Origin of the sequence: Paraburkholderia sp. SECH4, from assembly GCF_030511745.1 — a bacterium.
Classification (GTDB): domain Bacteria; phylum Pseudomonadota; class Gammaproteobacteria; order Burkholderiales; family Burkholderiaceae; genus Paraburkholderia; species Paraburkholderia madseniana.
The window spans coordinates 56,109-113,779 of sequence record NZ_JALOCP010000004.1 but is presented as its reverse complement, the minus strand read 5'-3'; the positions used below and the strand labels follow the sequence as shown (position 1 = coordinate 113,779).

Here is a 57,671-nt window from a genome sequence, read left to right as displayed (position 1 = left end):
GAACCGGCGCGCAGCAGCAGCGCGAGGTCGGCGGCGCCTTGCGGCGTGGCCTGGCCGGTGATCTGGAAGCGGTCGCCCAGTTCCGACTGGATGGTCGCCACCGTCAGCACTTCGCCCTTGCCCTTTTCGAACAGCACCATGGCCATCGGCTTGCCGATGTTGTCGCGCGAGACGCTGCGCACCGCGCGGCCACCGGCCGAGTCGAGGCGAATGTTCACCGACGGACGCTGATGTTCGTCGAAGCCTGCCGACGCGTCGATGATGCGGTCACCCGTGAAGATGATCTGCTTGCGCAGCAGCACCGGCGTCTGGTTGCCTTGGGTGAACAGTTCGTCGCCCGGCGGCACCGGATCGGACGGATTCGGATGCGTGTTGACCGGGTCGGCGAGGCGCGCTTCGAGCGTTGCCGTGCGGCCGATGATGTCCTTTGCCTTCGCCGTGTCCTGCACACCCGGCAGTTCGACGACGATACGGTCGGAGCCTTGTTGCTGGATCACCGGCTCGGCCACGCCGAGTTCGTTCACGCGGTTATGCAGCGTGGTGATGTTCTGCTTGAGCGCGGCGTCCTGCACGGCTTTCTGCACCGCCGGCGTGAACGTGCCGACCAGTTGCACACCGCCGTCCGGGTTCGCTTGCGAGGCCCACTGGAGTTCGCCGATGCCGCGGCCCAGTTGCTTGGATGCCGCATCCGCCGTGGCCTGGTCGGCGAAATTGATCACCACCGTCTGGTTGACGCGGTTCACGCCGCCGTCGCGGATGTTGTTGTCACGCAGCATGGTGCGTGCATCCGAGGCGTCGGAGTCGAGCTTCTTGTTGAGCGCGCCAGCCATGTCGACCTGCAGCAGGAAGTGCACGCCACCGCGCAAGTCCAGACCGAGGTACATCGGCAGCGCATGCAGGGCGGTCAGCCAGCGCGGCGACGCGCTTTGCAGGTTCAGCGCAACGATGAATTGCGGGTCGGTCGGGTCGCTGTTCAGCGACTTCTGCAGCAGGTCCTTCACGCGCAATTGCGTGTCGGTATCGAGGAGCCGCACGCGGATGTTCGCGTTGGTCGACGAGTTGTCGAACGTGACTTCGTCAGGCTTGATCTGATTGGCGGCAAGCGCCGTTTCGACTGCCGACAGCGTGGTCGAGTCGAGCTTGACCGTTGCCTTGCCGCTCGACACCTGCACCGCCGGCGCTTCGCCGAACAGATTGGGCAGCGTGTAGACGAGGCCGATGACCAGAGCCACCAGCATCACGGCGTATTTCCAGAGGGGGTAGCGATTCATGAGTGGTCCAACGGGAAGGTTGGCTTGGAAGCGATGCGTCCGGCGATGAGCGCGGGCAGTTCAGCGTTGTGCTGCGACAACTGCCGGCGAGGCCGCGCCGGACGCGAGAGAGCAGGCCTTACAGCGACTTGATCGTGCCCTTCGGGAGAATCGTCGTAACCGACGCCTTTTGCACGGTGATTTCCGTGCCTTCCGAGATTTCGACGCCGACGTAAGCTTCACCCACCTTGGTCACCTTGCCGACGATGCCGCCATTCGTCACCACTTCATCGCCCTTGGCCATGGCGGCGAGCATGTTGCGATGTTCCTTCTGGCGCTTCATTTGCGGGCGAATCATGATGAAGTACAGCACGCCGAACATCAGGATCAGCGGCAGGAAGCTCATCAGGTTCGATTCAATGCCACCTGCTGCTGTGCCTTGGGCGAAGGCATTGGAAATGAACGACACGTTGGTCTCTCCGTTATAAGTCAAAACGATCGAAAAAATCAGCCGGTTATTCTACCACTGGCCTGATAGGGGTCGGCGCGGCGAATCGGCTTTCCGATCAACCGTTTAAAGCCTTTTTACCGTGCGCGAAAGTTAATTGTAAGGTTTTCCGCGAGACACCAGCGGATTCCTCCGGCAAATTCGTCAGCTGATTCCCAAATGCCGGCTAATCGATGCCGCGCGCGCGGTCCTCGTGGAAGCGCTTGCGGAAAGGCTCGAACAGTTTTGCGTCGATCGCGTCGCGCATTTCCTGCATCAACTCGAGGTAGTAGTGCAGGTTGTGAATCGTGTTCAACTGCGCACCGAGGATTTCCCCTACACGATGCAGATGATGCAGGTAGCCGCGGGTGAAATTTCGGCAGGTGTAGCAGCCGCACTGCTCGTCGAGCGGGCGCAGCGAGTTCTTGTGCGCGGCGTTGCGGATCTTGATGTCGCCAAACCGGGTGAAGAGCCAGCCGTTGCGCGCGTTGCGGGTCGGCATCACGCAGTCGAACATGTCGACGCCGGCGGCCACGCCCGCCACCAGATCTTCCGGCGTGCCCACGCCCATCAGGTAGTGCGGCTTGTCGGCGGGCAGCTTCGGGCCGATATGGTTCAGCACGCGCATCATGTCTTCTTTCGGCTCGCCGACCGACAGGCCGCCGATTGCGAGACCGTGGAAATCCATCTCCGCGAGCCCCGCCAGCGACTCGTCGCGCAGGTCTTCGAACATGCCGCCCTGGACGATGCCGAACAACGCGTTCGGATTGCCGAGGCGGTTGAATTCGTCGATCGAGCGTTTGGCCCAGCGCATCGACATGCGCATCGAATCGGCGGCTTCCTGATGCGAAGTTGGCACGTTGTTGGTCGCGTAGGGCGTGCATTCGTCGAACTGCATGACGATGTCCGAGTTCAGCACCTTCTGGATCTGCATCGATACTTCCGGCGACAGGAAGAGCTTGTCGCCGTTGATGGGTGATGCGAACGTGACGCCATCTTCGGTGATTTTGCGCAGATCGCCGAGCGAAAACACCTGAAAACCACCCGAGTCCGTCAGGATCGGCTTCTTCCAGCCCATGAAGCCGTGCAGGCCGCCGTGCGCCTCGATCGTCTCCAGGCCCGGGCGCAGCCACAGGTGGAAGGTATTGCCGAGGATGATCTGCGCGTGCATTTCTTCGAGCTCACGCGGCTGGACCGCCTTCACCGTGCCGTAGGTGCCGACCGGCATGAAGATCGGCGTTTCGACCACGCCGTGATTGAGCGTGACGCGGCCGCGGCGTGCCTGGCCGTCGGTGCCGAGCAGTTCGAATTTGAGGCCGTTGTCAGGGCGCTCGCCGTGGCTCGCGCAGGTAGTGCAGGTACCGCTTGTATCGTGGGTATGACCGTCGGTCATGGGGGACTCCTGTGCTACCGGAGAACAGTCCGGCGCAAATGATGAACGCCGCCGGGCAGGCCACGGCGGCTGGGTAAAGAAAACTTGAGATGCGGCGCCGATCTGCCGCTGCACGTGGGTGCAGGAGAGGTCAGCAACACCTGCCGCTACATCAACGTAGCAAGGAGCGGCAGACTACCGCGCGCGCTGCCGGCGCGCAACGCTATCGCACGGGATATCGCCGTGCGACACGAAACGGTTCAAGCGTCGCGGCGCGTGAGCAGCATCGCGTCGCCATAGCTAAAGAAGCGGTAACGCTGTTCGATCGCGTGGCGGTAAGCCTCGCGAATCGTTTCGACGCCCGCGAACGCCGACACCAGCATCAGCAGCGTCGACTTCGGCAAATGGAAGTTGGTCACCAGCCTGTCGACCACGCGGAATTTATAGCCCGGCGTGATGAAGATGTCGGTTTCCGTGCTGGCCGCGCCGAGCGGGCGTCCGGCGGCTTCAGCATCGCGCGCGGCGGCTTCGAGCGCACGCATCGACGTCGTGCCCACGGCGATCACGCGGTTGCCGCGCGCACGCGTCGCCGCGATCTTGTCGGCGAGCGATTGCGGCAAGTGATACCACTCGCTGTGCATCTTGTGCTCGGCGAGGTTTTCGACCCGCACCGGCTGGAAAGTACCGGCGCCGACATGCAGCGTCAGCGTCGCGAGCTCTACACCACGAGCGTCGAGCCGCGCGAGCAGCGCGTCGTCGAAATGCAGGCCGGCGGTGGGTGCGGCCACCGCGCCCGGGTTTTGCGCGAACACCGTCTGGTAGCGGGTTTCGTCGGTCGCGTCGGGGTCGTGCTCGATGTATGGCGGCAGCGGCAGGCGGCCGAATTGCTCGATCAGCGTCAGACAGTCGTCTGGGAAGTGCAGCGTGTAGAACGGCTCGACGCGTTCGCCGACCGTCACATCGAACGCATCGGCCAGACGGATCGTGGTGCCTGGCTGCGGGCTCTTGCTCGCGCGGATCTGCGCGAGCGCGGTGCGCTCGCCGGTCAGACGCTCTATCAGCACTTCGATCTTGCCGCCACTGGCCTTCTGGCCGAGGAAGCGCGCCTTCAGGACTTTGGTATCGTTGAAGACCAGCAGATCGCCGCGCGCGATGCACTCGGGTAATTCAGCAAAGCGGCGGTCGATCAGGCGCGCGGCGTCGGTTGCGTCGGCCGTGTTGGCCACTTCGAGCAGACGGCTGGCGCTGCGCTCGGGCAGCGCGACTTGCGCGATCAGCTCGGGCGGCAGATCGAAATCGAAATCGGAAAGCGTAAACATGCGGACGACTGGAAGCGAATTGGGACTGAATTGAGCCGAAGCCGGAGCCGGGCGGCTATGATTGCGGGACGCCGGAGCGGCCCGCGAGCCCGCGCGCTGCTTGGCGGCGACACCTTTGACAGCCGATATTGTACTTGCGAAGCAACCCATGCCTTTGTCCGAACGCCGATTGCCCTCCGCTACCGATGAAGTGAGCGCCGAGCCGAAGCGCCGCGTCTCGCGGGGCAAAGCAGCGGCGGCCGACCTGAACGACCTCGGCGCGGGTGTCGCGCCGGAGGGCGACAAGGCCGCGCGTGAAGGTGAAATGGTTGACCCATTCGGTGACAAGCCTGCCGGCAAATCCGCGGGCAAAGCCGCGAGGGAGCCTGCTGCGGAAGCCGGCGCCAAGCCCGCGGCCAAACCCGTCGACAAGCTCGCCAAACTAGGTCTCACGCGCGACATCGATCTGGTACTGCATCTGCCGATGCGCTACGAAGACGAGACCTCGCTGACGCCGATCGGGCATCTGTTGCCGGGTGGCATCTCGCAGACCGAAGGCGTGGTGTTCGACAACGAGATCGCCTATCGCCCGCGTCGCCAGCTGCTGGTGAAACTGCGTGACGACGCCGGCGACGAACTCGTCCTTCGCTTTCTGAATTTCTACGGCTCGCAGGTCAGGCAGATGGCGATCGGCGCGCGGCTGCGCGTGCGCGGCGACGTACGCGGCGGTTTCTTCGGCATGGAGATGGTGCATCCGGCGGTGCGCGTGGTCGACGAAGACACGCCGCTGCCGCAGGCGCTGACGCCGGTCTATCCGAGCACTGCGGGCGTGACGCAGGCGTATCTGCGCAAATCGATCGACAACGCGTTGTCGCGCACCTCGTTGCCGGAGTTGCTGCCCGAGCCGATCGCGCAGGCTTATTTGCAGCCGCTCGGCGTGCCGGCGCTGATGGAGGCGGTGCGCACGCTGCATCACCCGGGCGTGCAGGCTGATGAAACCGCGCTGATGGATGGCACGCATCCGGCGTGGGTGCGGATCAAGTTCGAAGAATTGCTGGCGCAGCAGATGTCGTTGAAGCGCGCCCATGACGAGCGCCGCACCCGTGCGGCGCCGGCTATGCCGCGCCGCAAGCTGGGCGACGAAGCGGCGCTGGTGGCGCGTTTGCTGAAGGCGCTGCCGTTTTCGCTGACGGCGGCGCAGGAGCGCGTGGGCGGCGAGATCGCGCTCGACCTGACGCAGCCTCATCCGATGCAGCGCTTGCTGCAGGGCGACGTGGGCAGCGGCAAGACGATCGTGGCCGCGCTGGCAGCGGCGCAAGCGATTGACGCCGGCTACCAGGCCGCGCTGATGGCACCGACCGAAATCCTCGCCGAACAGCACGCGCGCAAATTGCGCGGCTGGCTGGAGCCGCTCGGAGTGAGCGTCGCGTGGCTCGCCGGCAGTCTGAAAACCAAGGAAAAGCGCGCCGCGATCGAAGCAGCGGCGCTTGGTACGGCCCAACTCGTGATCGGCACGCACGCGATCATCCAGGACGCGGTCGAGTTCGCGCGGCTGGGGTTGGTGATTGTCGACGAACAGCATCGCTTCGGCGTGGCGCAGCGTCTTGCCTTGCGCGCCAAGGCGCAGAACGCCGCCGACGGGGCGCGCGATTTCCAGCCGCATCAATTGATGATGTCGGCGACGCCGATTCCGCGCACGCTGGCGATGACCTATTACGCCGACCTCGACGTCTCGACCATCGACGAATTGCCGCCTGGGCGCACGCCGATTCTGACCAAGCTCGTTTCCGACGCGCGGCGCGAAGAGGTGATCGGCCGCGTGCGCGAGGCTGCATTGACGGGGCGTCAGGTGTACTGGGTGTGTCCGCTGATCGAGGAAAGCGAAACCCTGCAGTTGCAGACCGCGGTGGAGACTTACGAGACGCTGGTGGCCGCGTTGCCCGAATTGAACGTCGGGCTGGTGCACGGACGTCTCGCGCCGGCGGAGAAGGCCGCGGTGATGGATGCGTTCACGCGCAACGAAGTGCAGCTACTGGTGGCGACGACGGTGATCGAAGTGGGTGTCGATGTGCCGAATGCCTCGCTGATGGTGATCGAGCACGCCGAGCGCTTCGGTCTCGCGCAGTTGCATCAGTTGCGCGGGCGGGTGGGGCGCGGGAGTGCGGCTTCGGTCTGCGTGCTGCTCTATACCGGTCCGCTATCGATGACGGCGCGGGCGCGCTTGCAGACCATGCGGGAGACGACTGACGGCTTCGAAATCGCCCGGCGCGACCTCGAGATTCGCGGTCCGGGAGAGTTTCTTGGCGCCCGGCAGTCGGGCGCGGCCATGTTGAGGTTTGCCGATCTCCAGAATGACCAGTGGCTCATCGAGCCGGCCAGAGAGGCCGCCGCGGCTTTGCTCGCGAGGTATCCGGAGGTGGTGCTGCAGCATCTGGCCCGCTGGCTCGGAGCGCGGGAGCAGTATCTGAAGGCTTGAGGACGGGTTCTTGACGGCGGAGACGTCCGTCAGCCAGGCAGGCAAAGGACCAAAAAGTTGGCGAACCGACCCTATAGGTGTATAACTAGAACCTATCGAACTCATCGCACTGATTGGTCCCCCAATGACGCTCACCGAATTGAAATACATCGTCGCGGTTGCCCGCGAACGGCACTTCGGCCGGGCCGCCGAAGCGTGTTTCGTTAGCCAGCCGACCCTGTCGGTGGCAATCAAGAAGCTCGAAGACGAGCTTAACGTGCAGATCTTCGAGCGCGGCACCAGCGAAGTCAGTGTCACGCCGATCGGCGAACAGATTGTCACGCAAGCGCAGCGCGTCCTCGAACAGACGCTCGCCATCAAAGAGATCGCGAAACAGGGCAAAGACCCGCTGGTCGGGCCGCTGCGCCTCGGCGTCATCTATACGATCGGGCCGTATCTGTTGCCTACGCTCGTCAAACAGATGATCAAGCGTGTTCCGCAGATGCCGCTGATGCTGCAGGAAAATTACACGGTCAAGCTGATCGAGCTGCTCAAGCAGGGTGAAATCGACGTCGCCATCATGGCGCTGCCGTTCCCGGAAACGGGTCTCATGCAACGTCCGCTCTATGACGAGCCGTTTGTCGTCGCACTGCCGTCAGGTCATGCGTGGGAAAACCGCGCGAAGATCGACGCCGAGGATCTGAAGCAGGAAACCATGTTGCTGCTCGGTAGCGGCCACTGCTTCCGCGACCATGTGCTGGGCGTTTGCCCGGAACTGATGCGCTTCTCGCAGAACGCGGACGGCATCCAGAAGACCTTCGAAGGTTCGTCGCTGGAAACCATCCGTCATATGGTGGCGAGCGGCGTCGGCATTACCGTGCTGCCGCGCATGTCGGTGCAGGAGGTCAAGCCGCACGCCGGCGGTATCGACGCCGGTCTGCTCAGCTACGTCGCCTTCGACGAGCCGGTGCCGGATCGCCGTGTGGTGCTTGCCTGGCGCAAGAGCTTCACGCGGACGCCCGCGATCGACGCCATCTGCGACGCCATCAACGCCTGCGATCTGACGGGCGTCAAAAAGCTCGATCTGCCTGTCGCCGTCAACTGAGTGGCGACGCCTGCGCCCAAGCCGGCCCGCCGCGCACCCTGTGCGGCCGGCCCGGCGGCACTTAAGGCGCCGATAGTTGCACTCCCTATCGAATAGATATAATTAATCAAACACGTTAATTCGATAGCATTGTTATAGTTTCCTCCATGGATCGCCCGATCCCATCAGACCCGGAGGAAATCATGACGCAGCCGAACTCGCAGCAAGTCCCAACCGTCGCCGTTCAACCCGTCCGCATGACCACTGGCAGCACCGGCACCTTCGCGGCGTCGGTGCGCGGCATGGGCACGGTTGCATTGTCCTTGCTGGTCGATCGGGCCCTGTCCGCATAAGCCGTAGGCATCAGCGCGCCGCACCTCTCCCCGCATTCCGTTTCCGATCAAAGCCACTCAGGAGTCCCGCATGTCCGAACGTAAGCTCACCAATGCAGCTGGCGCACCCGTCGCCGACAACCAGAACTCGATGACCGCCGGCGCGCGCGGTCCGGTCGTCCTGCAAGACGTCTGGCTGCTCGAAAAACTCGCCCACTTCGACCGCGAAGTGATTCCGGAACGCCGCGTTCACGCCAAAGGTTCGGGCGCATTCGGCACGCTGAAGGTCACGCACGACATCTCGCGTTTCACGAAGGCGAAAGTGTTCGCCGAGGTCGGCAAGGACACGCCGCTCTTCATGCGCTTTTCGACGGTGGCCGGCGAACGCGGCGCCGCCGACGCGGAACGCGACGTGCGCGGTTTCTCGATCAAGTTCTACACGGAAGAAGGCAATTGGGACGTGGTCGGCAACAACACGCCGGTGTTCTTCATCCGCGATCCGCTCAAGTTCCCGGACTTCATCCACACGCAAAAGCGCGACCCGTACACCAACATGCGCAGCAATATCGCGGCATGGGATTTCTGGTCGCGTCATCCGGAGTCGTTGCATCAGGTCACCATCCTGATGAGCGATCGCGGCATTCCGCAGAACTTCCGCCAGATGCACGGCTTCGGCTCGCATACGTACTCGTTCATCAACGCTAACAACGAGCGTTTCTGGGTGAAGTTCCACTTCAAGTCGATGCAAGGCATTGAGAATTTTACCGATGCCGAAGCGGCACAAGTGGTCGCACAGAACCGTGAAAGCGCGCAACAGGATCTGCTCACGAGCATTGAAGCAGGCAACTTCCCGAAATGGCGTTTTGCCATTCAGGTGATGCCGGAAGCGGAAGCCGCGAAGTACCGCTTCAATCCGTTCGACATCACGAAGGTGTGGTCGCAGAAGGATTACCCGTTGATCGACGTCGGCACAATCGAGTTGAATCGCAACGCGGCGAACTATTTCGCGGATGTGGAGCAGGCAGCGTTCACGCCCGCCAACGTGGTGCCGGGTATCAGCTTCTCGCCGGACCGTCTGTTGCAAGGCCGTTTGTTCTCGTATGGCGACACGCAGCGCTATCGCCTTGGTATCAATCACCATCAGATTCCGGTGAATGCCCCGCGTTGCCCGGTCCACCATTCGTTCCATCGCGACGGCGGGATGCGCACGGACGGCAACCTCGGCGGCAACGTGAACTACGAGCCGAATCGCTTCGGCGACTTCGCGCAGGACAGCAACGCGGCGGAGCCACCGCTCGCAGCGGGTACGGTCGATCGTTATGACCATCGCGAGGACGAGGACTACTACACGCAGCCGGGCATGTTGTTTGCGCTCTTCGATGCGGCACAGCGCCAGCGTCTGTTCGGCAACATCGCACGCCATATCAACGGTGTGCCGCAGGAGATCGTCGCGCGTCAGATCGAGCATTTCCGTCGCGCCGATCCTGCCTATGCGCAAGGCGTGATCGCCGCGATGGCCGAACTCGCCGAAGGCGGCAAGAAGTAAACAGTTGAAGTGAGTTGATGCAGCAGGGCGGGGCGCATCGGCGCCCCGCCGGTATTGATACGAATCGAGGGAGCACGATCATGATCCAGATGATGATGTCCACCATTGGCGGCTCGCCGGCCGCTCGCGGCAAGCAACGGCAGTACGCGTCGATGCTGCGCAAGGCAGTGGGGTTCGCGATCGTCTCGAGCGGACTCGTGGTGATCGTTGCGCAAGCCGTGCAACATGCATTGGGTGCGTGATTGAACGCGAGGCCGCGGGTGCGGCAAGCGACCACGCGTCACACGAACGCAGCGGCTTTCTAAGCTAAACTGGCGGGCGTTCGACGTGCCGGGTTTGCTATCCGCACGCCGTCACTCTACCGACCGGTTCGTATCACTCTTCAAAGGAGTCGTCATGGCCAAGAAAGAAGCTGTACAGCACGTCAATATCGGGATCAGCGACAAGGATCGAAAGAAGATTGCAGAAGGTCTGTCGCGCTTGCTCGCCGACACCTACACGCTCTACCTGAAGACCCACAACTTTCACTGGAACGTGACGGGTCCGATGTTCAACACGCTGCATCTGATGTTCGAAACGCAGTACAACGAGTTGTCGCTCGCGGTCGATTCGATCGCTGAACGTATTCGCGCGTTGGGCGTGCATGCGCCGGGCAGCTACAAGGAATTCGCGAAGCTGTCGTCGATTCCGGAAGCTGACGGCGTGCCGGCGGCGGAAGACATGATCCGCCAGTTGGTGGAGGGCCAGGAAGCCGTGGTGCGTACCGCGCGCGCGATTTTCCCGTCGACGGAAGCCGCCAACGACGAGCCGACCGCCGACCTGCTGACACAACGCATGCAAACGCACGAAAAGACCGCGTGGATGCTGCGCTCGATGCTGGCTTAAATGCTTGCTTTAGCGTTCCAGGCGTTGTGTCTGGGATCTCCGCGTGGCGCTTGAGCCGTTGCGTGGCAAAACAAACAGAGCCTCCCTTTGCGGGAGGTTTTGTTTTTTGCGGCGCCGGATCCGGATCCAACTGTAGCTCAAGGCCCGGCTGCGGTTGCAGCCCCGGTTCTGGGCTCCCAGAAGGCGAGCTTCGCCCGCCCGAAGGCTGCCTTCCGTCCGCATCCCGTAAAATAGCGGCACCGTCTGCACTTCACCGAATCCGCCCATGTTCGCCCGACTTCCCCTGTATCTGCGCCTCGTGCGCATGGACAAGCCGATCGGCAGCCTGCTGCTGCTGTGGCCGACGCTCAATGCGCTGTGGATTGCCTCCGACGGCCATCCTTCATGGCCGCTGCTGGCGATTTTCACGGTGGGTACAGTGCTAATGCGCTCGGCGGGCTGCGCGATCAACGACTACGCGGATCGCGACTTCGATCGCTACGTGAAGCGCACGGAAAACCGGCCGATTACATCGGGCAAGATCAAGGCATGGGAAGCGGTGGCGCTGGCGGCTGGCTTGTCGCTGCTGGCCTTTCTGCTGATTCTGCCGCTGAACACGTTGACGAAGGAGTTGTCGGTGGCGGCGCTGTTCGTCGCCGGTTCGTATCCGTTCACGAAGCGCTTCTTTGCGATTCCGCAGGCTTATCTGGGCATCGCGTTCGGTTTCGGCATTCCGATGGCGTTCGCCGCAATTCAGGATCACGTGCCGATGCTCGCCTGGGTCATGCTGTTGGCCAACGTGTTCTGGTCGGTTGCGTACGACACTGAATACGCGATGGTCGATCGCGACGATGACATCAAGATCGGCATCCGCACGTCGGCGCTGACCTTCGGCCGCTTCGACGTGGCGGCGATCATGCTGTGCTATGCGGTGACGCTGGGGATTTACGTCGGCATCGGCGTGATGCTTGGCTTCGGCGTGTTGTATTGGTTGGGATGGGCGGCGGCGGTGGGCTGCGCGATCTATCACTACACGCTGATCCGCAATCGCGAGCGCATGGCGTGCTTCGCGGCGTTCCGTCATAACAACTGGCTGGGCGGCGCGTTGTTTGTCGGTATCGCAGCGCACTACGCGGCGGCTTCGTTTTAATTCTTCTGCGGTTCTGTTGCGCCGCCGCTGCGATTCGACGGCGCTTCTCTTGCGTTGCTGTTATGCCGCGGCTGGTCTCGTACTGAGTTTTTGTTTGCGCCGCGGACGCAGCCTCGGATTAATTCGAGGCGCAGCGTCCTTTGGCGTACTTTCTACTTTCCTGCCGTGCTGGCAATTGCCAGTTGATCGCCCTTACAGCTTGCCGAACTCGTCGCCCATTTCCTTGGCGCGCGCATCGGCGGCAAGCGCGCCGCGTACGATCGCATCCTTGATCCCGCTCGCATCGAATGAGGCCAGCGCGGCTGCCGTGGTGCCGCCCTTCGACGTCACACGTTCGCGCAATAGGCTCGGCGGCTCGTCCGAGTTCGCGGCCAATTGCGCCGCGCCGGTGAAGGTCGCGACCGCCAGCGCGCGGCCTTGCGCTTCATCCATACCGAGCTGGCGCGCGGCTTCCTGCAGCGCCTCGATGAAATAAAACACGTAAGCAGGGCCGCTGCCCGAGATCGCGGTGACAGCGTCGATTTTCGCTTCGTCGTCGAACCAGACGGTTTCGCCGACTGCGCCCAGCACCTGCGACGCGAGCGCGCGGCCGGTTTCGTCGACGCTGCCGGTCGCGACGAGGCCTGTTACGCCCATGCCGATCAGCGCCGGCGTATTCGGCATCACGCGCACGATGCGCGCGTGGCCGTTCAGCCAGCGCGACATGTCATCCATGCGAATGCCCGCGACGATGCTGATTGCCAGTTGCGACGCCTTCAGATGCGGCGCCAGTGCCTCGGCGACACTCTTCAGGATCTGCGGCTTCACCGCCAGCACGACGGCGTCGTAAGACGCGAGCGCGGCGTCCGCGGCGGCGCCGGTCTTGATGCCGAATTGCTGCTCATTGCGTTTGCGCGCGTCTTCGTTGGGATCGATTGCGTACAGGTCAGTGGGCGCGACGCCGCGCTTGATGAGACCGCCGATCAGCGCGGAGGCCATATTGCCACCGCCGATAAAAGCAATTTTCATGATGTTCCGAAAGAAGTGCGGAGAGGTGTCGAGAAGGGAAGGTCTGAAACGGTCAGTGAGAGTAATCGCGCGCACCGAAGATCGCGGTGCCGACGCGCACGATCGTCGCGCCTTCCATCACGGCGGCTTCGAGGTCGCTCGACATGCCCATCGAGAGCGTATCGAGTTCGAGGCCGTCGTTACGCAGACACTCGAACAGTTCACGCAGTTGCCGATGCGGCACGCGCTGTTCTTCGATGCCGCCGGCCGGCTCCGGAATCGCCATCAGGCCGCGCAGATTCAGCTTCGGCAGCGCGGCGATTGCCTGCGCGACCTCGACGGCCTCGGGAATGCTCGCACCGCTTTTCGACGCTTCGCCGCTAATGTTGACCTGCAGGCAGACGTTCAACGGCGGCAGGTTGTCCGGGCGCTGCTCCGACAGCCGCTGTGCGATCTTCAGGCGGTCGACCGAATGCACCCAGTCGAAATTTTCTGCAACCGGGCGCGTCTTGTTCGATTGCAACGGTCCGATGAAATGCCATTCGAGCGCGGCTCGCAGATCGGCCAGCGCTTCGATCTTGGTGATGGATTCCTGCACGTAGTTCTCACCGAACGCGCGTTGGCCGGCCGCGTAGGCGGCACGCACGTCTTCGGCCGGAAACGTCTTTGAGACCGCGAGCAGGGTGATCGAACGCGGGTCGCGCCCGGCCACCTGCGCGGCGAGGGCGATGCGCTGCTGCACCGCTTCGAGGTTGTGAATCAGATCGGGCATGGAACGGAACCGGAAGTCTGGCGAAAGGCGATGATCGAATTATACGGACGCCGCCACATCGTGCCGCTTTATGCCGCCACAGGACAGACGAAAGCGCTTGCGGTGATGTACCGCAAGCCACGTGCCGTGCTTCTCGTCAAAATCGATCGCCTCAGGCGGACAGCATGTGCTCCACGAGTTCGATCCAATGCGCAACCGGCGTGGACGTGCCGCTTTGCAGATGCGCAATGCAGCCGACATTGGCCGACACGATCACCTGCGGCTCCTGCGCCTGCAACCGCTCGAGCTTCTGGTCGCGCAGCGCGTACGAGAGCTTGGGCTGGGTCAGCGAATAAGTCCCGGCCGAGCCGCAGCAGAGATGATTGTCGGCGGGCAGGCGCACTTCCACGCCGAGCGCCGTCAGCAGATGTTCGACCTTGCCGCGTATCTGCTGACCATGCTGCAATGTGCACGGCGGATGGAACGCCACCGTATGGATCGCGCGGCGGCGCGTCACGGCGACGAGCGCTTCTTCGAACTCCGGCAGGATTTCCGCGACGTCGCGCGTCAGTTCGGTCACGCGGCGCGCCTTCTCCGCATACGCGGGATCGTTGCGCAGCAGATGCGCGTATTCCTTGACCGTCGCGCCGCAGCCGGACGCGTTCATCACGATTGCTTCCACACCTTGCTCGATATACGGCCACCACGCGTCGATGTTGGCGCGCAAGTCGTCGAGCGCTTCGTCGTTGTAGCCCAGGTGCAGACGGATCGCACCGCAGCAGCCTGCTTCGGGCGCGATCAGCGTTTCCACGCCGAGCGCATCGAGCACCCGCGCCGTCGCGACGTTGACGTTCGGCATCATCGACGGTTGCACGCAGCCCGCGAGCATCAGCATCTTGCGCGGATGTTTCGCGGTCGGCCACTCGAGCGGACGCTGGCGCGCGGGCACCTTATCGCGCAGTTTCTTTGGCAGGAGCGGACGGATATGCTGACCGATTCGCATGGCCGGCGTGAACAGCGCGCTGTTTGGCACGAAGCTCGCGAGCAGCCGGCGCACCATCCGCTGACCGAACGGGCGGGTGACCTTTTCCTCGGTGATCTTGCGGCCGATCTCGACCAGCCTGCCGTATTGCACGCCGGAGGGGCAGGTCGTCTCGCAGTTGCGGCAAGTGAGGCAGCGGTCCAGGTGAATCTGGGTGCTGCGCGTGACCGCTGCGCCTTCCACCATCTGCTTGATCAGATAGATGCGGCCGCGTGGGCCGTCAAGTTCGTCGCCGAGTATCTGATAGGTCGGGCAGGTCGCGGTGCAGAAGCCGCAGTGCACGCAATTACGCAGGATGGCGTCGGCTTCGTCGCCATCGGGCGTGTTGCGAATGAAGTCCGCGAGGTTGGTTTGCATCGCGTCGCTCAGAAGTCGGGGTAGAGGCGGCCGCGATTGAAGATGCGGGCCGGGTCGAAGGCGGTTTTCAGGCCGCGATGGATTTTCATCAGCGGCGCGGGCAGCGGTGTGAATACGCCGGCGCTGCGGTCGTAGCCATAGCCGGTACGAAAGATGGTGGCGTGGCCGCCGGCCTGTTTGGCGCTGATACGCACGGTTTGCGCGTCGGTGTCGGTGATCCACCAGCGCTGGCCACCGCCCCATTCCATCAGTTGCGCACCGGGTAATTGCATCGGCTCGGTGATCGACGGCAGCGCGAGGCGCCAAAGCGCTGCCTTCGGCGGGATGGCCGCAAAGAACGAGTCAGTCTGTTCGCGCAGGCCGGCCCAGAAGCGCTCCGCTTCGACGGCATCGACAACTTCGCCGCCGAGCGCCGTGCGCGCGGATTTGACCGCGGCTTCCGCACCGGCCATCCGCACGGCCAGCGTGCCATGACGCCATGCGCTCGCCGTGATCGGCAGCGGGCGGCCGCCCCATTCGTTGAGCTTGCGGACCGCGTCGGTGCCGTTCATGTCGAATTTGAGCGTGGTTTCGGCCTGCGGCAGCGGCAGTACCTTGACCGACAGTTCGAGGATCAGCCCAAGGGTGCCCAGCGAACCCGCCATCAAACGGGAGACGTCGTATCCGGCCACATTCTTTACCACCTGGCCGCCAAAATGCAGCGTCTGGCCCTGGCCGTTCATGATGACGGCGCCCAGCACGAAGTCGCGCGCCGCGCCGGCCGACGGGCGGCGCGGACCGGCGATGCCCGCCGCGATGCAGCCGCCGAAGGTTGCCTGCGGCCCGAAGTGGGGCGGCTCGAAGGCGAGCATCTGATGGTGTTCGGCGAGGGCGGCCTCGATCTCCAGCAGGGGCGTGCCCGCGCGCGCCGTGATGACCAGTTCGGCCGGGTCGTAGGCGATGATGCCGCGATAAGCGCGCGTGTCGAGGATGTCACCTTCCAGCGTCTGACCGTACCAGTCTTTGGTGCCGCCGCCACGGATGCGCAGTGTGCGCCCTTCGGCGCTGGCTGAACGCACGCGTTCAGACCAAACGGCGACGATGTCGTCCTCTTCCATGGTGTCCTGCTTCGTTGTGTTTCGATTGATTGTACCGGGCGGCGGCGCGCTGGCAACCCGGAGCGGACCCGCATCGGGTAATCAGGGTGGGAGCGGGGAAGCGCTAGGGGCTTGGGACTTGTGGATGCGTCGGCGGGGAGCGCGCGTGCAGGGTAACGGGGTGGTTGTGCGTGGAAGTCCCGCTATGTGGACAGGCGGGGCAGAGCCGGGCGGCGGCCGCGCCATGTGACGCTGCGGGCCCGCCTTGGGCCGGCAGCGTCATCAGCCGTCTTAAAACCGCGGCAGGTCCGGGTGCGGCAGCAAGCCGCCGCGCACGTGCATCTTGCCGTACTCGGCGCAACGCGCGCGGGTGGGAATGCCCTTGTCGGGATTGAGCAAGCCCGGTGCGTCGAAGGCGCGTTTGACCGCGTGGAATGCATCGCGCTCTTCGGGCGAAAACTGCACGCACATCGAATTGATTTTCTCGATGCCCACGCCGTGCTCGCCGGTCACCGTTCCGCCCAGTTCGACGCAGGTTTCGAGAATGTCACAACCGAAGGCTTCGGCCCGGTGCCACTCGTCCATATCGTTGCCGTTGAACAGGATCAGCGGATGCATGTTGCCGTCGCCGGCATGGAATACATTGATGCAGCGCAGACCGTATTTCTTCTCCATGACTTCGATTCGCGCCAGCAGCGGTCCGATACTGCGGCGCGGCACGGTGCCGTCCATGCAGTAGTAGTCAGGCGAAATGCGGCCGGCTGCGGGAAACGCGTTCTTGCGCCCGGACCAGAAGCGCAGCCGTTCGTTCTCCGAGCGCGAAATCTGGATGCGGGTTGCACCCTGTTCGCGCAGCACCGCGGTCATGCGCACGATTTCGTCGGCGACCTCTTCAGCCGTGCCGTCGGATTCGCACAGCAGGATCGCCGCCGCGTCGAGGTCGTAGCCCGCGTTGACGAATTCTTCGACCGCGCGCGTAGCCGGTTTGTCCATCATCTCCAAACCGGCCGGAATGATGCCTGCTGCAATGATGCCGGCGACCGCGTTGCCGCCTTTCACGACGTCGTCGAAACTGGCCATGATGACCTGCGCAGTTTGCGGCTTCGGGATCAGCTTGACGGTGACTTCGGTGACGATCGCGAACATGCCTTCACTGCCGATCAGCACCGCGAGCAGATCGAGCCCGGGCGCGTCAGGCCCGAGCGAGCCGAATTCGACGATGTCGCCTTCCATCGTCACGGCGCGAACACGCAGCACGTTGTGCACGGTGAGGCCGTACTTGAGGCAGTGCACGCCGCCCGAATTCTCGGAGACGTTGCCGCCGATCGTGCAGGCGATCTGCGACGACGGATCGGGCGCGTAGTAAAGGCCGTAGGGCGCGGCGGCTTCGGAAATCGACAGATTGCGCACCCCCGGTTGCACGGTCGCGGTCCGGGCATAGGAGTCGACTTCGACGATCTTGCGGAAGCGCGCAAGCGACACCACCACGCCGTGACGAATCGGCATCGCCCCGCCGGACAAACCGGTGCCCGCGCCGCGCGGCACGATCGGCACGTCGAGCCGGTGACAGATCTGCACGATGCGCTGGACCTGCGATTCCGTCTCGGGCAATGCGACCGCGAGCGGCAGACGCCTGTACGCGGCGAGGCCGTCGCACTCGTAGGCGACGGTGTCTTCTTCGCGATACAGCAGACAGTGGTTCGGCAGCACGGCCATCAACGCCTGCACGACTTCGCGCTGGCGCTGGGCGAGAACTTCGGCCGTCAGTTCGACGGGTGCGTTCATATGACTTGTCTCCTGGTGTCTTTCACGCTACGTGCCCGGTCAAGCCTGGTTGTGCGGCAGTAGGCGTTGCCGCTGCCGCACCTTTGAGCGTTGACGATCTCTCAAGCCGCCCAGGAAAAGATCTTGCCCGGGTTCATCAGATTCCGCGGATCGAGCGCGTGTTTGATGGAGCGCATCGTGTCGACGGCGACTTCACCGTGTTCTTCGAGCAGGAAGTTCATCTTGTGCAGACCGACACCGTGCTCGCCCGTGCAGGTGCCGTCCATGCGTAGCGCGCGTTGCACGATGAGATGGTTTAGGCGCTCGGCCTCGACGAGTTCTTCCGGCTTGTTCGGATCGATCAGGATCGCGACGTGGAAGTTGCCGTCGCCGACATGGCCGACGATCGGGCAGGGCAGCGGCGACGCCTTCAGATCCTGCTCAGTTTCCACCACGCATTCCGCGAGGCGCGAGATCGGCACGCAGACATCGGTCGTGACGGCGCGGCAGCCGGGTTTCAGCTGCAGCATTGCGAAATAGGCGTTGTGGCGCGCGTTCCACAGGCGGCTGCGGTCTTCCGGGCGGGTTGCCCATTCGAAGCCTTCGCCGGCATTCTGTGCGGCGAGCTCCTGCACCAGTTCGGCTTGCTCTTTCACACCGGCTTCGGTGCCGTGGAATTCGAAGAAGAGCGTGGGCGCTTCACGCAACGTCAGGTTCGAATGGCGATTGATCGAGCGGATCGCAAGCGAGTCGACGAACTCGACGCGCGCAATCGGCACCCCCATCTGAATCGTTTCGATGACCGCGCGCACCGCATCGCCCATCGACGGGAACGTGCAGACCGCAGCCGAGACCGCCTCCGGTTGCGGATACAGCCGAACGGTGATTTCGGTAATCACGCCGAGCGTGCCTTCCGAGCCGACGAACAGGCGCGTGAGGTCGTAACCCGCCGACGATTTGCGCGCGCGTGTGCCGGTTTTGATCACGCGGCCGTCGGCGAGAACCACCGTCAGCCCGAGTACGTTTTCGCGCATCGTGCCGTAGCGCACGGCGTTGGTTCCCGAGGCGCGCGTGGCCGACATACCGCCGATGCTCGCGTCAGCACCCGGGTCGATCGGGAAAAACAGGCCGGTGTCGCGGAGTGCTTCGTTCAACTGCTTGCGCGAAATACCGGGTTCGACAGTGACGGTCAGGTCTTCGGCGTTGATCGACAACACCCGGTTCATTTCCGACAGGTCGATCGACACGCCGCCTTGAACCGCCAGCAGATGCCCTTCGAGCGACGAACCGTTGCCGTAAGGGATGATCGGGACGTTGTACTGGCCGCACAGCCTGACGATGGTTTGCACGTCTTCCGTATTGCGCGCGAATACGACGGCGTCGGGCAGTTGGGGATCGAACGGCGATTCGTCGCGGCCATGGTGGGTACGCACGGCTTCCGCAGTGGACACGCGTTCGCCGAAAACGGCTTTGAGGGCAGTCAGCAACTCGGCGGGAAACGGCCGGCGTAGCGGGGCCGGCGGCACGGGATGATTCACGCATGTCTCCTGATATTGGGGCGGAGCTGTTCTACAGCTTGTGCTTCATTTTACGCCGATCACCCGCGGGCCGGCGTTGCGGACGGCTGCCGCTCCTATAATGGCGGCGACCTCACGATGCGCGCAATATGGATAACCCGGTGGCCAACCTGGTGGCTTGCTTACCGGATTCACCGGATGGATTCACCGGCGCCGCGAAGACGCATCGTTACTGAATGAATGCATGGGAGACATCATGGGCAACCGCTTGAGCAAGATCGCCACCCGTACGGGCGACGACGGCAGCACCGGTCTCGGCGACGGCCGGCGCGTGCGCAAAGATAGCGCGCGCATTGCGGCAATCGGCGACGTCGATGAACTCAATTCGAATCTCGGCGTGTTGCTGTGCGAAACGCTGCCCGACAAGGTGCGGGCGGCGTTGGTCGCGATACAGCACGACCTGTTCGATCTTGGCGGTGAGCTCTGCATTCCCGGCCACACGATGATTACCGACAGGCATCTCGGCCAACTCGACGACTGGCTGGCCGACTACAACGCGACCCTGCCGCCATTGAAGGAATTCATTCTGCCCGGCGGTTCGCGTGCGGCCGCACTTGCGCACGTGTGCCGCACGGTGTGCCGGCGCGCCGAACGGTCGATCGTCGCTCTCGGCGAAAGCGAGGCGGTCAATGAGGCGCCGCGCCAGTATGTGAATCGGCTGTCCGACCTGCTGTTCGTGCTCGCACGCGTGCTCAATCGCGTGGACGGTGGCAGCGACGTGTTGTGGCAGCACGATCGTAGCGCCGACTAACACGGCGCTTCAGTCCCTTTAAGCACCTGTGACAATCTGTCCGGGGCAAAACTTCTCCTTAAAGATGTATTGTAAATGCATCTTTAAGGAGAAGTCGTTATGACCGCACTCACCGCCGACCAGATCGCCCGCGTCAAAGCCACCGTTCCCGTGCTTGCCGTGCACGGCACGACCATCACCAAACGCTTCTACAAGCGCATGTTCGCGCACCATCCCGAGTTGAAGAACGTGTTCAACCAGACCCACCAGAAGAGCGGCAATCAGCCGGAGACGCTGGCGAAGGCGGTATATGCATATGCCGCCAATATCGATAACCTCGGCGCGCTGGGTCCCACCGTCTCGCGCATCGCGCATAAGCACGTGAGTCTGAATATCCGGCCGGAACAGTATCCGATCGTGGGGCGCCATCTGTTAGGCGCAATCGTTGATGTGCTCGGCGACGCAGTCGATCAGGAGACGCTCGGCGCATGGGAAGTCGCTTATGGGCAGCTCGCGGATATTTTCATCGGCACAGAGGCCAAGCTTTACAAAGGTGCGGCGTGGAGCGGCTTCCGGCCGTTCAAGGTTGCGTGCAAGGAGGTGGAGAGCGATGAAATCACGTCGTTCTATCTTTCGCCCGCCGATGGCTCACCGGCCTGCGGCTTCGAGCCTGGCCAATATCTGAGCGTGAAGCGTTTCGTGGATGAACTCGGCGTCGATCAGCCGCGGCAGTACAGTTTGTCGGATGCGCCGAACGGCAAGTGGCTGCGTATCTCGGTGAAGCGCGAAGCCGGCCGCGAAGATACGGCGCCCGGCCATGTATCGAACCTCCTGCACGACGGCGTGGAAGTGGGCGCGGTGGTGCATGTCAGCGCACCATCGGGCGACTTCACGCTGGACCGCAAGACGACGACACCCGTGGTACTGATGAGTGGCGGCGTGGGCGTGACCCCGATGACTTCGATGCTGTCCACGTTGCTTGCCGACCAGAGTGAGCGCAGCGTGACCTTTGTGCATGCCTGCCGCAATGGTCGCGTGCACGCGTTCCGGCAGTGGCTTAACGATACGGTCGCAGCGCATCCCAACGTCACGCGTGCGGTGTTCTACGAAGCCATTGAAGCGTGCGATCGCGCTGGTATCGACTACGACTTCGAGGGCCGCCTCGACCTCACGAAAATCGCCGACAAGGTGATCGTTCCCGATGCGGATTACTACATCTGCGGGCCGGTGCCGTTCATGCGCGCGCAATGCGAGGCGTTGGCTTCGCTCGGCGTGGATTCGGCGCGGATTCACACCGAAGTGTTCGGTTCAGGCGTGGTGGAGTGAAACAAGGGCGCACGGCAAGCGAAGTGCGAAAGCACGCGAGGGCGCGCCGTGCACCTTACCCAACAGCCAGTGTGACCGGCTTGCCGATCCGGCTCATCATTTCGACGAGGGTATCGATGGTGAACTTGGTGGTCTTCTTGTTGAAAGCCCGGCTGCATGAGCCGGGTTTTCGTTGAGTCAACTACAGCGATCGCGCAGAGGCGCGCAGAGACTTTTTAGTTGCCGCTGCCGCGCGCCACACGCCGTTGCTTGACTGCTTCGGCGAGACCTTCCAGCACGGCGACGCTTTCGTCCCAACCGATGCACGCATCGGTGATGCTCTGGCCGTAGGTCAGCGCGCAGCCTTCCTGCAGATCCTGGCGGCCCGCGATCAGATGCGATTCCACCATCACGCCGATAATCCGTTCGTCGCCCGAAGCAATCTGGCGGCCGATGTCCGCGCACACCGGAATCTGGTTCTCGTGCTTCTTCGAGCTGTTCGCATGGCTCGCATCGATCATCAGACGCGCCGCGAGGCCTGCCTTGCCGATATCGGCGCATGCCGCATTGACGCTGTCCGCGTCGTAGTTCGGTGTCTTGCCGCCGCGCAGGATGATGTGGCAGTCCTCATTGCCGGCGGTCGAGACGATCGCCGAGTGGCCGCCCTTGGTGACCGACAGGAAATGGTGCGGCTGCGACGCGGCCTTGATCGCGTCGACGGCGATCTTGACGTTGCCGTCAGTGCCGTTCTTGAAGCCGACCGGGCACGACAGGCCCGAAGCCAGTTCGCGGTGCACTTGCGATTCGGTCGTGCGCGCGCCGATTGCGCCCCACGAGATCAGATCGGCGATGTACTGCGGGCTGATCATGTCGAGGTATTCGGTGCCGGCCGGCAGGCCGAGTTCGTTGATGCGCAGCAGCAATTCGCGCGCGGTGCGCAGGCCGTCGTTGATCTTGAAGCTGTTGTCCATGTGCGGGTCGTTGATGAGACCCTTCCAGCCCACCGTCGTACGCGGTTTTTCGAAGTACACCCGCATCACGATTTCGAGTTCGCCGGCGAAGCGCTTGCGCTGTTCGACGAGACGCCCGGCGTATTCCATTGCCGCCTTCGTATCGTGAATCGAGCACGGTCCGATGATGACGATCAGACGGTCTTCCATGCCGTGCAGGATGCGATGCATCGCGTTACGCGAGTTGTAGATCACGTCGGACACCGTTTCGTCGCAGGCGAATTCGCGGATCAGGTGAGCGGGCGGCGTGAGTTCTTTCAATTCGCGGATGCGGACATCGTCGGTGTTGTGCGGGGGCATGTTTATTCTCCTGAATCGGTCGTAGCGTGTTCGCGCGGGCAATGAAGGCTGCGATCAGACGGCAATCAGGCAGCGATGCCACGGCGAACAACAATCAAAAAGATTTCAACGGCAAAAAGTTTCAAAGGCGTGAGGCGAAAAAAAACCGCCAGGCTAGCTGGCGGTTTTCGTGAATTCTGGGTGTCTTGCGTGCACTAACACCCCTCTCGATCCGCCAGCGGTCTGAGATGCCAAAAAAAGTAAAAGTAAAACTTGGCGGACATGGCGAAATTGCGTCGCTGGTCAAAAAGGGTGAGTGACTTTATAACCCGTGCAGGCTCGGCTGACAAGCTGCAGGGTGCAAAAATGCGGTAAATCCGCATACTTCGCGCATTGTATGCACGAAGTATGCGTCTACATCAAAATCAGGCTGTACCGCCGACCGTCATCTTGTCGATACGTAGCGTCGGCTGACCGACGCCCACCGGCACGCTCTGGCCTTCCTTGCCGCACACGCCGACGCCCGAATCGAGCTTCATGTCGTTGCCGATCATGCTGACGAATTTGAGCGATTCCGGCCCGCTGCCGATCAGCGTCGCGCCCTTGACCGGGTAGGTGACCTTGCCGTTTTCGATCATGTAGGCCTCGGAGGCCGAGAACACGAACTTGCCGTTCGTGATGTCGACCTGGCCGCCGCCGAAGTTCACCGCATACAAACCGTTCTTCACGGACGCGATGATTTCCTGCGGGTCTTTGTCGCCGTTGAGCATGTACGTGTTGGTCATGCGCGGCATCGGCAGCGCGGCATACGATTCGCGGCGCGCATTGCCGGTGACCGGCATCTTCATCAGCCGGGCGTTCAACGTGTCCTGGATGTAACCCTTCAGGATGCCGTCTTCGATCAGCGTCGTGCACTGGGTCGGATTGCCTTCGTCGTCGATGTTCAGCGAGCCGCGGCGGTTCGGCAGTGTGCCGTCGTCGACCACAGTCACGCCCTTGGCCGCAACCTGCTCGCCGATCCGACCCGCGAACGCCGAGGACCCCTTGCGGTTGAAGTCGCCTTCGAGGCCGTGGCCGATCGCTTCGTGCAGCAGCACGCCGGGCCAGCCCGGTCCGAGCACGACAGTCATCGCGCCGGCCGGAGCCGGGCGGGCGTCGAGGTTCACGAGCGCCGCATGCACGGCGTCGTCGACATAACCCGACAGCACTTCGTCCGTGAAATAGCCGTAGTCGAAGCGGCCACCGCCGCCGCCGCTGCCGATTTCGCGGCGGCCGTTCTGCTCGGCGATCACCGTGACCGACACGCGCACGAGCGGACGGATATCGGCCGCAAAGCCGCCGTCGCTGCGCGCGACCAGCACCACGTCGTATTCACCGGCGAGGCCTGCCATCACTTGCTGGATGCGCGGATCGCGGCCGCGCGCCATCTGTTCGATGCGCTCGAGCAGTTTGACCTTGGCGGTCGCGTCGAGCGAATGCAGCGGATCGGACGGCAGGTACAGATCGCGCCCGGCAATGCCGGTCAGCGACGAGGCCACCTTGATCTTCTGCTTGCCGCCGCCCGCCTTGGCAATCGAACGGGTGGCGAGCGCCGCCTGACGGATTGCCTCGGGCGACAGGTCGTCCGAATACGCGAAGGCCGTGCGATCGCCCGCCACGGCGCGCACGCCGACACCCTGGTCGATGCTGAAGCTGCCCGACTTCACGATGCCTTCTTCGAGACTCCACGCTTCGCTGCGCGTGTACTGGAAGTACAGGTCGGCGTAATCGATTTTGTGCGTGAAGATTTCGGCGAGCGTGCGGGTGAGCAGGGATTCGTCGAGACCGTAGGGCGTCAGGAGGATGTCCTTGGCGGTGGCGAGATTACGGATACCGGGTTCGATGATGTTCATGCGAAGTATGTTCTGCTCGATACGAAGGATTCGGTTAGCGCTTGCATCACTATATGAGTGACGGGCGCCGCACTTTCAATGTCAGGTAATACGTCAGCAGCTCAGCACGCGGTGACGCCAGGCGGGCAGGCTCTGCCGCACTTCGTCGATGCGCGCACGCTCGAGGTTGCCGGTCACCACGCCGGCGCCTTCGTCGCGCACCGCGACGACTTCGCCCCACGGGTCGATCAGCATGCTGTGGCCCCATGTCCGGCGGCCGTTTTCATGTTTGCCGCCTTGCGCGGCAGCCAGCACGTAACACTGGTTTTCGACCGCCCGGGCGCGCAGCAGCATCTCCCAGTGCGCGCGACCGGTGGTGTAAGTGAACGCCGACGGCACCACGATAAGCGCGCAGTCGCCCATGCGCCGGTACAGCTCCGGAAAGCGCAAATCGTAGCAGACCGACAGGCCGATCCGCCCGAACGGCGCCTCGAAGGTGCGGACTTCGCCGCCGGGGCAGATGGTGCGCGCCTCGTCGAACGATTCTTCGCCCTTTTCAAAGTTGAACAGGTGGATCTTGTCGTAGCGCGCGGCCTCGTTGCCTTGCGGGTCGAACACCAGCGTAGTGTTCAGCACGCGCGCCGGTTCCTGCGACATCAACGGCAAGGTGCCGCCGATCACCCATACCTTATGGCGGCGCGCGGCGTCCGCGAGAAAGCGCTGGATCGGGCCGTCCTGGTAGGGCTCGCGCACGGCGAGCTTGTCCGTGTCCTTGAAGCCCATGAAGCAGAAGTACTCGGGCAGCAGGACAAGTTGCGCGCCGTCGGCGGCGGCTTCAGCGATCAGGCGCTCCGCTTCGGCCAGATTGCGTTCGCGATCCGGCGCGCTCACCATTTGCAGCGCGGCCACGCGGAACACGCTTTCGAAAGATCCGCTGGACGCCGCGCTGGGCGCGGCAGTGGACGAAGCGGTGGACGAGGATGAAGAGACGTGTGTTTCGCTCATGAGCGTTTCGGAAAACTCCCGGCAAGGCGGCGGCGCGAACCGTTGGCGCCGCATACGTCGTTCAAGGCTGGCTGAGGACTGCGGCGCGGCACGGCGCTCTTCCGATCAGACCAAGGATCGGATCGGGCTCAGTGCGCTTCCACGGTCGAAGCCGGAGCGTCCATCTTACCGCGATCGCTCTTCACCCGCTCGATGTGCGGTTTCGACCACGGACCGGTGATCGCGTACTCGCGTGCAAACGCGGTGGAGACCGATTTGCTGAACGCCAGATCGGCCACCAGCGCACCCAGCCCGAGCAGCGGATTGATCACGGTCGCGGCGATCACGGCGGCGCCGGCGCTGACGGTCGGCACGATCTGCACGTGCAGATCCTGGGTTTCCTGCGCCAGATCCACCGAGCCCTTCATCTCGGCGCGCGCCGGCGCCGTCACCATCTCGAAGTTCTCGGTGCGGCCAATGCCATTGTGGATTTCGCCCGTGCCGGTGACGTGCTCGAACGGCAGCCCTTCGCCGATCACGTCGCGGAAATTGAGCGTGGCGAAGCGCGCGAGGCTTTGCAGGCTGAGCACGCCCAGCAGTTTCGCGACGCCCGGATCGACCTTGAGAATCTGCCCATGGCGCAGATCGACGGCCAGATTGCCGTTGAGCGTCGGGTAGTCGATGGTAGTCGGGCCGCCGCGCCACACCACCTTGCCCGAGAGGGAGCCGCTGCCGGCCTTGAGCGTGCGCGGCTGGCCGAAGCGCTCCAGCAGCGCGCCGGCGTCCTTGATGTCGAGTTTGAAATCGAACACCGTACGGCGCGGCGTCGCTTCGTCCGCGGTGTTGCCGAGGCCCGTCGACGTGCGCCAGTTCGCGGTCGCGGTCAGCGTGGCGGCGGGGTTGGTGATGTCCAGCTTGTCGAGTTGCCAGACCGGCACACCGTCTTCTTCGAAGTTGTGCGCGTCCACTTCGAGCCGGCCTATGTCGCGATCGCGCACGATCAACTCATTGACCACCAGATCGATCGACGGCATGTTCTGCGCCGGCGCCGAAATGGCCTGGCCGAGCAGGTCTTTATCCGTGGCGGAGGGGATCACCACACGGGCAAAGCGCGCCTGCAGCGTGCCCGGCGATTCCTTATTGGCGCCCGGCAGCCAGGACACGTGGCCCGACACCTGGTTCGACGCGATGTTGGCCTGCCATTTGCCGTCCGCATGCGAAGCGCCGACGATCACGCTGTCCCAGTGCCGCTTGAGCAGTGTCAGCGTGCCGACGTGTACCGCGAAGCGGCTCGGCAGGAATTGCGCGAGGGTCGGATTCGGCGTGGCTGGCGCGGCAGCGGGCGCGTCCTTGTTGCGCATCTGCGTGACGAGCGCGCGCCAGGCATCGGCATCGAATGCTTCGACGTCGACTGCGGCGATCACGCCCTCGGACGGCAGGTCGGCGGGCTTGTTGACGCCGATCGCACCGCTCACGACCGTCGGCGGCGTTTTCGGCTGGTAACGCAGCAGGTAGGTGGCGGCGATCGGGCCGAAGGTGAGGTCGGCCCGTTCCAGACCGGCTTCGCTTGCGCTGGTAAAGGGGTTGACCGCGAAGTGCAGCGGCATTGGCGTGCCGACGGGTTTGTTGAACGGCGCGGGGAAGTCGAGCGCGAGGCCGGTCAGATCGGAGTTCGCCGTGACTTCCGGCAACCGCCCCTTGGCGCCGCGCACGTTGAGCGCGTAGGGCGCGCTGCCGCTCATGCGCGTCAACACCTGTGCGGCCGGACCGTGCAGATTCAGGCCGCGCGCCGCGTCGACGGCGATATGGCCGCCAAGGTCGAGTGCATACGTGCCGTCCTGCTTCAGGCCGCCATTCGCGTGCACGTCGCCGCCGAGGAACTGGCCCGAGAGCCGGTCGACCTGCGCCGTATGTTCGGTAAAGCGCACCTTGCCGTTCAGTTGCGACAACGGCGGCACGTTATCGACCGTCAAACGGTTGTTCTGGAAGCCCACTGCGCCTTCCACGGCGATATGCGGCTTCGGCGTGCGCGGCACGGTCAGCTTGAGCGCCAGCGCGGCGGGCCCTTCGGCGCGCACTTTCTCGGTCGCATGTTTGGACATGATGCCAAGCGAGCTTTCGTTGACGTAGTCGAGCATGTCGGCAAGCGGCCCAAGGCCGTTGCCATCGATGACGAGGTTCGACGCCTTGGTGCCGAGATCGTCGATCCTGCCGTTCACCTTGTTTAAAGCCACCCGCTTGTAATGGGCGCGGTCGATATCGAAGCGCAGCACGTTCTCTTTGAGTTCGAACACGCCGTCGATGCCATCCAGCGGCGGCCACACGTTCGGCGTGCCGTTCTTCATCTTGCGCGGCGGGTACGGCGAAGGGTCGAACTTGCCACCCTTGAACGGCGCGACGATATGGAAGACCCCGGCCTCCGGCGCGCGCGAGTAGGGGAATTTGGTCAGATCGCCGTGGATTTCGATCGTTGCGCCGCGCGAGACGCCGGCTTGCAGCCCATGGCCCAGGTAGATGCGCAGCTTTTCGCTGATGCTGGTCGGCAAATAGCGGACGATGCGCGTGACCTGCGCGCGCTGAAAATCGGCCTTCAGGTCGAGCGAGCCGCGCCCATGGCCCGGGTTGCTGTAATCGACGGTGGCGGTGGCGTTGGCGTCCGCGTTGGAGATGCCGAAGTCGGCCAGCTTGACGGTGAAGGCGGGGTGATTTTCGCCCGGCGCCTTCGGCGTGATGGTCCAGTCTGCCTGGCCATGCAGGCGGTCGAGTGTCAGGCGCGGGTCGTCGAACACGCCCGGCAGCGTAATCGCGACGTTGGAGGTGTTGAGCGTCGCCGTGCCGTGCTTTTCGTCGGCGTCGACGCTGCCCCACAGGTTTTCAATACCTGGAATGCCCGCGCGCGGGTGATTCAGCGGGGTGAGCCCCGGCGGCGGTTCCTGCGCGGCGACGCTGATGCCCTGCAGGTCGCCCTTGAAACGATAACGCTCGATCGGCTCGGCGCCGCTTGGCCGGTGGTCGCTGCCCGCTTCGCCCGATTCCGGTTTGCCGCGTTCGACTTCGATCACATAGTTCGACACCATGCCGCGGGGATTGAAGCGCACCAGGTTGTTCAGCAGGGGGCGCGGCAACGGCAGCGCGCGGCTGAATTCGGCGAGGATGCCCAGGTCGACGCGATCACCGCTGACGCTGACGAGTTGCCCATGCTGCAGCGTGGCGGTCCGGTAGCGGCCGTGCAGCGTGGTTAGCGCGAGGGTGCGGGTGAGCGGCGTGCCGTCGTCGAGCGGCGGTTGGCCGAGCTCGGCGCGCAAGTGGTTCAGTTGCAGCGTGTAATCGCCCTGGTCGACGTCGAGACCCCACGAGAAATTGGCGATCGGCACCACCAGCTTGGGCTGGGTCGGGCGGACCCGCATCGAGACGTCCGTGCCGGCCAACTGCCCGCTCGCCGACTTCATGCGGCCATCGGCGAAGTCAGCCCAGATCGCATTGTCGATGCGGCCGGCGAACATCTCGATCGGGAAGTTGATGTAGCGGGCGAGGGTCGGCAGATCGACCGGACCGGTCGACATATAGACCTGGCCGACCCAGTTGACCGGCTTGCCGATCGCGGAGAGGCGGGCGTGTTTGAAATGCGTACGGAAGTCGATCGGCCCGTGCAGGACATGGCCGTCGGCGGGCGCTTGCAACGCGAGGCGGTGATCGTAGCCGTCGTTGAGAATCGCGATCCGGATGTCGCGCAGGGCAAGCTCCGGCGCGTCATGCTGGGCATCGCGCCAGCGCAGCACGCCGCCGCGCACCACGATTGCCTGCTGGCGCAACAGCCACGTGGACAGGGTGTCGTTGCCGCTGTGCCGGGTGGGCACTGGCACGCCCGCCACCGAGATCACGCCGTCGCTGCTGCGCGACACCAGCACGTCCGGTTGATCGACGATCAGGCTAGAAAGCGCGGGATGGAACTGCCAGAGCGACTTCCACGAGAGCGCGGCGGTGGCATGCGGAATGGTCAGCGCCGCTTTGCCTTCCGGGTCGCGGATGACGAGATCGGTGACGTCGAGGCCCGGCTGAAAGCCGCTCCAATGCGGCGCCAACTTGCCGATGGTGAACTGTGCGTGCAGCTTCTCGGAAACCGTGGCTTCGATGCGCGGGCGGAACGAGTCGACGCGCGGCAGCAGTACGTAACGCAAACCGAGAAACAGACCCGCCGCGATAAAGTAGAAGGCGAGTGCGAGCGCCAGCACCACATGGGACGTCCGATGCAGCACCATGTGGGCGCTTCCGCTCGCGGGCCGGACCTGCCTGGTTTCGTGCGGGTCGGCGGATTCGTTTCGCTCGGACATGCTGCGGCGGGTGGGCGTATGGTAGTTTTGCGAATTAACGACGAAATGTAACACACGGGAAAGCGTCGGCGGACCTCCGGCAAACCCTTTCTCCATGCCGTCTCGCGACCTGCGCGAGGCCGCGGGACCCGTGTGCTGCGGCGAACTGAACAACGCTGATAAAGCAACGAGCGAGCCAGACCCTTGATGACTGACGCAACCCTCCTGAGTTCCAGCTATTCACATTACGCGGCGCGTGCCGCGGCGGCCCGTCCGCAAATCGTGGCGCAGGTGGTGGCGCTCGCCTCCGCACCCCTCACGCGCGAACGGATCGACGCGCGCTTTGACGCGCTGTGTGCCGAGGCAGCCGGCGCGGGCGACGGCCCGTTGAGTGAGGATGCACTCAAACGGGCCTTGCGCCAATTGCGCACTGAGGTATTTTGCGCCGTGATGGAGCGTGACCTGGCGGGCGAGGCGGATGTCGCCGAAGTCACCGGCGCGATGACCGATCTGGCGGAGACGACAATCCAACGCGCGCTCGCGGTCGTGTCCGCCGAGCTCGAAACGCTCTACGGCGAACCGCGCGGACCGCAGGGCGAGCGGCTCGCGCTCGGCGTGGTCGGGATGGGCAAGCTGGGCGGGCGTGAGCTGAATGTTTCGTCGGATATCGATCTGATCTTCATTTATGAAGAGGACGGGGAGACCGCGGGCGGTCAGCGTTCGCCGATCGCGACGCAGGACTTTTTTACGCGTCTGGGTAAACGCCTGATCGGCGCATTGGCCGAGGTGACCGCCGACGGTTACGTGTTCCGCGTCGATATGCGCTTGCGGCCGAACGGCGATTCGGGGCCGCTCGTGTGCAGCCTCGGCATGCTCGAAGAGTATTTCTACGTGCAGGGCCGCGAGTGGGAGCGCTATGCGTGGATCAAGGGCCGGCTCGTGTCCGAAGGCGCGAGCGACGCTGCGCGGCGGTTGCAGAAGCAGCTCGACGCGATCGTCACGCCGTTCGTCTATCGGCGTTATCTCGACTTCGGTGTGATCAGCGCAATCCGTGCGCTGCATTTGCAGATTCGCCAGGAAGCACAGCGGCGTGCCTCGATGCGCCCTGACAAAGCCGACGACATCAAGCTGGGCCGCGGCGGCATCCGCGAAATCGAATTCAGCGCTCAGGTATTTCAGCTAATCCGCGGCGGCCAGGATGCCGGCTTCCGGGTGCGTCCGACGCTCGCTGTCTTGCGGCACGCGGCCACGCACGGGCTGCTCGATACCTCGGTCTGTGTGAAGCTTTCACAGGCGTACCGCTTCCTGCGCGAACTCGAGCACCGCCTGCAATACCGCAACGACGCGCAAACTCACGCGATGCCGGTCGATCCTGAGGAGCGCGTGGCGCTCGCGCAAGCAATGGGTTGCGACAACTATGCCGCGTTGATGCTCAAGCTCGACGCGCATCGCGAGTTCGTCGAGCAGCAGTTCGACCAGATTTTCGCCGACAAGGTGAGCGGTCGCGATGGCTGCGGCGCACCGGAAGACGGCGCGGCGGCGTGGGTCTGGAGCAGCGCGCTCGCCGACGACAGCGCTGAGGACGCGCTTCGCGCGCGCCTGATTGAACTGGGTGTGTCCGAGCCGGACGAGCTGCTGGCGCGCTTGCGTGCGATATGGCAGTCATCGCGTTACGCGGGGCTCGCCGAGCGTAGCCGGCAGCGCTTCGATATCGTCGCGCAGCGTGCACTGGAGGCCGCGCGTACCCTTGAGCCGCTCGAACGGCGCGGCGATACGGTGGCGCGTTTCTTCGACCTGCTCGAAGCCGTGAGCCGGCGCGGCGCGTACCTCGCGCTGTTGACGGAATATCCGCAGGCGCTGCATCGGGTGCTGTCGGTGCTGGGTGGTTCGCGCTGGGCCGCCGGCTATCTGATCCGCCACCCGCAATTGCTCGACGAACTCCTCGACGACGAGGCGATGGACAGTCCGTTCGACTGGCCTGAATTCAAGCGCACGCTGCGCTTGCGTCTGGCCGCGGCGGATGGCATCGAGCAACAGATGGACCTGCTGCGCCACGCGCACCAGGCCGAGGTGTTCCGCATCCTGCTGATCGATCTGGCCGGCAGGCTGAGCGTCGAGCATGTGAGCGACCGTCTGTCCGAGCTCGCCGACGCCGTGCTCGACGTTACGCTCGAAGCCGTCTGGAACCAATTGGCCAAACGCCATCGCGAGGTGCCGAAGTTTGCGGTGATCGCGTACGGCAAGCTGGGCGGCAAGGAGCTCGGCTACGCGTCCGACCTCGACGTCATCTTCCTCTATGACGATCCGGACGATGCCGCCGCCGACGTCTATGCCACCTATACCCGCCGCCTCATCACCTGGCTAACGACGGCGACCGGCGCTGGCACCTTGTTCGATGTCGACTTGCGGCTACGGCCAAACGGCGAGTCGGGCCTGCTCGTCACCGATCTGGACGCGTTCCGCCGTTATCAACTGCGTGAAGGCGATGCCGCCAACACGGCGTGGGTGTGGGAGCATCAGGCATTGAGCCGCGCGCGCTACTGCGCGGGCGACGCCGAAATCGGCGCGAAATTCGAGCAGATTCGCGAACAGGTGCTGACCACGCCGCGCGAGGCCGAACCGCTCGCGAAGGAAATCGTCGAGATGCGCGAGCGCGTGGAGGCGGGGCATCCGAACCATACGGCGCTGTTCGACCTGAAGCACGATCGCGGCGGCATGGTCGATATCGAATTTACCGTGCAGTACTGGGTGCTGCTGCATGCGGCGAGCGATCCCGAACTGATCCGCAATACCGGCAATATCGCGCTGCTGCGTGAGGTGTCGCGCTTCGGCCTGATGAGCGAGGCGGAAGCGGAGACGGTCGGGGCGGCTTATCGGACCTACCGGAAGTTGCAGCACCAACTGCGGCTGGACGGGATGGAGAAGGCGCGGGTCGATCCGGCGCTGGTGGTGACCGAGCGTGAAGCGGTGCTGAGACTGTGGGAGCGGGTGTTTGGCTGAGGCTCCGCGATGATTTCCAACCCGCGTTCCTAGGCCGCCAGCATTTCCTTCGCGTGCTTGCGGGTGGTGGCGGTGATCTCCAGTCCGCCGAGCATCCGCGCGACTTCTTCGACGCGGCTCGCGCGGTCGAGCGAGGTCACGCTGCTCACCGTGCCGCCTTTGCCGTTGCCCGACTTCGCCACCTGGAAATGATGGTCGCCGCGCGCGGCGACTTGCGGCAAGTGGGTGACGCACAGCACCTGACGCGCTTGCCCCAGTTGATGCAGCAACCGCCCAACCACTTCGGCGACGCCGCCGCCGATTCCCGTATCCACTTCGTCGAAGATCAGGGTTGGTGTCGGGCTCGCGGCGCTCGCAATGACCGCCAGAGCGAGACTGATCCGCGCCAGTTCCCCGCCTGAGGCAACCTTTGCGAGCGGCCGCAGCGGCACGCCGGCATGACCGGCGACACGGAATTCGACCTGTTCGAGCCCGTGCGCGCCACCTTCTGGCAACGGCACCAGCGCCACGTCGAAGCTGCCGCCTTTCATCGACAGTTCCTGCATGCCGGTGGTCACCGCTGCGCCCAGGGCCTTGCCGGCCTTGGCGCGCGCCTTCGACAGTTTTTTCGCTTCTGCGAGGAAGGCTTCTTTGGCTTTGGCTTCGGCCGCGTGGAGGCTGTCGAGATCGGCGGCGGCGTCGAGCGCGGCAAGTTGCGCACGACGCGCTTCGTGTTCTTCAGGCAGCGTCTCGGGTTGCAGGCGGAATTTGCGTGCGGCCGAGTGCAGTGCGTCGAGACGCTTTTCGACCTGGGCAAGCCGGTCGGGGTCCAGTTCGAGCTTCTGCGCGTAGTGGCTGAGCGAATAGGCCGCTTCCTGCAACTGGATCTCGGCCGGTTCCAGCGCCGCCAGCACATCGTTCAGCGCCGGGTCGATCTCGGCGAGGTCGCGCACTTTCGACACGATCGAGGCGAGATGCGTGATCATCGCCTCATCAGATTCGGACAGCGCGCCGAGCGCCCCTTGCACGCCGTCGATCAGATTGGCCGAGTGCGACAGGCGCCGGTGTTCAGCGTTGACCTCTTCCCATTCGCCCGGTTGCGGCGAAAGTTTGTCCAGCTCGGTGAGCTGCCAGGCGAGCCGCTCGCGCTCCAGTTGCAGCTCGCGATCGCGCGTTTTCGCGTGCTCGATGGCCTGAACCTTGTCGCGCCACGACCGCCATGCACGCGTGACGGTTGCAGCGGTTTCCGTGAGGCCGGCATGGGTGTCGAACAGCTCGCGCTGCGCGTCCGGACGCATCAGCAACTGATGCGCATGCTGTCCGTGAATATCCACCAGCATTTCGCCGACTTCGCGCAACTGCGCGAGCGTCGCCGCCGTGCCGTTGATGAACGCGCGAGAGCGGCCGTTCGCGTCCACCACGCGACGCAGCATGACGGTGCCGCCGTGATGGCCGTCGTCGGCGGTCGTGCCGAGCGCCTGCTCGTCGAGCCATTGCTCGACTTGCGCATGCGTCTCGAACTCCGCGGTGATGTCGGCGCGGCTCTCGCCGGTGCGCACCACGTTCGCATCGGCGCGGGCACCGAGCGCGAGGGCCAGCGCGTCGATCAGGATCGACTTGCCGGCGCCTGTTTCGCCTGAGAAAACGGTAAAGCCGCTGTCGAATTCGAGGTCGAGCGCGGCGACGATGACGAAGTCGCGTATCGAGAGGTGGCGAAGCATGGAGGTCGTCTGGTGAGCTTGAGATTCAGGGTTCGGCAGCGGCGGCGTTCGTGTTCCGGCGGCCCGGCATTCCGGCGGTCCGGCGGTCCGGCGTTCCGGGCCGCTCAGGGCTTGATATCTTCTTCGTGCGACGGGTATTCGTTCCAGTGCAGCTTCTTGCGCAGCGTCGCAAAATGGCTGTAACCGACCGGGTGCAGCATCGGCACCGTATGGCGCGAGCGGCGCACTTCGATCGTGTCGCCCAATTCCAGCGAGGTGAACGACTGCATGTCGAAATTGACATTCACTTCGCGGCCCGAGACGATCTGGATGCTCACCTTCGAGTCGTCCGGCAGCACGATTGGCCGGTTCGACAACGCATGCGGCGCGATCGGCACCAGCACGATGCCTTGTAATTGCGGATGCAGGATCGGCCCCTGCGAGGACAGCGCGTAGGCGGTCGAACCCGTTGGCGTGGCGACGATCAGGCCGTCCGAGCGCTGGTTGTACATGAAGCGCCCGTCCACCGACACGTGCAGTTCCGCCATCCCCGAGAAACCGCTGCGGTTGACCACCACGTCGTTGAAGGCAAGTGCGTGATAGATCGGGGTGCCGTCGCGCATGATGCGCGCTTCGAGCAGCATGCGCTCTTCGCGCTCGAAGTTGCCTGAGAGCATTTGCGGCACGATCTCGCGCATGTCGGAGATCGGAATATCCGTAATGAAGCCGAGCCGGCCGTGGTTGATGCCGATCAGCGGCGTGCGGTAGGGCGCGAGCTGGCGCCCAATGCCTAGCATCGTGCCGTCGCCGCCTAGCACCACGGCAACGTCGGCGCGCGCGCCGATCTCGGCGGGACGCAGCGCCGGATAGTCGGTGACGCCGATTTCGGCGGCGGTGTCGGCTTCGAATACGACCTCGAAGCCGCGCCTCGCGATGCACGAGGCGAGCTCGGTCAGCGGCTCGCCGATGCCCGGCGTATTGTTGCGCCCGACGAGCGCGACGGTCTTGAACTGGCTGGTCACTTGCATGCCGGCATTACACCATAGGTAGGGCCTGAAAAGAACCGCAGACAGACCCGGTAGCGAGCCTGCGCAAGCGCGCTGCCGGCGCATTGGGCGATTATCGTTAGAATGGTGAAACCTTGATGACATGCGTCGCCCCGCCAACCGGCGGCGCGATAGTCAGGGGTTGGCGCCGTTAGCGCTCGCTGTAGCCGCGTCATTGAGCTAAAATTTTCCGTCATGCTAGATCCCCGCGCACAAACCCTCCTCAAAACGCTGATCGAGCGCTACATCGCCGAAGGTCAGCCGGTCGGCTCGCGCACGTTGTCACGCTATTCCGGCCTCGAACTGAGCCCGGCCACGATCCGCAACGTGATGTCCGATCTCGAGGACCTGGGGCTCGTAATCAGTCCACATACGTCGGCGGGCCGGATCCCGACGCCGCGCGGTTACCGGCTGTTTGTCGATACCATGCTGACGGTGGAATCCGCCGCGGACGAAGAAGCGGTGATGCGTATCGTCAAGACTACGCTGCAGGCGGGCGAACCGCAGAAAGTCGTCGCCGCGGCGGCCAGCGTGCTGTCCAATCTGTCGCAGTTCGCCGGTGTGGTGCTCACGCCGCGCCGCAGCCACGTGTTCAAGCAGATCGAATTCATGCGCCTGTCGGACAAGCGTATCCTGCTGATCATCGTGACGCCCGAGGGCGACGTGCAGAACCGCATCATGGCGACCCAGCGCGACTTTTCGCCGTCGCAACTGGTGGAAGCCTCCAATTACATCAATGCGCACTTCGCGGGCCTCTCGTTCGACGATGTGCGCCGCCGCCTGCGCGAAGAAATCGACGAATTGCGCGGCGACATGACCACGCTGATGCACGCCGCGGTCACGGCCAGCACGGATGAAACCGACACCGGCGAACACGTGTTGATTTCCGGCGAGCGCAACCTGCTCGAAGTCGCCGACCTGTCGTCGGACATGGCGCGCCTGCGCAAGCTGTTTGATGTGTTCGACCAAAAGACCAGTCTCCTTCAGTTGCTCGACGTGTCGAGTCACGCCGCGGGCGTGCAGATTTTCATTGGCGGCGAGTCGAATCTTGTGCCGATCGAGGAAATGAGCGTCGTCACCGCGCCTTATGAGGTGAACGGCAAGATTGTCGGCACGCTCGGCGTGATCGGGCCGACCCGCATGGCCTACAACCGAGTGATTCCAATCGTGGACATCACCGCGCGGTTGCTTTCGCTGACGCTTAGTCAACAGTAACCTGCGGTCACCGTGGCTGCCGCACGCCTCATGCTGCAAATGATGCGCGACAGCGCGCGGCTTGCCAATTGGCCGAATGGCCAGGGGTCCCTGGCGGACCTCGCAATGGACCGCGCCGCTATAATGAATTCCACCTGAACCGACTCTCCGCCCAAAGCGGTTATCCCTGCTGCCTATGCGCTTCGACCTCGAGCGGCCATCGCAGAACGCCACGTCACATCGTGTCGCCGTGTTGCTGATCAATCTCGGCACGCCCGACGCGCCGACGCCGCGTGCGGTCCGGCGCTATCTTGCGCAGTTCCTGTCCGATCCTCGCGTGGTCGAAATTCCGGCGCTGCTCTGGCAGGTGATCCTGCGCGTGTTGATTTTGCCGTTCCGCAGCCCCGCGTCAGCAAAGAAGTACGCGGCCGTGTGGATGCCGGAAGGCTCGCCGCTGCGTGTCTTCACGGAGAAGCAGGTGGAGGGTTTGCGCCATCTGCTGCAATTGAACGATTACACGGTGCTGGTCGACTACGCGATGCGCTATGGCACGCCCGGCATTCCGGCCATGCTGAACCAGCTCAAGCTGGCAGGCGCCGAGCGCGTTCTGCTGATGCCCATGTATCCGCAATACTCGTCGTCGACCACGGCCACGGCGTTCGACGACGCCTTTTCGGCCCTCAAGCGCATGCGCAATCAGCCGGAAATCCGCACGGTGCGGCAGTACGCCGATCATCCGGCTTATATCGCCGCGCTCGCCGCTCAGGTGCATCACTATTGGCATCAGCACGGCCGGCCGGATTTCGCGGCAGGCGACAAGCTGGTGCTGAGTTTTCACGGCGTGCCAAAGCGCACGATGGATCTCGGCGATCCGTACCACGAGCAATGCCAGCAGACCGGCGCGTTGTTGACGCAGGCGCTGGGATTGACGCAGGTGGAATGCCGCGTCACGTTTCAGTCGCGCTTCGGCAAGGCTGAGTGGCTGCAGCCGTACACCGCCCCCACGCTGAAGGAATTGGGCTCGGCGGGCGTGCGGCGTGCCGACGTGTTCTGTCCGGGTTTTACCGCCGACTGCCTTGAAACGATTGAAGAAATCGGCATGGAGGTGCGCGACGAGTTCCTGCAGGCGGGCGGCAAGGAATTCCATCGAATTCCCTGCCTGAACGCCTCGCAGCCGTGGATCGCCGCGCTCGGCGAAATCGTCGCGCAGAATCTGCAGGGCTGGCCCGTGCAAGCAGTGCCGGTGCCGCACACGACTGGGGCTTAAGCAGGCTCATGAATTACAGGATTTCAACCGAACCGGGCGCGAAGCTGCGCATCGACAAATGGCTTTGGGCGGCGCGCTTCTTCAAGACCCGCTCGCTCGCGGCGGATGCCGTCGAAAAAGCGCACGTGCGCATCGGCGGCGCGAGTGTCAAACCGGCCAAGGATGTGCGCGTAGGCGACCTGGTCGAGATAGAAATCGAGCGGATTGTCTGGCAGGTGGAAGTGCTGGGCGTATGCGACGTGCGCGGCCCGGCCAGCGTCGCGCAGACGCTTTATGCGGAAACCGAAGAGAGCAAGGTGAAGCGGCAGGTCGAGCAGGAGCGGCGCAAGACATACCGCGAACCGGCCGCCGCTTTGCACGGCAGGCCGACCAAGCGCGACCGGCGCACTATCGACAAACTTTCAGGTGGGGATTGAACAGTTGTTCCATCGTCGCGTGCACACCGCCGTACTCGGTGGTGTGATCGTTGACGGCCCCGGACAGGCAGATGGTCGTGGTGCCCGCGATCAGTACCAATGCGACCACCGATATTGCAAAGGTCAGTTTCACGGTACTCCCCTTGGGAAGATTCGAGACGGAAACAGGCGAATCAGGTGGTAATTGAAAATTATCGGTAAGGCTTACGTTAGATTAGGGTTAACGTGTCTTTTCCGACGCTTTAATGGAGCATAGGCCACTTGTTGGGCGCACTCAATCTCAATCTGATTGCGACGCAATAATGGTTGTAACCGGGCATTTCTGCCGCACGTCCGCGGTGTGAAAAGTTCCGGGAGATGCGCTTGAATTGGGTCTTTCCGGCCCCATCTGCCGTTTCGATACGCGCTCACGCACCAAGTTGTCTGTCGCAATTTTGCAACGCACAAATTGCGACAGCTTTTGACGCGTTGCCGCCACCACTAGCTTTAACCTTTTAACGACTGTCAGCGACATGGAAAACACGCAAGAGAACCCGACGAGCCAGAATCCCACGCCCGCCGACGAAACCGCGCGCCAGGCCGCCGAGGCTGCAGCACCCCAGCAGGACGCGGCTGCAAATGCTGCGCCTGAAGCGCCGGCAACCGGCGCGGAAGCCGCATTGGCCGAAGCAGAGGCGAAGCTCGCCGAGCTGCAGGAAAGCTTCCTGCGGGCGAAGGCGGAGACTGAGAACGTGCGCCGCCGCGCCCAGGAAGATGTCGCCAAGGCCCACAAGTTCGCGATCGAAAGCTTCGCTGAGCATTTGCTGCCGGTGGTCGACAGCCTCGAAGCGGCTGTTGCACACTCGTCCGACGACCTGCAAAAGGTCCGCGAAGGCGTCGAACTTACGCTGCGCCAGCTCTCCGGCGCGCTGGAGAAGGGCCGCGTCGTTGCCCTGAACCCGGTTGGCGAGAAGTTCGACCCGCACCGTCATCAGGCTATTTCGATGGTGCCGGCCGATCAGGAACCGAACACCGTCGTTGCTGTGCTGCAAAAGGGCTTCGTGATCGCCGACCGCGTGCTGCGTCCGGCCCTAGTGACTGTCGCGGCGCCGAAGTAAGCAAGCATCTGAGGCCGCCGCACGAGCTGCCTCAGACGCCGCATCAGGGACCTGGTTATCAGCCGGTCCGCCCGACAGGCACCGTGATGGCCAACATTCCCGTTGACGCCACTGCGTTCATGCTTCACGGCGTGCCCACATGGTTCTTCTTTTACCGAGGCAACCGGCTGGCACGGCCTGGGGCAGTTCGAGGCGGCGGTCGCGGTCGCGCGGGACAAGATCTGTGCGGGCAATGTGGTCGGCAGTACGGCAAATGGTGAAAAAAGCGGCAAAAGCTCGACCGATTGAAAAAAATTAAAGACCGCATCGTAAAAGAGGTCTTGAAAACGATGCGGACGCACTTATGTTGAGTGCAGGTAGGAATTCAGAGCGGATCGCCGTACCGCCAGATGGGCAAAAACGGCGATTCCCGCAGCGATCAAAGTCAGGAGATTAGTAAAAATGGGCAAAATCATCGGTATCGACCTCGGCACGACCAACTCGTGCGTGGCGATCATGGAAGGCAATTCGGTCAAGGTGATCGAGAACTCGGAAGGCGCGCGCACCACGCCGTCGATCATCGCTTACATGGAAGACGGCGAGATTCTCGTCGGCGCGCCTGCGAAGCGTCAGTCGGTCACGAACCCGAAGAACACGCTGTACGCGGTCAAGCGCCTGATTGGCCGCCGCTTCGAAGAAAAGGAAGTGCAGAAAGACATCGCTCTGATGCCGTACAAGATCATGAAAGCCGATAACGGCGACGCATGGATCGAAGTGCGCGACCAGAAGCTCGCACCGCCGCAAATCTCCGCGGAAACGCTGCGCAAGATGAAGAAGACCGCTGAAGATTACCTCGGCGAGCCGGTCACCGAAGCCGTGATTACGGTTCCCGCGTACTTCAACGACAGCCAGCGTCAGGCTACCAAAGACGCAGGCCGCATTGCCGGTCTGGAAGTGAAGCGGATCATCAACGAACCGACCGCAGCCGCTCTGGCATTCGGTCTGGACAAGGCTGAAAAGGGCGACCGCAAGATCGCGGTGTATGACCTGGGCGGCGGTACGTTCGACGTATCGATCATCGAAATCGCTGACGTTGACGGCGAAATGCAGTTCGAAGTGCTGTCCACGAACGGCGACACGTTCCTCGGCGGTGAAGACTTCGATCAACGCATCATCGATTACATCATCGGCGAGTTCAAGAAGGAACAGGGCGTCGACCTGTCGAAAGACGTGCTCGCGCTGCAACGCCTGAAGGAATCGGCTGAAAAGGCGAAGATCGAACTGTCGTCAAGCCAGCAGACCGAAATCAACCTGCCGTACATCACGGCCGACGCGTCGGGTCCGAAGCACTTGAACCTGAAAATTACGCGCGCCAAGCTCGAAGCACTGGTTGAAGAACTGATCGAACGCACCATCGAACCGTGCCGCACGGCGATCAAGGACGCAGGCGTGAAGGTTGGCGAGATCGACGACGTGATTCTGGTCGGCGGCATGACGCGTATGCCCAAGGTGCAGGACAAGGTCAAGGAGTTCTTCGGCAAGGAACCGCGCCGTGACGTGAACCCGGACGAAGCCGTGGCCGTTGGCGCCGCGATTCAAGGCCAGGTTCTGTCGGGCGACCGCACGGACGTTCTGCTGCTCGACGTGACCCCGCTGTCGCTCGGCATCGAAACGCTCGGCGGCGTGATGACGAAGATGATCAACAAGAACACCACGATCCCGACCAAGCACGCACAGGTCTACTCGACGGCTGACGACAATCAGGGCGCCGTGACGATCAAGGTGTTCCAGGGCGAACGCGAAATGGCAGCGGGCAACAAGCTGCTGGGCGAGTTCAACCTTGAAGGCATTCCGCCGGCACCGCGCGGCACGCCGCAGATCGAAGTGAGCTTCGACATCGACGCGAACGGCATTCTGCACGTCGGCGCGAAAGACAAGGCGACCGGCAAGGAAAACCGCATCACGATCAAGGCGAACTCGGGTCTGTCCGAAGCCGAAATCGAGAAGATGGTGAAGGACGCCGAAGCGAACGCGGAAGAAGATCACAAGCTGCGTGAGTTGGCCGATGCCCGTAACCAGGGCGATGCGCTGGTCCACAGCACGAAGAAGGCGCTCACCGAATACGGCGACAAGCTGGACGCCGCGGAGAAGGAAGCGATCGAAACCGCGCTGAAGGACCTCGAAGAAACGCTGAAGAGCGGTTCGAGCGACAAGGCCGCGATCGAAGCCAAGATCGAAGTGGTGGCCACCGCCTCGCAGAAGATGGGCGAGAAGATGTACGCCGACATGCAGGCTGCGCAAGGTGCCGAAGCTGCGGCAGCGGGCGCGGCAGGTGCGGGTGCATCGGCGGGTGGCGCGAGCCATCAGCAGCAGGACGATGTGGTCGACGCCGAGTTCAAGGAAGTGAAGAAAGACTAAAGCCGGGTCGCAATCTGACCGTAAAGCCGCACACAGCGATGTGTGCGGCCTGGCTGCAAAACGGTTTGCTCCCGTCCGGGTGCATGAACCTGCAAAGCGGTTATCGCGCCTGGTGAGCCTTTTTGGGCTCTCCGGGCACATTTGTTTTATGGAGGGCGTTGTTTTGAGTCGCGTGAAAGCGGCGGGAAACGGCGGCCGGACGAGTCGCAAGACTCCAGCATTCAAGAGGAGCCACCGCGTCGCATTGCGCGAGTGGCGTTGAACCGATATGGCGAAACGGGATTACTACGAGGTTCTGGGCGTCGCAAAGAACGCGAGCGACGACGAAATCAAGAAGGCTTATCGCAAGCTTGCGATGAAGCACCACCCCGACCGCAATCCCGGCAACAAGGATGCGGAAGAGCATTTCAAAGAGGTGAAGGAAGCCTATGAAATGCTGTCGGACTCGCAAAAGCGTGCCGCGTACGATCAGTACGGCCACGCGGGCGTCGACCCGAACATGGGCGGAGCCGGTGCGCAAGGCTTCGGCGGTTTTGCCGATGCATTCGGCGATATTTTCGGCGACATCTTCGGCCAGGCGGCCGGCGGTGCCGCACGCGGCGGTGGCGGCCGTGCCGGTCCGCAGGTGTATCGCGGCGCCGATCTGCGCTACAGCATGGAAATCACGCTGGAACAGGCCGCACACGGCTACGACACGCAGATTCGCGTGCCGAGCTGGGTGTCGTGCGAAATCTGTCACGGCTCGGGCGCGAAGCCCGGCACCAAGCCGGAGACCTGCCCGACCTGTAGCGGCTCGGGTTCGGTGCGGATGTCGCAGGGCTTTTTCAGCATCCAGCAAACCTGCCCGAAGTGCCACGGCACCGGCACCTATATCCCTGAACCGTGCGGCCACTGCCACGGCGCGGGCAAGGTGAAGGAAACCAAGACGCTGGAAGTGAAGATCCCGGCAGGTATCGACGACGGCATGCGCATCCGCTCGGCCGGCAACGGTGAGCCGGGTATCAACGGCGGTCCGTCGGGCGATCTGTACGTCGAGATTCACATCAAGCAGCACTCGGTATTCGAGCGCGACGGCGACGACCTGCATTGCCAGATGCCGATTCCGTTTACCACGGCGGCGCTCGGCGGCGAAATCGAAGTGCCGACCCTCGCGGGCCGCGCGAGCTTCACGGTGCCGGAAGGCACGCAGTCGGGCAAGACGTTCCGTCTGCGTGGCAAGGGGATCAAGGGGCTGCGTTCGAGCATTGCCGGCGATCTTTACGTGCACGTGCAAGTCGAAACGCCGGTCAAGCTCACGGAGCCGCAGCGCGAGTTGCTTCAGCAATTCGAGAAGGCACTCGTGGAAGGCGGCGCACGGCATAGCCCGCAGAGCAAGAGCTGGTTCGATCGGGTGAAGAGCTTCTTCGATTAATAGCGGTTTGATGTGGCGGTAAGCATGACGGCAGATGAGCGCGATGCAGTGTTCGCGTTGCTCGACGATTGCGACGCGACGGCGGCGCGCCGTTCGAGTCGTCTGTACACGGGTTTTGTGCATGAGCGGGTTTGCGCGGACGCCGCGCAACTCGAAGTCGTGTGCGAGACCGTGGCCGCGGATACACGGCGTGGTTTGCATGCCGTCGTGCTCGCCGACTATGAGTTTGGCCGGCACCTTCTGGACGGCGGCCTTTCTCACCAGGCATTGAAAGAAACGCAGCGTGGCGATGCCACGCTGCGTTTTTTATTGTTCGAACGTTGCGAGAAGCTGTCGCGCGACGAGGTCGACGCGTGGCTCATGGCGCGCGACGGCGGGATGGCTGAGGCGTCGGTAGCGGGTACCGCAAACGTGCGCGCGAGCGTCGATCCAAAGCAATTTAACGAAGCGATCGATGCGATCCATGCCGCCCTGCGCGCGGGCGATTCTTATCAGGTCAACTACACGTACCGGCTTGGTTTCGACGTGTTCGGCTCGCCGACCGCGCTTTATCGGCGACTGCGAGTGCGTCAGCCGGTTCCGTACGGTGCGTTGATTGCGTTGCCGGGCGACGAGTGGGTGCTGTCATGCTCGCCGGAGTTGTTCATCGAGAAGGAAGGCGCGCTATTGCGGGCCCGTCCGATGAAAGGCACGGCGCCGCGCTCGGAAGATCCTGCCACGGATCGCGGCGCCGCCGATTTCCTCGCGAATGACCCGAAGAATCGCGCCGAAAACGTGATGATCGTCGACCTGCTGCGCAACGACCTGTCGCGCGTGGCGCAGACAGGCTCGGTCAGTGTGCCGGCGCTGTTTTCGGTCGAGCCGTATGCGTCGGTCTGGCAGATGACGTCGACGGTGCATGCGACGTTGCGCGTCGGCACGTCTTTCGCCACGATCATGCGTGCGCTGTTTCCATGCGGCTCGATCACCGGTGCGCCGAAGCATCGCACGATGCAATTGATCGAGGAATTGGAAAGTACGCCGCGGGGTCTTTACACAGGCGCGATCGGTTGGCTCGATGCCACCATAAGCGAAGACGCCTGCGGCAACTTCTGCCTATCTGTCGCGATCCGCACGTTGACCTTAACCCCGACCGCACAACCAGGCGAACTGCAAGGCAAGATGGGGGTCGGCGCAGGCATCGTGCTCGACAGCCTCGCCGCCGACGAATATGCAGAGTGCCAATTGAAGGCCAGCTTTCTGACCGGCGCCGAGCCGGGTTTCGAGCTCTTCGAAACGATGTATGCGATGCGGGAAGAGGGCGTGCGGAATCTGTCGCGTCATCTCGCACGACTCTCCGCGAGCGCCGCGACGCTGGGTTTCAAACTCGACGACGAAAACGAAATTCGCGCGCAAATCGCAGAAAGATGTGCGGCGTTGCCAACGCAAATCCCGCACCGCATGCGCCTCGCGTTGAGCAAAAACGGCGCGGCACAAATAACGGCGGCAGTGCTGACGCCGCTGGCCGACTCGACGGTCGGCGTGCTGCTTGGGCCGGATCACGATTTCCCCACGACGGACGCCAACGATCCGCTGTTGCGCCACAAAACTACGCGCCGCGCCGAATACGATCGCGGTTGGCGCGAAGCCGAAGCGAAAGGCGCATTCGACACGCTGTTCTTCAACGAGCGCGGCGAGTTGACCGAAGGCGGCCGGTCGAACGTGTTTGTGAAGCTGGCGGGACGGTGGTGGACGCCGCCATTAGAGTCGGGCGTGCTGCCCGGGATCATGCGAGGTGTGTTGCTGGAGGATACCGGCCTTCGCGCTGCTGAACGCGTGCTGACTCGAGTCGATGTGCAGAATGCCGAAGCACTTCTGGTGTGCAACGCACTGCGAGGCGCGGTAAAGGCGCGAGTGCTGGGCTAAGGTGGGAGGGGCGAGGCTTGAGGTAGCCGTGCTACCGGCTTTGGGTGACGCATGCCGCCACAGCGGCTCAACTGTGGCGAGCGTGCAGCAAGCGGGCCATCCATCCGGACAAGCGGGCGTGCCAAGTGGATTCCCGCAAGTCATGCGGTGCGGTGGCGTGATTGCGGATTTCCGCTACATCGATCAGGCAAAAGGGGCTCATGGTCATCTCTCTTCGGCTTGCGGCAGCGCCGCGTTAACAAGGTAGACGAAGATAGACGATCAGGTTTTCAGGCGATATCGGACGGGTCCCAAATAGGACAAAACAGGACCAAACGGGACAACACATCAATCGGGCGCAATTACGCCCGATTGATGTAATCCGCTAACAGACCGCGTAATTAGAACGTATGCTCCGGCCCCGGGAACGAGCCGTCCTTCACAGCACGCACATACGCTTCCACGGCAGCCTGAATGTTCGGCTGCCCCTGCATGAAATCTTTCACAAAGCGCGGCCGCTTGCCTGGGAAAATTCCCAGCATGTCGTGTAGCACCAGCACCTGACCCGAGCAATCCAGACCCGCGCCGATGCCGATAGTCGGAATCCGCAATTGCTTCGTGACTTCACTGCCGAGCAGCGTGGGAATCGCTTCTATCACGATCAGTTGGGCGCCTGCATTCTGCACGGCGAGCGCGTCGCGCAGCACCTGGCTCGCGCCGGCATCGGTCTTGCCCTGCACCTTGAAACCACCGAACGCATGCACCGATTGCGGCGTCAGGCCGACGTGCGCGCACACCGGAATCGACCGTTCGACCAGAAAGCGCACCGTGTCCGCGAGCCACTCACCGCCTTCGAGTTTCACCATTTGCGCGCCGGCACGCATGAGTTCCACGGAGCTTCTGAAGGCGTCTTCCGGCGTGCCGTACGTGCCGAACGGCAGGTCGGCGACCACCAGCGCCGAGGGCCGCGCTCGCGCGACGCTCGCCGTGTGATACGCGATGTCGGTAAGCGTGACTGGCAGCGTGGTTGCCTGGCCTTGCAGCACATTGCCGAGCGAGTCGCCGATCAACAGCACGTCGACGCCCGAGCGATCCAGCAGCGCGGCGAAGCTCGCGTCGTAACAGGTCAGCATGGCGATCTTTTCGCCAGCGTCGCGCATCGCCTGCAGTTTCGGGACGGTGATGGCGTTCCGGCTCGCTTCCTGCAAATAGGTCATGGGGAAATCCGTTGGAAAGAAGAGCGGCGCGTCGCTTAAAGCGACGTGCCTTTGACAAAGAATTCCTTGCGGCCGCGCATGGTTTCGATGCGTTCGGCGAGTAGCGCAAGGTCCGCGTCCGAGTCGAGCGGATTCAGATGTTCAGCGTTGACCGTCAGCACGGGTGCGCTGTCGTAGTGATAGAAAAACTCGTTGTAGGCGTCGCAGAGCGCGTGCAGATACGCATCGGAAATCTGCAGTTCCATTGGCACCGCGCGTTTCTGGATACGCGCGAACAGCACTTCGGGACTGGCTTGCAGGTAGACCACGAAATCCGGCGCAGGTGCGCTCACGTCGATTCGCGCGGCGAGGGCGCGATAAAGCTGCCACTCGTCTTCCTGCAGTGTCAGACGCGCGAAGATGTCGTTCTTCTGCGTCATGAAATCGGCAATCAGCGGCGTGCCCGCCACGTGCGCGGCCGCCACGTTCTGGGCCTGCTGCGCGCGCTGCAAGGCGAAGTGCAATTGCGTGGGCAGCGCATAACGCGTGGTGTCGCGATAAAAGCGTTCGAGAAAGGGATTGTCCTGCGGCCGCTCGAACAGTTCCTGCATCGACCAGCGCTGGGCGAGCCGCCGCGCGAGTGAAGTCTTGCCGACGCCGATCGGCCCTTCGATCGCGAGATAGCCGAAGGGCGGCCGCAGTTGCGGCGCGGTGACGGTGAGTGGCGGCGAATTCATTCGCAACGGCCCTTGTCCCTGGCAGGGGCGTCGGCGGTCAATGCATTGAGCATCGGACACTGGCACGGCCCCTTCACCTTTTCGATGCGTTGATCGTGCACGCCACCAAGCAGCGCCTCCGCACGGCCGTGTTGCGGGATGATCAGCGTTGGGTCGATCTCGACGAGCGGCACCAGTGCAAAGGCGCGTTCGATCAAACGCGGATGTGGCACGATCAGATCGGCTTCGTCGATCGATTGATCGCCGTATAGCAGGATGTCCAGATCGAGCGTGCGCGGGGCGTTGCGAAACGGCCGTTCACGGCCGAACTGATGCTCGATTTTGTGGCATAGCGCTAGCAGATGCCGCACGGGGAGCGTCGTTTCGACCTTCACGACACAGTTGAAATAGTCGTCACCGCCCGCGTCGATCGGGGCAGTGCGATACAGGCTCGACTTCGCGAGCACGGAGATGGTGTGCTGTTGTGCCAGGCACACCACCGCGTCTTTCAGGGTCTGGCGCGCGTCCCCGAGATTCGCGCCGAGGCCGAGATAGGCAACCGTCATGGCATAACTTCCTGCAACTATCGTTCGACGGCAACCGTCAACGCTGTGTCAGTCTTCGTGCGGGCCGTCATGGCCCGCGTCGTTGGCTGTGCGTTCGGCTTGCGTGCCGCCCTCCATTCCGTCGCCCGGTTTGCGGCTCCTTGCGCCACTGCTGCGCCGCCGTCGTTTTCTGGGGCTTCGGTCCTTCCCGCCTTGCGTGAGCAAAGTCTCCCGCGCAGCGACGTCTCCTTCGATGAACTCCGTCCACCACGCACCGACCGACTCATCGAGTTCGCCCGATTCGCAGCGCAACAGGAGGAAATCATACCCCGCTCTAAATCTTTGGTGTTCCAGCAGCTTCAGCGCGCTTCTTCCAGAGCGTTTCTCGAGGCGCAGTTGCAGCCCCCAGATCTCGCGCATATCCGACGAAAAGCGCTTGTGGATCGCGAGTTTCTCGGTTTGCATGTCGAGGACTTCGTCCATCGCGCGATGCAGGGCCGGCACCGGATATTCGCCGTTCGCTTCAAATTGTTGCCAGCGTGTCTGCACGTCGTGCCACAGCAGCGTGGCAAACAGGAAACCCGGCGAAACGGGCTTGCCGGCACGCACGCGGGCGTCCGTATTGGTCAGCGCGAGCGTAATGAATTTCTCGCCGATCGGCTGTTCCAGCACCACGTCGAGCAGCGGCAGCAGACCGTGATGCAGGCCTTCCTGGCGCAGACGTTTCAAACAGGCAAGCGCGTGGCCCGACAGCATCAGCTTGAGCATCTCGTCGAACAGACGCGCGGCCGGCACGTTGTTGATCAGATCGGCCATTTTGGCGATCGGCGCGCGGGTCGTGTCTTCGATCTCGAACTCGAGCTTGGCGGCAAAACGCACCACGCGCAGCATGCGCACCGGATCCTCGCGATAACGCGTGGCCGGGTCGCCGATCATGCGTAACAGACGCGCGCGCATGTCGGCCATGCCGTTGTGATAGTCCAGCACGGTTTGCGTGGCCGGATCGTAGTACATCGCATTGATCGTGAAATCGCGGCGCGTGGCGTCTTCGTGCTGCTCGCCCCAGACGTTGTCGCGCAGCACGCGGCCGCTGGCGTCTACCGCATGCGTGCGGCGGTCGAGTTCGTCGCGCTTCAGGCGGCGCGGCGGCGCCGCGTCGGCGGCGGGCGGATCGACCAGTGCGCGGAACGTCGAGGTTTCGATGATTTCCTGGCCGAACTGCACGTGCACAATCTGGAACCGGCGGCCGATGATGCGCGCGCGGCGGAACAGCTTCTGCACCTGTTCGGGCGTGGCGTCGGTCGCGACGTCGAAGTCTTTCGGCTTGATGCCGAGCAGCAGATCGCGCACCGCACCGCCGACGATAAACGCGCGATGCCCCGCTTCCTGCAGACCCTCGGTGACGCGAATCGCGTTCCTCGAGATCAGCGACTGATCGATGCCATGCACGTCGTGCGGAATGATGACCGGCACGTCGGGGTCCCGCACGGTTTTGGCGGCAGGGCGCGCCGGTTTGCGGCGCGCTTTGGTGGCGCTGGACGCGTTGCGTGCCGGCGCCTCGCCGGCTTCGTCTGCTTCGGCTTCGGCGGGCGGGGTGTCGTCAGCGGGCGCCGGGTCCTGGCCGAATAGCTTGCGGATAAGTTTTTTGATCACGAGGGTTGAAAGAGTTCGAGGATGCGCCAGCCTTTGGCCTGCGCATGGGCGCGCAATGTGTCGTCGGGATTGGTCGCGATCGGATCGGTGACCTTTTCGAGCAGCGGGATGTCGTTGTGCGAGTCGCTATAGAAATAGCTGTGCTCGAAGTCGCTCCAGGTTTTGCCGAGGGATGCGAGCCACGCCTCGGTACGGACGATCTTGCCTTCCTTGTAGCTCGGCGTGCCGGTGGGGCGGCCGGTGTACGGCGAATGCGGCTGGCCGTCGACGGTTTCCGCTTCGCAGGCAATCAGCGCGTCGACGCCGAACGCTTGCGCGATCGGACGGGTGATGAATTCGTTGGTCGCGGTGACCACGCAGCAGAGATCACCGGCTTCACGATGCTCCCTGACCAGTTCCAGCGCGACCGGAAAGATCGCCGGCTTGATCACTTCATGCATGTACTGCGCGTGAAGGTCGGCAAGCTGCGCGCGCGTGTATTTCGCGAGCGGCGTGAGCATGGCGATCAGATAAGCGTGAATGTCGAGCTTGCCGGCCTTGTAGTCGGCGAAAAAGCGGTCGTTTTCACGAGCGAAGTTTTCAGCGTCGACCATGCCTTGTTTCACCATGAAGCGGCCCCATTCGTGGTCGCTGTCAGTGGGAATGAGGGTGTGGTCGAGGTCGAAGAGTGCGAGGTTAGCCATGGGGGCCTATTTTACTTGAAGCGGCGGCGGGGGACGCGGATGAGGCCGATGAAGGGGGCGCGGCTCGCCGATCGTCGGCGTCGGGCGAGGCCAGCATGGTGCGCAGGAGCGGCAGCGTAACCGCGCGTTTCTGTTCGAGCGAGAAGCGGTCGAGCGCGTCGAGCAAGGCCATCAGGCTCGGCATATCGCGCCGAAAATGCGTGAGCAGGTAGGCGGGGACGTCGTCGGCGAGCATGATGCCGCGCTCGCGCGCCGCGTGTTTCAGCACGGCGGCCTTGCCTTCGTCCGGCAGCGGCGCGAGATGAAACACCAGGCCCCAGCCGAGACGGGTGCGCAGATCTTCGCGCACCGTCATTCCGATCGGTGGCGCATTGCCCGCGGCGACGAGCGCGCTGGTGGGATGCGCGCGCACCTCGTTGAACAGGTTGAACACGGCAATCTGCTGCGCCGCGGACAGACCGTCGCAATCGTCGACCGCATACAGCGCGACGCGCGGGTCGAACGTGAAAGCGGCGAGGCTGCTCTGCGGACCGGCAAAACGTGCATGACCCGGCGGCGCTTCGTGGACCAGCGCCTGCAGCAGATGCGTGCGGCCGCTGCCGGCTTCGCCCCAGACATAGAAGGTGCGATCGGCCACTGGCCCGGCCGCGAGCGCGTTGTCGAGCTCGCGCAGCCGCGTGACCAGCTCGGCGTTGGCGCCGGCGAAGAAATTGTCGAATGTCGATGGCGGCGGGGTGCCGAGATCGAGCGTCAGTTGACGAAGCACAGTAGGTTAATGCCGAAAATGAGGCTTAGGCCGCAAATGGCCCGGATCGCGGGCCCTAAAACGTCCATGAACAGTCAATGAGCAGTCAATGAGCAGTCAGTGACTCAGTTGTTGTAAAGCGTGCTCGTCAGATAGCTTTGACGCAACTCGCGCATGGCTACCGACAGAATGGCGCTGACCGGCAATGCCAGCAACACGCCGAAAAAGCCGAACAGTTGACCGAACGCGAGCAACGCGAAGATTACCGCGAGCGGGTGCAGGCCGATCCGTTCGCCGACGAGGCGCGGCGTGAGATAAAAGCTCTCCACGATCTGGCCGACGCCGTAAATCAGCGCGACCGCGCCGAAGCCGTACCAGTCGCCGAACTGTAGCAGTGCCGCGAGCAGCGCCAGCGCGAGACCGGTTGCAAAACCGATGTACGGGATGAACACAGCGAGGCCCGTGAAAATACCCACCGGCAGCGCGATCTCGAAGCGAGCGATGGTCAACGCAATCGCATAATAGACCGCGAGCACGCCCATCACGAGCAATTGGCCGCGCAGGTATTGCGACAGCATCTGGTCCATGTCGCGCGCGAGTTGCAGCGTCTTGTCGAGCCAGCGGCGCGGCACCGTGATCTGCATGCGAGCGAGCATGCGATTCCAGTCGTACAGCAGATAAAACAGCACGAGCGGCACCATCACGAGGTTGCCGACCACTGTCATCATCACGTTGCCGCTGGTGCGAACGGAGGTCCATACATACAGCGCGACCTGCTGCGCGCTGCCCTCGAGCTGGCCCATCACGAGATCGCGGATGCTGACGAAATCGAGCGAGTCGGCGAGGCCCAGCAGCGCAAGCTTGGGTTGCAGCCAGGCGCTCACGTGGGCGAACAGCACGGGCACCTGCTGCTTCAACTGCGGTCCTTCTTTCTGGATGACGGCCAGCACCAGCAGTACGAGCAGCGTCATCAGCAACGAGAACAGCAGCATCATCAGCAAGGCGGCGAGTCCGCGCGGCACGCGCCGGCGCACCATCCACGCGACGCCCGGTTGCAGAATGTACGCGAGAATGGCGCCCAGCAGGAACGGCGTGAGCACCGGGCTCAGGAGCCAGAGCAGAATGCCGACGCCCAGCGCGATCGCCAGCCAGATAAAGGCGCGGCGCTGCACAGGCGTCAGGATCGAGGAGTTCTGTTGCAAAGTTATTTCCCTGGTGTCGTCGTGACCGGAGGATTCAGGATGATTCAAATTCCAGCCAGCCGGCCGGCAACTCTGTATGGGACCAGAGTAAGCGCTGAAGCGCCAACTCTGGTCGGCATCGGGTAAAATCGCATTTTACCGACCTTCTTGCTCTTCCCCATGAATCAACCGAAATCCGCCTCTGACGCCCAAGGTTTGTCGTATCGCGACGCTGGCGTGGACATCGACGCGGGCGACGCCCTTGTCGACGCGATCAAGCCCTTTGCCAAAAAGACGATGCGCGACGGCGTGCTGGGTGGCATCGGCGGGTTTGGCGCGCTGTTCGAAGTGCCGAAGAAATACAAGGAACCGGTGCTGGTTTCGGGCACCGACGGTGTCGGCACCAAGCTGCGCCTCGCCTTCCAACTGAACAAACATGACACCGTCGGGCAGGATCTGGTGGCGATGAGCGTGAACGACATCCTGGTTCAGGGCGCCGAACCGCTGTTCTTCCTCGATTATTTCGCTTGCGGCAAGCTGGACGTCGCTACGGCGGCGACGGTTGTGAAGGGTATCGCGCATGGTTGCGAACTGTCGGGCTGCGCGCTGATCGGCGGCGAGACGGCTGAAATGCCGGGCATGTATCCGGACGGTGAATACGATCTGGCCGGTTTTGCGGTCGGCGCGGTGGAAAAGAGCAAGATTATCGACGGCAGCACGATCGCCCCGGGCGATGTGGTGCTGGGCCTGGCTTCCAGCGGCATCCATTCGAATGGTTTTTCGCTGGTGCGCAAGATCATCGAGCGCGCGCAGCCGGATCTGAATGCGGATTTTGATGGCCGCTCGCTGGCCGATGCGCTGATGGCGCCTACGCATATTTATGTGAAGCCTTTGCTGGCCTTGATGCAGCAGATCGCTGTGAAGGGTATGGCGCACATCACTGGCGGTGGTTTGGTCGAAAACATTCCGCGCGTTTTGCGCGAAGGTCTGACGGCTGAGCTGGATCACCGTAGCTGGACGATGCCGCCGCTGTTCTCGTGGCTGCAGGAGCACGGCGGCGTGGCGGATGCGGAAATGCACCGCGTGTTCAACTGCGGGATCGGCATGGCAGTGGTGGTTGCCGCTGCGGATGCTGACGCTGCGGTCGCGTCTTTGTCGGCGGCTGGCGAACAGGTCTGGAAAATCGGCGTGATTCGCGAGAGCGCGGCCGGTGAAGCTCAGACGGTAGTCATCTAAACAGTCCCTGCTTGACCAAAGGCTGGTTTGCCTGCGCGGCGTACAGAAAGAACGTCGCGCGGGTAAAACCTCAAATTAACGCTTCAATCAAGCTCACGACCTGCCCGGTAGCATTGGGGTCGCAGCAATCAACAACAACCCGCTCTGTCATGCTGCGCAGCCATGTGAGCTGCCGCTTGCACAATTGCCGGGTAGCAAAGACCCCCTTGTCCCGCATGGTCGAGTAATCGACCACCCCGTCGAGATATTCCCAGACCTGCCGATATCCCACGCAGCGCATGGACGGCATCTCGGGCAACAGATCTCCGCGTGCGCGCAATTTCACCACTTCGTCGATAAAGCCGTCGGCCAGCATGGCGTCGAAGCGCTTTTCGATGCGCGCATGCAGCCAGCTTCGATCGGATGGCTCGAGCGCAATGGGCACAAAGCGCCACGCCAATGCGGCGTCATCCGTTCGAGCGGGCGCGGCTAGCAAAGCGGACATCGCTTGCCCCGTCAGCATGAAAACTTCGAGCGCCCGCTGAATTCGCTGCGAATCGTTCGGCGCCAGACGCGCGGCCGTAACGGGATCGACAGCGGCAAGCCGCGCATGCATTGCGGGCCAGCCGTCGCGTGCGGCGTCGGCATCGAGCGTTGCGCGAACGTCGGCATCGGCGGCGGGCAGGTCGTTTAGCCCTTGAGTGAGTGCCTTGTAGTACAACATCGTCCCGCCGACCAGCAAGGGCAGTCGCCCGCGCGCGCTGATCTCGCCGATCAGGCGCAACGCGTCGCTGCGAAATTCCGCCGCCGAATATGCGTCCGTCGGATCGACGATGTCGATCAGATGATGCGGCGCCACCGCGCGTTCTTCCGCCGTCGGTTTGGCAGTGCCGATATCCATCTCGCGATACACCAGCGCCGAATCGACACTGATGATTTCTACCGGCCGCCGTGCGGCCAGCGCCAGCGCGGCAGCGGTTTTACCGGATGCGGTCGGGCCGAGCAGGCAAGGGATCGGCGTGGGTGTGCGTGAAGTGCTTGAGGTCATAGGCAAGACGGCGCGCGCCGAATCAGCGTAATCAGGCGCACCGTCACTGTCCACGCATGAACAGCCGATCGAGATCGGACAGCGTCAACTGATACCACGTCGGACGCCCGTGGTTGCATTGGTCGGCGCGCTCGGTCGCCTCCATCTGGCGCAGCAGGGCGTTCATTTCGTCGAGCGTCAGACGCCGGTTCGCGCGCACCGCGTGATGGCAGGCGAGCGTGCCGAGCAGTTCGTGCTGACGCTCCGTCAGTACGCGTGAACCGCCGAACGCATGCAGGTCCGAGAGGACCGCACGGGCCAAGGCCTGCAGATCGGCGTCTTTCAGCAGGGCGGGCACAGCGCGGATCGCGAGCGTAGTCGGCGACAGCACCGCGAGGTCGAAGCCGAGTGCGTCCAGCGTGTCGCGCTCTTCTTCGACCGTGCCGATTTCGATCGGATCGGCCTGCATGGTCTGCGGGATCAGCAGCGGCTGCACGGCAATCGTGCGATCGGCCAGCGCGTTTTTAAACTGCTCGTACAGGATGCGCTCGTGCGCGGCGTGCATATCGACAATCACCAGTCCATGCGCGTTCTGTGCAAGCACATAGATGCCGTGAATCTGGCCGAGGGCGAAGCCGAGCGGCTGCTCGTCCGAGGCATTGAACGCAGGCGATGTGTACGGCCCTGAGGCGTTGTACGGGGACTGCGCTTCCGTAGCCGAGTCGCGCGCTTCGAAGAGCGTCGCGCCTTCCGCTGTGCCGGTGTTCGTGTCTCTACGACCGAAGAGGGCGTCGTAGAAGGCCAACGGTTGGGCAACCGGCAGCGTGCCTTGTGTCATGCGCGCCTGGCGCATCCAGGTATTGCCCGGCTGCGAGGATCCGGATCCGCCAGCAAAGCCGCCGCCCGGGCCGCCTACGCCTGCACTGGTGCCAAAGCCACCGCCGCTTCCAGCGCCCGCGCCGCCGAGCGGTGTAGCGCCGAACGAAGCCGGACCACCCGGAGACGCTTCCAGATGCGCCGCGTGCCCACCGGCGGTCGTTTCCGGCGACGCGCCTGCGTGCCGCGCCAACGCACGCTGCACCGCGTGGAATACGAACTGGTGAATCGAGCGTGAATCGCGAAACCGCACTTCGATTTTCGACGGATGCACGTTCACATCGACCGCTTCTGGCGGCAGATCGAGAAACAGCACGTAGGACGGATAGCGGTCGCCGTGCAGCACGTCTTCGTAGGCGGCGCGCACGGCGTGCGTGAGCAGCTTGTCGCGCACGAACCGGCCATTGACGAAGAAATACTGCTGATCGGCGCGTCCGCGGCTCGCGGTCGGCAGGCCGGCGCAGCCGTAGACGGCGAGCGGTCCAGCGGATTCGTCGAGCGGCAAATGAGCCGTCGCAAAGGTTTCGCCGAGGATCTTGGCGACCCGCACGGGCGGTTCGCTGGCGTTCCAGTGTTCGACCGCCTTACCGTTATGCAGGACCGAAATCGCCACATCCGGCCGCGCGAGCGCAGCGCGACGAATCTGTTCGAGGCAATGGCCAAGTTCGGTCTGCTCGCTTTTCAGGAATTTGCGGCGCGCGGGCGTGTTGAAGTACAGCTCGCGGACTTCGATCGTGGTGCCTTGGGTGCCCGCGGCGGGGCTCAGCACTCCCGTTTGCGCGTCGACGCGCACGGCGTGCGGCGCGTCCGCCGTGCGGCTCGTAATGGCCATCTGCGCGACGGATGCAATCGACGCCAGCGCCTCACCGCGAAACCCCAGCGTGGCAACCGCTTCCAGTTCGGCGAGCGAGCGGATCTTGCTGGTCGCGTGACGCATCAGCGCGAGCGCGAGTTCGTTTTCGGGGATGCCGCAGCCGTCGTCGGTGATCGAGATGCGTTTGACGCCGCCTTCGTCGAGCAGGATGCGCAGCGTCTGCGCGCCGGCGTCGAGCGCATTTTCCAGTAATTCCTTGACCACCGAGGCCGGCCGCTCGACCACTTCGCCGGCGGCAATCTGGCTGATCAACTGATCGGGCAAGGGCTGGATCGCCCGCAACGGGCGTGGGACGGGCGCGGCGGCGGAAACTGCGGCCGCGTCGGCGGTGCCGGCAGGCGTTTCGGAGAATTCTGACATGGCGAAATTATAGCGATTCGGCGCGAACAGGCTGGATGGGGGCCGAAGGTAGGAATCGGCGCGGTCGTGCGGCCGGTGATCGCAGAACTGCAGAATCGCCGCACGGCGTCGAAATTGTCCGCGCAAGCCAGATTTTTAATCGCAGCCGGGCACTTTCGGTATCATGACGCGGTCAATTTCCAGCGGCGAGCATGCGCTCGTTGCTCATCGCCCGCAAGGCTGCTGACGCGGCCGCTTCCGCCACGCTCACATTCGCTCAATAAAGGACGCTTTTTGGACACGCTGCTACAGTTCGCCAACCTTGTCTTGCACATCGACAAGTTTCTGGGAGTCTTTATTCACGAGTACGGCGCCTGGGTCTACGCGGTGCTGTTTCTGATCGTGTTCTGCGAAACCGGGCTGGTCGTCCTGCCGTTTCTGCCGGGCGATTCACTGCTGTTCATCGGCGGTGCTTTTTGTGCGACCGGCGAAATGAATCTCGGTTTGCTGATCGTGCTGCTGCTCGTCGCTGCGATCACCGGCAACACGGTTAACTACATGGTCGGGCGGTCCATCGGGCCGCGGGTGTTCAATTCGCGCATCCCTTTCCTTGAGCGCTTCCTCGACCGCAGCGCGCTGCAGAAGACTCATAACTTCTACGAGAAGCATGGCGGCAAGACCATCGTGCTGGCGCGTTTCATTCCGGTGGTGCGGACTTTCGCCCCATTCGTGGCGGGCGCGTCGGAGATGACGGTTAGCCGGTTCCAGCTTTTCAATGTCCTGGGTGCGCTGCTCTGGGTGTTGCTGCTGGTGTTCCTCGGTTACTTCTTCGGCAACATTCCGTTCATCCGGCAGTATTTGAACCTGATCGTGCTGGTGGGTATCGGCGCGGCCGTGGTGCCGGTTGTGCTCGGCGCGCTGTGGAAAGTGACGCGCAAGAAGAGCGACGCGGCCAAGTCGGGTAGCCGCTAACGCTTCACGTAGTACGAAGCTGAACGAACAAACGGCGTCACGAATCTCGCGACGCCGTTTTCGTTTTGCGGTCGGGCTTCTGGTCAGTTGAAGCGCTGAGGCAGCGAACAACGCTTCACCTTAGCGGACGTCAGCCTCGATCCAGAGACCTGAGCCCCGATAGTGCTCAACTGACGATACGCGGCGCAAGCGGTGTTTCCGGTGTCGGATAGCCTGCGTCCTTGAAGGTCTGGATGATCGCGCGGTTGGTGTCGAAGTAGACCTGCCAGTAATGGTCGGTATGCGTGTAGGGCCGTACGCACAGCAACGGTCCTTCCGGCGTGAAGCTCAGTACTTCGATATCCGGTGCGGGACTCTCGGCCACGTTGGGGATTTGC

Annotated in this window: 47 protein-coding genes and 2 pseudogenes (2 of these 49 cut by a window edge); 21 read left to right on the top strand and 28 right to left on the bottom strand. The window is 63.3% G+C overall.

The window, feature by feature from the left end; all coding sequences use genetic code 11:
• The 4 genes from secD to queA all read right to left on the bottom strand — a co-directional run.
• Positions 1–1,271: the 5' portion of a protein translocase subunit SecD gene (gene secD, locus M0D67_RS07735; protein ID WP_171926309.1), read on the bottom strand. 778 nt of this gene lie to the left of the window's left edge; the window shows 1,271 of its 2,049 coding nt (coding positions 1–1,271); the start codon lies at positions 1,269–1,271; its stop codon lies off the left edge, out of view.
• Between the two features lie 118 nt (positions 1,272–1,389).
• The gene (gene yajC, locus M0D67_RS07730; protein ID WP_020069679.1) at positions 1,390–1,719 is read right to left on the bottom strand and encodes a preprotein translocase subunit YajC; all 330 of its coding nucleotides are present in this window, start codon (positions 1,717–1,719) and stop codon (positions 1,390–1,392) included.
• A 205-nt stretch (positions 1,720–1,924) separates the two neighbouring features.
• Entirely contained in the window at positions 1,925–3,130 is a 1,206-nt protein-coding gene (gene tgt / locus M0D67_RS07725; protein WP_171926310.1) for a tRNA guanosine(34) transglycosylase Tgt, read from the bottom strand.
• Positions 3,131–3,369: 239 nt separating this feature from the next.
• Positions 3,370–4,428 carry a tRNA preQ1(34) S-adenosylmethionine ribosyltransferase-isomerase QueA gene (gene queA, locus M0D67_RS07720; protein WP_171926311.1) on the bottom strand — a complete coding sequence of 353 codons (1,059 nt, stop codon included), beginning with the start codon at positions 4,426–4,428 and terminating at the stop codon, positions 3,370–3,372.
• A gap of 148 nt (positions 4,429–4,576) precedes the next feature.
• Between queA and recG the strand changes: the two genes are divergently transcribed.
• The 7 genes from recG (at position 4,577) to ubiA (ending at position 11,838) form a co-directional block, all read left to right on the top strand.
• A complete protein-coding gene (recG, locus tag M0D67_RS07715) occupies positions 4,577–6,883 on the top strand; it encodes an ATP-dependent DNA helicase RecG (protein ID WP_171926312.1) in 2,307 nt (768 codons plus the stop codon).
• Positions 6,884–7,007: 124 nt separating this feature from the next.
• Positions 7,008–7,967 (top strand): hydrogen peroxide-inducible genes activator, encoded by a 960-nt coding sequence (locus M0D67_RS07710; protein WP_054037761.1) that lies wholly within the window; start codon positions 7,008–7,010, stop codon positions 7,965–7,967.
• A gap of 182 nt (positions 7,968–8,149) precedes the next feature.
• Positions 8,150–8,299 carry a hypothetical protein gene (locus M0D67_RS07705; protein WP_166618336.1) on the top strand — a complete coding sequence of 50 codons (150 nt, stop codon included), beginning with the start codon at positions 8,150–8,152 and terminating at the stop codon, positions 8,297–8,299.
• Positions 8,300–8,369: 70 nt separating this feature from the next.
• Positions 8,370–9,824: a catalase gene (locus tag M0D67_RS07700; protein WP_171926313.1), complete on the top strand. Its 1,455-nt coding sequence runs from the start codon at positions 8,370–8,372 to the stop codon at positions 9,822–9,824.
• 80 nt (positions 9,825–9,904) lie between these two features.
• Positions 9,905–10,066 carry a hypothetical protein gene (locus tag M0D67_RS07695; protein ID WP_171926314.1) on the top strand — a complete coding sequence of 54 codons (162 nt, stop codon included), beginning with the start codon at positions 9,905–9,907 and terminating at the stop codon, positions 10,064–10,066.
• Between the two features lie 154 nt (positions 10,067–10,220).
• Positions 10,221–10,709, top strand: coding sequence for a Dps family protein (locus M0D67_RS07690; protein ID WP_097391341.1), 489 nt, complete (start codon positions 10,221–10,223; stop codon positions 10,707–10,709).
• A gap of 265 nt (positions 10,710–10,974) precedes the next feature.
• Positions 10,975–11,838 carry a 4-hydroxybenzoate octaprenyltransferase gene (ubiA, locus tag M0D67_RS07685; protein WP_171926315.1) on the top strand — a complete coding sequence of 288 codons (864 nt, stop codon included), beginning with the start codon at positions 10,975–10,977 and terminating at the stop codon, positions 11,836–11,838.
• Positions 11,839–12,030: 192 nt separating this feature from the next.
• Here the strand turns inward: ubiA and proC are convergent, their stop codons facing one another.
• From proC to M0D67_RS07655, 6 genes are all read right to left on the bottom strand, one after another.
• A complete protein-coding gene (proC, locus tag M0D67_RS07680; RefSeq protein ID WP_171926316.1) occupies positions 12,031–12,846 on the bottom strand; it encodes a pyrroline-5-carboxylate reductase in 816 nt (271 codons plus the stop codon).
• A gap of 52 nt (positions 12,847–12,898) precedes the next feature.
• On the bottom strand, positions 12,899–13,597 hold the full coding sequence (locus M0D67_RS07675) for a YggS family pyridoxal phosphate-dependent enzyme (protein ID WP_266238408.1): 699 nt from the start codon (positions 13,595–13,597) through the stop codon (positions 12,899–12,901).
• A gap of 151 nt (positions 13,598–13,748) precedes the next feature.
• On the bottom strand, positions 13,749–14,975 hold the full coding sequence (gene glcF / locus M0D67_RS07670) for a glycolate oxidase subunit GlcF (RefSeq protein WP_154566679.1): 1,227 nt from the start codon (positions 14,973–14,975) through the stop codon (positions 13,749–13,751).
• An 8-nt stretch (positions 14,976–14,983) separates the two neighbouring features.
• Entirely contained in the window at positions 14,984–16,072 is a 1,089-nt protein-coding gene (gene glcE / locus M0D67_RS07665; protein WP_154566680.1) for a glycolate oxidase subunit GlcE, read from the bottom strand.
• Positions 16,073–16,342: 270 nt separating this feature from the next.
• A complete protein-coding gene (locus tag M0D67_RS07660) occupies positions 16,343–17,836 on the bottom strand; it encodes an FAD-linked oxidase C-terminal domain-containing protein (protein WP_154567784.1) in 1,494 nt (497 codons plus the stop codon).
• Positions 17,837–17,937: 101 nt separating this feature from the next.
• On the bottom strand, positions 17,938–19,353 hold the full coding sequence (locus tag M0D67_RS07655; RefSeq protein WP_266238403.1) for an FAD-linked oxidase C-terminal domain-containing protein: 1,416 nt from the start codon (positions 19,351–19,353) through the stop codon (positions 17,938–17,940).
• 235 nt (positions 19,354–19,588) lie between these two features.
• On the opposite strand from M0D67_RS07655, the gene M0D67_RS07650 reads away from it, so the two are divergent.
• Positions 19,589–20,143: a cob(I)yrinic acid a,c-diamide adenosyltransferase gene (locus tag M0D67_RS07650; protein ID WP_171926319.1), complete on the top strand. Its 555-nt coding sequence runs from the start codon at positions 19,589–19,591 to the stop codon at positions 20,141–20,143.
• Positions 20,144–20,242: 99 nt separating this feature from the next.
• Complete coding sequence (hmpA, locus tag M0D67_RS07645) at positions 20,243–21,448, top strand: NO-inducible flavohemoprotein (RefSeq protein WP_171926320.1); 1,206 nt, start codon at positions 20,243–20,245, stop codon at positions 21,446–21,448.
• Between the two features lie 55 nt (positions 21,449–21,503).
• On the opposite strand, the pseudogene M0D67_RS07640 reads toward hmpA, so the two are convergent.
• Positions 21,504–21,590, bottom strand: a pseudogene (locus tag M0D67_RS07640) (XRE family transcriptional regulator); the annotation flags it as partial.
• A 73-nt stretch (positions 21,591–21,663) separates the two neighbouring features.
• A complete protein-coding gene (gene aroG / locus M0D67_RS07635) occupies positions 21,664–22,737 on the bottom strand; it encodes a 3-deoxy-7-phosphoheptulonate synthase AroG (protein WP_154565831.1) in 1,074 nt (357 codons plus the stop codon).
• A 41-nt stretch (positions 22,738–22,778) separates the two neighbouring features.
• Between aroG and M0D67_RS07630 the strand changes: the two genes are divergently transcribed.
• Complete coding sequence (locus tag M0D67_RS07630) at positions 22,779–22,910, top strand: hypothetical protein (protein ID WP_266238400.1); 132 nt, start codon at positions 22,779–22,781, stop codon at positions 22,908–22,910.
• Positions 22,911–23,141: 231 nt separating this feature from the next.
• On the opposite strand, the gene tldD is transcribed toward M0D67_RS07630, so the two are convergent.
• The 3 genes from tldD to M0D67_RS07615 form a co-directional block, all read right to left on the bottom strand.
• Positions 23,142–24,608 carry a metalloprotease TldD gene (gene tldD / locus M0D67_RS07625; protein ID WP_054037784.1) on the bottom strand — a complete coding sequence of 489 codons (1,467 nt, stop codon included), beginning with the start codon at positions 24,606–24,608 and terminating at the stop codon, positions 23,142–23,144.
• A gap of 93 nt (positions 24,609–24,701) precedes the next feature.
• Positions 24,702–25,592 (bottom strand): carbon-nitrogen hydrolase family protein, encoded by an 891-nt coding sequence (locus tag M0D67_RS07620; protein WP_171926321.1) that lies wholly within the window; start codon positions 25,590–25,592, stop codon positions 24,702–24,704.
• Between the two features lie 128 nt (positions 25,593–25,720).
• Positions 25,721–29,902: a YhdP family protein gene (locus tag M0D67_RS07615; RefSeq protein WP_233468802.1), complete on the bottom strand. Its 4,182-nt coding sequence runs from the start codon at positions 29,900–29,902 to the stop codon at positions 25,721–25,723.
• Positions 29,903–30,088: 186 nt separating this feature from the next.
• Here M0D67_RS07615 and glnE point away from each other — a divergent pair, with 186 nt between their 5' ends.
• Positions 30,089–32,881 carry a bifunctional [glutamate--ammonia ligase]-adenylyl-L-tyrosine phosphorylase/[glutamate--ammonia-ligase] adenylyltransferase gene (glnE, locus tag M0D67_RS07610; protein ID WP_171926323.1) on the top strand — a complete coding sequence of 931 codons (2,793 nt, stop codon included), beginning with the start codon at positions 30,089–30,091 and terminating at the stop codon, positions 32,879–32,881.
• A 29-nt stretch (positions 32,882–32,910) separates the two neighbouring features.
• Here the strand turns inward: glnE and recN are convergent, their stop codons facing one another.
• Positions 32,911–34,581, bottom strand: coding sequence for a DNA repair protein RecN (recN, locus tag M0D67_RS07605; RefSeq protein ID WP_266238395.1), 1,671 nt, complete (start codon positions 34,579–34,581; stop codon positions 32,911–32,913).
• A 104-nt stretch (positions 34,582–34,685) separates the two neighbouring features.
• A complete protein-coding gene (locus tag M0D67_RS07600) occupies positions 34,686–35,588 on the bottom strand; it encodes an NAD kinase (RefSeq protein ID WP_266238393.1) in 903 nt (300 codons plus the stop codon).
• A 213-nt stretch (positions 35,589–35,801) separates the two neighbouring features.
• Here M0D67_RS07600 and hrcA point away from each other — a divergent pair, with 213 nt between their 5' ends.
• The 3 genes from hrcA (at position 35,802) to M0D67_RS07585 (ending at position 38,483) form a co-directional block, all read left to right on the top strand.
• Positions 35,802–36,821: a heat-inducible transcriptional repressor HrcA gene (gene hrcA, locus M0D67_RS07595; protein WP_154565838.1), complete on the top strand. Its 1,020-nt coding sequence runs from the start codon at positions 35,802–35,804 to the stop codon at positions 36,819–36,821.
• Between the two features lie 175 nt (positions 36,822–36,996).
• Positions 36,997–38,067 carry a ferrochelatase gene (hemH, locus tag M0D67_RS07590; RefSeq protein WP_154565839.1) on the top strand — a complete coding sequence of 357 codons (1,071 nt, stop codon included), beginning with the start codon at positions 36,997–36,999 and terminating at the stop codon, positions 38,065–38,067.
• 8 nt (positions 38,068–38,075) lie between these two features.
• Positions 38,076–38,483, top strand: a complete 408-nt coding sequence (locus tag M0D67_RS07585; protein ID WP_175052135.1) for an RNA-binding S4 domain-containing protein — start codon at positions 38,076–38,078, stop codon at positions 38,481–38,483.
• Here the strand turns inward: M0D67_RS07585 and M0D67_RS07580 are convergent.
• Positions 38,455–38,616, bottom strand: a complete 162-nt coding sequence (locus M0D67_RS07580; RefSeq protein ID WP_266238390.1) for a hypothetical protein — start codon at positions 38,614–38,616, stop codon at positions 38,455–38,457. The two genes, M0D67_RS07585 and M0D67_RS07580, sit on opposite strands and share 29 nt — an antisense overlap.
• A gap of 379 nt (positions 38,617–38,995) precedes the next feature.
• On the opposite strand from M0D67_RS07580, the gene grpE reads away from it, so the two are divergent.
• From grpE to pabB, 5 genes and pseudogenes are all read left to right on the top strand, one after another.
• A complete protein-coding gene (gene grpE, locus M0D67_RS07575; protein WP_171926326.1) occupies positions 38,996–39,580 on the top strand; it encodes a nucleotide exchange factor GrpE in 585 nt (194 codons plus the stop codon).
• A 116-nt stretch (positions 39,581–39,696) separates the two neighbouring features.
• Positions 39,697–39,868: pseudogene (locus tag M0D67_RS07570) on the top strand (thioredoxin); the annotation flags it as partial.
• 153 nt (positions 39,869–40,021) lie between these two features.
• Positions 40,022–41,977 (top strand): molecular chaperone DnaK, encoded by a 1,956-nt coding sequence (dnaK, locus tag M0D67_RS07565; RefSeq protein ID WP_154565841.1) that lies wholly within the window; start codon positions 40,022–40,024, stop codon positions 41,975–41,977.
• Between the two features lie 268 nt (positions 41,978–42,245).
• On the top strand, positions 42,246–43,388 hold the full coding sequence (gene dnaJ / locus M0D67_RS07560) for a molecular chaperone DnaJ (RefSeq protein ID WP_054040973.1): 1,143 nt from the start codon (positions 42,246–42,248) through the stop codon (positions 43,386–43,388).
• A 24-nt stretch (positions 43,389–43,412) separates the two neighbouring features.
• Positions 43,413–45,293, top strand: a complete 1,881-nt coding sequence (pabB, locus tag M0D67_RS07555) for an aminodeoxychorismate synthase component I (RefSeq protein ID WP_266238387.1) — start codon at positions 43,413–43,415, stop codon at positions 45,291–45,293.
• Positions 45,294–45,673: 380 nt separating this feature from the next.
• Here pabB and panB read toward each other — a convergent pair whose 3' ends face one another.
• The 7 genes from panB to M0D67_RS07520 all read right to left on the bottom strand — a co-directional run bounded on the left by panB (position 45,674) and on the right by M0D67_RS07520 (position 52,012).
• On the bottom strand, positions 45,674–46,489 hold the full coding sequence (panB, locus tag M0D67_RS07550; protein WP_266238385.1) for a 3-methyl-2-oxobutanoate hydroxymethyltransferase: 816 nt from the start codon (positions 46,487–46,489) through the stop codon (positions 45,674–45,676).
• A 35-nt stretch (positions 46,490–46,524) separates the two neighbouring features.
• On the bottom strand, positions 46,525–47,205 hold the full coding sequence (locus M0D67_RS07545; RefSeq protein WP_154565845.1) for a deoxynucleoside kinase: 681 nt from the start codon (positions 47,203–47,205) through the stop codon (positions 46,525–46,527).
• Positions 47,202–47,750, bottom strand: a complete 549-nt coding sequence (gene folK / locus M0D67_RS07540) for a 2-amino-4-hydroxy-6-hydroxymethyldihydropteridine diphosphokinase (protein ID WP_154565846.1) — start codon at positions 47,748–47,750, stop codon at positions 47,202–47,204. Before folK ends, M0D67_RS07545 begins: the two co-directional genes overlap by 4 nt.
• Before the next feature lie 48 nt (positions 47,751–47,798).
• Positions 47,799–49,382 carry a polynucleotide adenylyltransferase PcnB gene (gene pcnB, locus M0D67_RS07535; RefSeq protein WP_266238382.1) on the bottom strand — a complete coding sequence of 528 codons (1,584 nt, stop codon included), beginning with the start codon at positions 49,380–49,382 and terminating at the stop codon, positions 47,799–47,801.
• Positions 49,379–50,065 (bottom strand): HAD family phosphatase, encoded by a 687-nt coding sequence (locus M0D67_RS07530; protein WP_097391368.1) that lies wholly within the window; start codon positions 50,063–50,065, stop codon positions 49,379–49,381. The genes pcnB and M0D67_RS07530 overlap by 4 nt, the downstream gene beginning before the upstream one ends.
• On the bottom strand, positions 50,058–50,831 hold the full coding sequence (hda, locus tag M0D67_RS07525; protein WP_168435938.1) for a DnaA regulatory inactivator Hda: 774 nt from the start codon (positions 50,829–50,831) through the stop codon (positions 50,058–50,060). Before hda ends, M0D67_RS07530 begins: the two co-directional genes overlap by 8 nt.
• 104 nt (positions 50,832–50,935) lie before the next feature.
• Entirely contained in the window at positions 50,936–52,012 is a 1,077-nt protein-coding gene (locus M0D67_RS07520; RefSeq protein WP_266238379.1) for an AI-2E family transporter, read from the bottom strand.
• Between the two features lie 159 nt (positions 52,013–52,171).
• On the opposite strand from M0D67_RS07520, the gene purM reads away from it, so the two are divergent.
• The gene (gene purM, locus M0D67_RS07515) at positions 52,172–53,227 is read left to right on the top strand and encodes a phosphoribosylformylglycinamidine cyclo-ligase (RefSeq protein ID WP_266238378.1); all 1,056 of its coding nucleotides are present in this window, start codon (positions 52,172–52,174) and stop codon (positions 53,225–53,227) included.
• A 70-nt stretch (positions 53,228–53,297) separates the two neighbouring features.
• On the opposite strand, the gene miaA is transcribed toward purM, so the two are convergent.
• Together miaA and mutL are read right to left on the bottom strand one after the other, a co-directional pair.
• Positions 53,298–54,254, bottom strand: coding sequence for a tRNA (adenosine(37)-N6)-dimethylallyltransferase MiaA (miaA, locus tag M0D67_RS07510; RefSeq protein ID WP_266238376.1), 957 nt, complete (start codon positions 54,252–54,254; stop codon positions 53,298–53,300).
• A gap of 43 nt (positions 54,255–54,297) precedes the next feature.
• Positions 54,298–56,343, bottom strand: coding sequence for a DNA mismatch repair endonuclease MutL (mutL, locus tag M0D67_RS07505; protein ID WP_266238374.1), 2,046 nt, complete (start codon positions 56,341–56,343; stop codon positions 54,298–54,300).
• Positions 56,344–56,616: 273 nt separating this feature from the next.
• Here mutL and M0D67_RS07500 point away from each other — a divergent pair, with 273 nt between their 5' ends.
• Positions 56,617–57,294, top strand: coding sequence for a DedA family protein (locus tag M0D67_RS07500; RefSeq protein WP_154565853.1), 678 nt, complete (start codon positions 56,617–56,619; stop codon positions 57,292–57,294).
• Positions 57,295–57,460: 166 nt separating this feature from the next.
• Here the strand turns inward: M0D67_RS07500 and M0D67_RS07495 are convergent, their stop codons facing one another.
• A protein-coding gene (locus M0D67_RS07495) for a mechanosensitive ion channel family protein (RefSeq protein WP_154565854.1) crosses the window boundary here: on the bottom strand, positions 57,461–57,671 show its 3' end. It continues 602 nt past the right edge of the window; the window shows 211 of its 813 coding nt (coding positions 603–813); the start codon falls outside the window, past its right edge; it ends in the stop codon at positions 57,461–57,463.

Excerpts from the sequence above, each read along its gene's own strand:
- purM (WP_266238378.1), top strand. The coding sequence starts at position 52,172 with ATGAATCAACCGAAATCCGCCTCTGACGCCCAAGGTTTGTCGTATCGC.
- M0D67_RS07675 (WP_266238408.1), bottom strand. The coding sequence starts at position 13,597 with ATGCCCGATCTGATTCACAACCTCGAAGCGGTGCAGCAGCGCATCGCC.
- folK (WP_154565846.1), bottom strand. The coding sequence starts at position 47,750 with ATGACGGTTGCCTATCTCGGCCTCGGCGCGAATCTCGGGGACGCGCGC.
- dnaK (WP_154565841.1), top strand. The coding sequence starts at position 40,022 with ATGGGCAAAATCATCGGTATCGACCTCGGCACGACCAACTCGTGCGTG.
- tldD (WP_054037784.1), bottom strand. The coding sequence starts at position 24,608 with ATGAACATCATCGAACCCGGTATCCGTAATCTCGCCACCGCCAAGGAC.
- pabB (WP_266238387.1), top strand. The coding sequence starts at position 43,413 with ATGACGGCAGATGAGCGCGATGCAGTGTTCGCGTTGCTCGACGATTGC.
- dnaJ (WP_054040973.1), top strand. The coding sequence starts at position 42,246 with ATGGCGAAACGGGATTACTACGAGGTTCTGGGCGTCGCAAAGAACGCG.
- ubiA (WP_171926315.1), top strand. The coding sequence starts at position 10,975 with ATGTTCGCCCGACTTCCCCTGTATCTGCGCCTCGTGCGCATGGACAAG.
- recN (WP_266238395.1), bottom strand. The coding sequence starts at position 34,581 with ATGCTTCGCCACCTCTCGATACGCGACTTCGTCATCGTCGCCGCGCTC.
- mutL (WP_266238374.1), bottom strand. The coding sequence starts at position 56,343 with ATGTCAGAATTCTCCGAAACGCCTGCCGGCACCGCCGACGCGGCCGCA.
- recG (WP_171926312.1), top strand. The coding sequence starts at position 4,577 with ATGCCTTTGTCCGAACGCCGATTGCCCTCCGCTACCGATGAAGTGAGC.
- tgt (WP_171926310.1), bottom strand. The coding sequence starts at position 3,130 with ATGACCGACGGTCATACCCACGATACAAGCGGTACCTGCACTACCTGC.
- M0D67_RS07600 (WP_266238393.1), bottom strand. The coding sequence starts at position 35,588 with ATGCAAGTGACCAGCCAGTTCAAGACCGTCGCGCTCGTCGGGCGCAAC.
- M0D67_RS07705 (WP_166618336.1), top strand. The coding sequence starts at position 8,150 with ATGACGCAGCCGAACTCGCAGCAAGTCCCAACCGTCGCCGTTCAACCC.
- M0D67_RS07700 (WP_171926313.1), top strand. The coding sequence starts at position 8,370 with ATGTCCGAACGTAAGCTCACCAATGCAGCTGGCGCACCCGTCGCCGAC.
- M0D67_RS07620 (WP_171926321.1), bottom strand. The coding sequence starts at position 25,592 with ATGAGCGAAACACACGTCTCTTCATCCTCGTCCACCGCTTCGTCCACT.
- M0D67_RS07630 (WP_266238400.1), top strand. The coding sequence starts at position 22,779 with ATGAAGGCTGCGATCAGACGGCAATCAGGCAGCGATGCCACGGCGAAC.
- hemH (WP_154565839.1), top strand. The coding sequence starts at position 36,997 with ATGCGCTTCGACCTCGAGCGGCCATCGCAGAACGCCACGTCACATCGT.
- M0D67_RS07615 (WP_233468802.1), bottom strand. The coding sequence starts at position 29,902 with ATGTCCGAGCGAAACGAATCCGCCGACCCGCACGAAACCAGGCAGGTC.
- glnE (WP_171926323.1), top strand. The coding sequence starts at position 30,089 with ATGACTGACGCAACCCTCCTGAGTTCCAGCTATTCACATTACGCGGCG.
- M0D67_RS07660 (WP_154567784.1), bottom strand. The coding sequence starts at position 17,836 with ATGAACGCACCCGTCGAACTGACGGCCGAAGTTCTCGCCCAGCGCCAG.
- proC (WP_171926316.1), bottom strand. The coding sequence starts at position 12,846 with ATGAAAATTGCTTTTATCGGCGGTGGCAATATGGCCTCCGCGCTGATC.
- miaA (WP_266238376.1), bottom strand. The coding sequence starts at position 54,254 with ATGACCTCAAGCACTTCACGCACACCCACGCCGATCCCTTGCCTGCTC.
- hmpA (WP_171926320.1), top strand. The coding sequence starts at position 20,243 with ATGACCGCACTCACCGCCGACCAGATCGCCCGCGTCAAAGCCACCGTT.
- M0D67_RS07710 (WP_054037761.1), top strand. The coding sequence starts at position 7,008 with ATGACGCTCACCGAATTGAAATACATCGTCGCGGTTGCCCGCGAACGG.
- M0D67_RS07695 (WP_171926314.1), top strand. The coding sequence starts at position 9,905 with ATGATCCAGATGATGATGTCCACCATTGGCGGCTCGCCGGCCGCTCGC.
- M0D67_RS07690 (WP_097391341.1), top strand. The coding sequence starts at position 10,221 with ATGGCCAAGAAAGAAGCTGTACAGCACGTCAATATCGGGATCAGCGAC.
- glcE (WP_154566680.1), bottom strand. The coding sequence starts at position 16,072 with ATGGAAGAGGACGACATCGTCGCCGTTTGGTCTGAACGCGTGCGTTCA.
- M0D67_RS07585 (WP_175052135.1), top strand. The coding sequence starts at position 38,076 with ATGAATTACAGGATTTCAACCGAACCGGGCGCGAAGCTGCGCATCGAC.
- M0D67_RS07545 (WP_154565845.1), bottom strand. The coding sequence starts at position 47,205 with ATGAATTCGCCGCCACTCACCGTCACCGCGCCGCAACTGCGGCCGCCC.
- glcF (WP_154566679.1), bottom strand. The coding sequence starts at position 14,975 with ATGCAAACCAACCTCGCGGACTTCATTCGCAACACGCCCGATGGCGAC.
- aroG (WP_154565831.1), bottom strand. The coding sequence starts at position 22,737 with ATGCCCCCGCACAACACCGACGATGTCCGCATCCGCGAATTGAAAGAA.
- panB (WP_266238385.1), bottom strand. The coding sequence starts at position 46,489 with ATGACCTATTTGCAGGAAGCGAGCCGGAACGCCATCACCGTCCCGAAA.
- grpE (WP_171926326.1), top strand. The coding sequence starts at position 38,996 with ATGGAAAACACGCAAGAGAACCCGACGAGCCAGAATCCCACGCCCGCC.
- M0D67_RS07530 (WP_097391368.1), bottom strand. The coding sequence starts at position 50,065 with ATGGCTAACCTCGCACTCTTCGACCTCGACCACACCCTCATTCCCACT.
- M0D67_RS07650 (WP_171926319.1), top strand. The coding sequence starts at position 19,589 with ATGGGCAACCGCTTGAGCAAGATCGCCACCCGTACGGGCGACGACGGC.
- queA (WP_171926311.1), bottom strand. The coding sequence starts at position 4,428 with ATGTTTACGCTTTCCGATTTCGATTTCGATCTGCCGCCCGAGCTGATC.
- hrcA (WP_154565838.1), top strand. The coding sequence starts at position 35,802 with ATGCTAGATCCCCGCGCACAAACCCTCCTCAAAACGCTGATCGAGCGC.